Source organism: Brucepastera parasyntrophica (assembly GCF_022376835.1).
In the GTDB taxonomy this organism is placed as follows: Bacteria; Spirochaetota; Spirochaetia; order Treponematales; family Treponemataceae; genus Brucepastera; species Brucepastera parasyntrophica.
This window is the reverse complement of record NZ_CP084606.1, coordinates 2,051,960-2,109,630: the sequence shown is the minus strand read 5'-3', so window position 1 is coordinate 2,109,630 and position 57,671 is coordinate 2,051,960. Positions and strand designations below refer to the sequence as shown.

Genomic DNA, 57,671 nt, shown 5'->3' with positions numbered 1-57,671 from the left:
ATGATTATAGTGTCCTGGGTCAGGGTTTTAACTCTGGTTCTGGAAGACAGGGATGAACCGGGTTCATTAAAGGCGATATGCCCATCGGCCCCGACGCCGCCCATAAACAGATGGATTTTGCCGTATGAAGCAATTTTTTCTTCATATTTACTGCATTCTTCAACAGGATTCGCAGTCATGCCGTCAAGGATATGTATATTTGCCTGATCCATATCAATGTGGCTGAAAAAATTATCATACATAAACCGGTGATAACTCTGGGGATGCTTTGCATCGAGCCCGAGGTATTCATCCATGTTAAAGGTAACTACATGTTTGAAGGAAACTTTTCCGGCCTTATACAGGCGTATTAGTTCCCGGTATACACCAAGCGGAGTCGACCCGGTTGGCAACCCGAGTACAAACGGTTTCGCCGCCGTCGGAGAAAAGGTGTTTATCCGCTCAACAATATGATTTGCCGCCCATTCAGCGCAAACAGCATAATCTTCTTTTATTACGACCCTCATACAAACTCCTTATGCCTATAACAAATAACTATAATAAATGCTGCCACAGGCCGTATGGCTATTATAAAGGAGGTTGAAAGAAGCTGCAAATAAAAAAAACAGGATACCCGGAAAAATCAATAAGAGGGCTATGCCAGTTCCGAAAATATTGAACCCTGGATACGGCGGACCAATACGGCTTTCCCGAGGAGAACCGTTTCAATCAGATGATCCGGTTCGGTAATGATTTTTATTCCCACATCGCCGGGCAGCTTTTCAGTAGAAAGGGGCCGCCCAAGTATTGTACGGTTTCCGTTCTTTTTATCCAGCTCTATCCTGAGCAGGGAACCGGAAGCAATTGCATATTCCACAATCCGTATCTTGCCGAGGAAATCCATTCCTTTCGCTTCTATTTTTTCGAGCCGGATCGATTCCGGATTGAGCTGTCCGGAATCAAGGACTATTCTCCGGTTAATTCGTGACAGCAGGGCTTCGTGCATATCTGCCGGGAGCTGCAGAGAATCAAGGGATTCAATAAGCTCACGGCGAAGAATTATATATTCTTCACTGGTATTTTTTTCCGGCATATTTTTTTCGGTGGATGCAGGTTCCTTCTGTTCCGGCTTTTTTTTCTCTCCGAGCGAAGGAAGGGGACTGCCTTCCCGGGGGAAGAGGCAGCTTTTGTCTGAAGAAAATTCAATCCGGCGGCATCAAAAAATTCCTTCAGGTCTTCCTTGGATTCCGCTTCCAGAAGATATACTCCGGGCGCAAGCGTTTCGCGCACAAAACGGTTAAAGTACGGATTGTTTTCAAAAACGGTTCTGCGGGATTCATCAATACTCAGGACAAAGCCCTGAAACAGCGCGGCAGATGAAAATCCCCGGTACCAGTCCTGAATTGAAAATACAACATTCCCCGGAAGAGGCTGTTCGCTTTTTTCCTGCAGCGTCTTGACCAGTTTTTCCGCGTTTTCTCCCAGATAAAAGGCGTTAATGCAGGAAGTTTTTGTCAGTTCAAACTGAGCCACAGTCTGAAGACTGCGTATCTCGGCGCAGCAGGCGAGGTCAATCATTTCAGAAAGCGTAAACCCGGGCATAAGGGTTATTGTGAAAGCCGGAGAAACTACCAGTTTTGACGCGGCATTTTTTTCCGGCGCGTCCGGCGGCCTTTGAAACAGGGCCGTATTTACGGTTATCAGTCCGTCCCGTTCGTCAAGATAACCGAACAGGAGGGCTATATCAATATAGCTCATCCGGCTGCTTTCGGATGAAGTATTCACCGGCGCTTTTCTGTTTTCCTGAAGCATGGAGGCAAGCCTTCCGCGCGGCGCGGAAAGTCCGGAAAGGGCGGATTTTTCCGCCAGAAGAAAAATCATGCGGTCGATGGTTTCTTTTTTATACCGGGCGCCGGGGACACATTCCGCAAGGAAAGTCCTGAATTGCTGAGCCCGCTGCTGTAAAATATCACGGGAAAAATTTCCGTCAGCCGCCGCGGCAATATAGGCAAGCCGCTCTTCAAATGAAAGGAACGCAAAAGCCTTCCACTGGGACACATTTGCGGCAAGCCGGTCTTCCTGCTGCGCCAGAAGGCCTAATTGCTGTAAAGCTTTTATTATGAGGAGAAAATTTTCTATATTTTCCGCAAATTGCGGAAACACCTGTTTAATAAGGTCTATATTTTTTTTCCGTAAACTCCCGTCGCCTGTCACAGCAATTTCAGTATGCAGAAAAAGGCTGAGCAGGGCTGTGAGCGTTAGATCATCAAAAAGGAGCTGTGATAAAAAGGGCTGATCAATAACGGCGGGAGGAATGAGATTTTCAGGATCGAGCAGCGGAAGTATATCATTTGCAAGGACAGGATTAAGCGCATAGGCCCTGGTGTATACCTCATTTTCACGAAAAATAATCAAGCGTTCTTCCAGATTTAATATGCGCTCATGAATTTCCGAATAGGTATATGATCCGGAAAAAAAGGCGCTTATTTTTTCAAGGGTCGGATACGGCAACTCCGAAATTGCGGATAATATCAGCAAATCAAAGTTATCAAGACTTACAAGCAAACAGTACCGTATTTTCTTTTTCCTCAGGAAGTCGGTCAATTCTTCAACCAGCCGCTGCTTATTATACGGAGTTTTAACAGCCCCAAGATACAGACGAACCAGATCGAAGAAGTACTTATCGGAAAGTTGTAAAAGTGATTCCTGCCACTTTCTTATATTTTCAGAATTCATTTCTTTTCCTTAAAATAGCGCATGTTTATTCTAAATATACACAGATTCTGACAACTTGCAAAAAGAATGCTGCCGGCTGCCGCATTCTTTATTAAAATACCCCGGACGGTGATAGCTGCTACGCGGAATATTCCTCCTCGGTTTCTTCATTCCAGCGCAAGATTGCGTATTCATAACCCTGTTCAGCAAGAAATTTCTGTCTGTTCGCGGCAAAATCTTCTTCCACTGTCTGGGCAGTAATGATGGTATAAAAAACGAGTTTTTTTCTTTCGGCCTCAGAATTCTTCCAAGGCGCTGGGCTTCTTCCTGGCGGCTGCCAAAGGTTCCGGAAATTTGGATAGCCACGGAAGCGTCGGGCAAATCAATTGCAAAATTGGCTACCTTTGATACAACAATGGTTTTCAATTCACCTGAACGAAAAGACCCGTAAATCCGCTCGCGTTCTTCGGTCGGTGTTTTTCCCGTAATGATCGGTATATTTAAAGCGCCGGCAATTTCAGTCAGCTGGCGGATATACTGCCCTATGATTAATACTGAATCATTGCGGTGCTTCTTTAAAAGAGCGTTAATCACATTCTTTTTCCGTTCATTTTCGCTTGCAATACGGTATTTTTCCCGTGGGGACGCAACCGCATACTGCAGTTCCTGTTCCGGGTCCATATCGGTCCTTATTTCAATACAGCGCGCAGTCGCTATCCATCCCTGACCTTCGAGGTCCTTCCATGGAACATCATAGCGCTTCGGACCGACAAGGCTGAACACATCCCCTTCCCTCCCGTCTTCACGGACAAGCGTGGCTGTTAACCCGAGCCGGCGGACGGTCTGGAGTTCGGCAGTAATACGAAAAACAGGAGCAGGAAGCAAATGGACTTCGTCATAAATGATTAATCCCCAGGGCCGGTCCCTGAAAATTCTGAGGTGGGGAAAATCTTCCTCTTTTGAAGACCGCCAGGTGAGAATCTGGTAGGTCACAATAGTTACCGGTTTTAAATTTTTAGCGCCGCCGGTATATTCACCTATATCGTCCGGAGAAAGGTCTGTTTTGTCCAGCAATTCATTAATCCATTGATGGACCGCTACTATGTTGGTTGTAAGGATCAGCGTGTTTGTCTGTAAAAGAGACATAACATTCATACCTACAATCGTTTTTCCGGCGCCGCAGGGCAAGACAATTGTACCGAATCCTGTTCCGGGCCCCTTGTCGCCGACAAGAGCGTGGGCAGCTTCTTTCTGGTAATCCCGTATGGTAAGAGGTTTGCCGGTCAGGCATATATCCCTGAGTGAAAAAACCAGAGGCTCGCCGGCCCTGAGGGGGATTTCATCTTTTACCGGCCAGCCAAGATGAAGAAGCTCCTGTTTTACCGTTCCCCGGTTGAGCATCGCGAGCGAAAACCGTTTCTTTTCAGCGTCCGGAATCAGGTATTTTGCCATTTGTTTTGACGAGGCGATCTCCCTGAATATCTTCGTTGAGTCTGTCACCAGATAGATATATTCATCAGCAGCATCAGTATTCGGAGAATTTTCCCGCCGGTCCATAGCGACCATCCGAATTTTTCCGAACCGGTTTATTGTTTCGATAATCCACTGTTCTACAGCTCCGGGAACGGGAAAACGGACAAACCGGCGGAGAACAGCCATGATTTGTTCCGCGCCAAATCCGACACTGGCGGCATTCCATAGTGAAAGCGGGGTTATCCGGTATGTATGCAAATGCTCCGGCGATTTTTCAAGTTCAGCGAACGGAATAAGAGCGGCGCGGGCGTCTTCGGAACGGGGCGTATGGACATCGAGGAGGATTGTTCTGTCTCCCTGAACTATCAGCGGATTCAAAAAAGTATCCGTCATAACAAACTACTGCCCCGAGCCGATTTCACAAGAACAGGCATAACAGCGTGTTTTTTTACACATAAATCAAACAAAGCCCCCAAATCAATCTTCTTTCTGCTTATTATCTAAACAGGAAATGCCTTTTGAAATATTATCCATATTCCACCCTGAAGGATTCTGAAACACTCTGAGTCCGAATTCAGGCATTACAGCCAGCAGGTGGTCCACAATATCAGCCAGAATCCCTTCATACTTCACCCAGCGCGTATCCGAAGTGTACAGGTATAATTCCATGGGCAGCCCTTCCGCGCCGGTTTCCAGATAACGTACCATATGCGTCATCCCCTGATGCACATTCGGATTATCAACCAGATAGGCTTCAATGTAGGCGCGGAAGGTCCCGAGATTTGTCAAATGCCGTCCGGAAACATAGTCATGTTCCGGGACCCCGAGCTTCTTATTATGTTCTTCAATTTCCATTATCTTTGAGGCCAGATATGAAGACAGCAGCCGCAGGTCTGATAGTTTTTTAATATCATCCTCCGCCAGAAACCGGACGGAAGTCATATCAATATAAATTGAACGTTTTATTCTCCGGCCGCCGGAATCGCTCATGCCGCGCCAGTTTTTAAAACTGTCGGAAATCAGGGCATAAATCGGGATAGTCGTAATGGTTTTATCCCAATTCTGCACTTTAATGGACTGGAGCGTTATATCAATAACATAACCGTCCGCATTGTACTTGGGCATCTCTATCCAGTCGCCGATCCGTACCATGTCATTTGCAGAAAGCTGCATACTGGAAACGAAGCCGAGAATTGAATCCTTAAAGACCAGCATCAGAACGGCGCTCATGGCCCCGAGTCCGCTGAGAATACCGACAGGTGAAACATCCATAACAGCGGTAATAATCAGGATTATGGCAATGATATAAATGAAAATTTTTATCATTTGCAGATAACCCTTGATAGGCTTCTGCCTGGCCATTTCCCCGTTCGAAGCCTGATAAATTGTGTTTATACCGTCAAGAAAGGCCGCGAGTGTATAAGCTACATTTCCGAAAATATACGCGACAATACATCGTCTTATAAATTCGGTTACCATGTTTTCCACCGGCAAAAAAACCGGTATAATCAGATACACAATAATAGGAGTTATGAGCCGCGTAAGCCGGGAAAAAAAACCGCTCTGCTGCATATAGTCATCCCACTTGCCGCGGGTTTTTTCAACAGTCCTGCCGATAATTTTTCCGGAGATAAATCTGAAAAACTTCCCTGATATAAAAGCGAGGGCCGAAAGGCAGACAAGAGAAAGAATATAATTAATAATTCCCTGCGCCGATTCTGTAATTGAAAGATTAGTATACAAGGGAGCCATCCATCTTTCAAATAAATGAATGAGATTCATTACAGAATTACCTCCGGTTTATTTTCGGGATATGCCTTTGTCCGGCCTGCACACAAATTATTAAAATTTCTGATTGCTTATACCAATATACCCGATTCCCGAAAAAATCTCAATTTTTTCGGGGCAAAAGGAGAAAGATTTTATATAAATAGTAGAATGTAAATTTTTTTCCGGAAAATACCCGTATGAAAAACCGGAAAAGAGACCGATCTGTTTTACAGCTGTTTTACTGGTACATAATAAGGTACGGACGGGGGTCAAGACTGAGGACTTCTTCCGGAGTCATGAGAGGCTGATCATATATAGCGCCCTCAACCTTTGGCTCAAGAAAAAGCTTGAAGGACTTAAGCGGCATGTTTTCTGCATAGGCATTTGCCGCGTATGAATTTTTCTTCAGCGCGGGAGAGCCTATACCGTCCGCGCAGTGAATAAGCTGAACAAGCTCAAAATCCGTTTTTATCGCCGGCCTGTTGGCAATCATTTTCGGTTTAAACTGGTGGACCACAAGCATCCGCCGGCCCGGGAGTCCGTGTTCAACAAGATAGTCCTGCATCATTTTCTGGGCGGTATTTATTTCTTCCCCGGAAACCGAGCCGATTTCCTGCATCGGCTTTGTAGTCCGCCATTCAGGGTCCAGGGCCAGGTGTACATTGGAGTATTTTAAATACGGCAGCATTTTTTCCATCGAGCTTTCTACTGTATATTTACCGATCTGATGGTCCAGAAAAACATACCAGCCTCGGGCCTGGGCAAATTCAATATACTGTTTAATAACCCTGTCCGGGGTAATACCGATGTCACCTTCCGGCCAGCAGGTCCCGAAAATTATATAAAAGGCCGGGATAATTCCTCTTCTGCCATTTGCCACATCATATACCCGGACAAAATCATTCATTATGTTTTCTATTTCATCAATTGGATACTGACCGAGTATCCCCATGGTGCGCGCGCCCGGTTTTCCGTACAGGGCAAAAATATCGTTATTCAAAAGAACAGACTGGAGCCTCGGAGATTCCTTATTGCGTTCAACAAATTCTTCATAGGTGGGTACGGAAACCAGACTGGCTGCCCGGAGTTCCGCCATTTCCGCCGCGCCCTTCCATGTTAAGGCATAGGGGAAAAGCGGATTGAATCTGCTGCCCGACTTGTCTGTCCCGTCCATAATCATGGAATTTGTTTCGGCATATACCATTCCTCCCAGAGAAATGCACAGCAAAAGAAGAGGAAGAACCCGTATATTTTTCATCAAAGACTCCTGTATCTAGCTTATCGGTACGCTTCACGGCGCACTAAAGTAAAAGAGAAGAAGAATTTACTGTGTTTCAGCCGGGGCGGGATCAGCCGTTTTTTTCTGTTCTTCGAGGAGCGCGAGAATCTGCTTGAGAAGGTCTATGATTTGCTGGTCAGTCAGAGAAGAATCTTTTTTCTGCTTTGTATTTCCCGTGAGCACATTCAGTACATTTGATATTGAAGAATCGTCGTCCTGGTTTTGAAGCAGCTGAAGCAGAGCGCCGCTGTTTTCATCAGGATTGATAAGTGATAAAAGAGCCGCGGCATCGTCTGTGCCGGTTGTTTTTTTCTGCTCCTGCTTTTTTCCGGAATCGGCCTGCTGGGGCGAAGGTGTTATTTTCGGAGGTGACGGAGGGGCAACTGACGGAACCGCAGGAGGCGCAACCGGAGTTATGGCAGGCGGGGCAACAGGATTCGGGGGTATGTATCCGCTTTGGCCCCATATCCGGAAAAAAAAGCCGAATACAAAAACCGCCGCTAAAATGGTCTTTCCTTTCATACTGGCAATTATACCATACATACAGGAAACAGCAAGTTAGGCGCCGTTTTTTTGAAATGGCCGGAGAATAAATTCAAATGAAGCAGATGTAACATAATAATATATCCTATCGCCTATCAGGGCGGTGGACAAAAGCAATATAATAGATATAGTGTATGTTGACAGGAGGTAAATTCTTATGAAGAAACATATTATAGGAACTGTTCTTTTTATTTTCTTAATTTTAGCTCAAAATGCCTTTGCCCAAAGCGGCAGCTTCGGCAACAATCTGACCTGGAAATTTAACGGCGGGACGCTGACAATCAGCGGCACCGGGGAAATGCCTGATGTCATCTCTCTCGATAATCCGCCGTGGAATGCCCATAAACTCAACATTACCAGCGTGGTAATAGAAAACGGCATCACCGCCATCGGCAGGCATTCCTTCAACGGTTATAGTCATACCAACCTGCAATCCGTGACCATTGCCAATACCGTAACCAGAATCGGCTCCTGGGCCTTTGAGAATTGCAAAGCCTTAACGGCTGTCGTGATTCCCGACAGCGTCCTCGTCCTGGGCAACAGCGCCTTTTCCGGATGCAGCGCCCTTGCCTCCGTAACAATAGGCAGCGGCCTTACCAAAATCCTTGGGGAACCTTCCAGAAAAGCGGCTTGACCTCCATCACCATCCCCGAGGGGATTGTTGAAGTTGCGGATGGTTCTTTTACCGACTGCACCCGCTTAACTACTGTGTATTACAATGCCGCAAATGTGCTGGACCTGGTAATTACGGGCGATAAACCCTTTACAAACTGCAACGCCTTAAAAACCGTTATTTTCGGCGATACGGTACGGCGCATTCCCAATTTCCTCTTCTTTGGACAGAAGAGCGTACAAACGGTAACTATCGGGTCGGGGGTAACCCATATCGGTGAAAGCGCCTTTCATGCCTGTATCCAGTTATCATCCCTTACCCTCGGCAGCAATGTCGTCGAGATTGGAAGCAGGGCTTTTACGGCATGCAGCAGTTTGCGGGAAGTAACTATTCCCGATACTGTAACTATCATCAGGAACTCCGCCTTTGATAACTGCTCCAACCTTACTTCAATAACCATCGGAAGCGGAGTAAGCACAATATTTGCCGCGGCATTCCGCAATACCGCGATAACATCACTCACGATTCCTGAAAATGTTACTGAAATGTATGATGGGGTTTTCGCGGGCTGTACCCGGCTGCGAACCGTCTATTTCAACGCGGAAAATTGCGATAATTTTACCAGCTCCGGTATTTTTGCCAACTGCAGGGTATTGTCAACAGTTGTCTTCGGCGACCGGGTACGGCGGATACCGGCCAATGCTTTCAGCGGCGTAGGGGCTTTGGAAGAAATCACCATCGGCAGGCGTGTTACCGGCATTGGAAATTACGCGTTTGCTAACTGCAAAGATATAATGGAAATTACGATTAATGCCGCAAGGCCTCCGGCGCTTCACCACTCGGTATTTAGCAATGTGGACAAAAGCTTTATCACCCTCACTGTGCCTGCGGCTTCGCTCGCTGCTTACCAAAGCGCCGAAGGCTGGAAGGACTTTCAGATAAGTCAATAAATCAAAGTATTTATTGTATATAAAAGAAAAACAACGCAGGCCCGCGAACGAAGTGATCGTTCGCGGGCCTGCGTTCGGTTAGACCTTGCCTATATGCTGGCAAGCGACTGTTCAACATGTTCAAGACGGGCAGTAAGCTGGGCGATTGTTTTTTCCAGCCTCTTTTTTTCTTTTTCAAGTTTGGTTTTCGGATCGTCATTTTCCTCTTTCCGGGAAAGATTTGTTTTTATGGTATCGGGACTGCGCTGGGAAAGGAACTGCTGTTCGGCGGCGGCCCTTTTTTCCGGGGTCTTCTGTGAAGCAACAATTTTCATTGCCTCGTACCCGAGAGAAGGATTAACATCCAGGGAACTCACTCTGACCATGGTCTTTGCAGCTGAACGCGGGAGGCATAAAATCCTGTCGATATAGTCTTCATAACGGATGCCGGCCTCCCTGCACAGCACATGGGCCCGCGTCAGGAGCTTCCCGAGCTCATTCATAAGCCGGCCGTTTTCCGCCAGATATTTGGAACGGATTTCTTCCGTAAGGGCTTTAAGTTCATCCGATTTTTCCACACCGATTTTATACAGCCCCTTCTTTTCCGCTTTTTCCAGCAAATCATGAAAACAGGCCCAAAAGGCCGCGGTATGGGCGCGGCCCGTATTGAGACCGCCGTTCAGTTCGCACTGGAGATGATGGGCATACTCATGTATGGCGGTATATATCAGCTGGTTTTCATCATCAAAATTCTTGTTGTGCAGAAGAATTTCATGAGTTTCGGGTTTGTACAGGCCGTTTACCTTGCGGCTCTTTTTGCCTGTCATTGTTATTGAAAATTCAAGCCCGGTATCTTCCAGTCCGAGCAGCATATCTTTTATCTGATCCTGATTCATACTATCCTTCCTTTTAAAATCGCAAAGCGGTCTTAAACCTTCCCTGAGTTACTTCAAATATAGTATAGCAGAAAATAATATACATTTCTGCTAGCTCCAAATCTTTGCGAGAATAACAGCAAGGCCCGCAACAGCGGCTGTTTCCGTCCTCAGAATTCTCGGCCCCATTGAACAAACCGTATAACCCGCGGAATAAAAAAGATTTCTCTCCGCGCCCGTCCAGCCCCGCTCGCTGCCAACCGCAAGGATAAGGGGCTTTGCTTCCGAAAGCGAGGGCAGCTTAAAATCATTAAGCGTGCAGACAGGAGAAACCGTATCGAGCAGAACAGGCACTGCTTCCGCGAAACGTTCCGCGATGCCGCCGGTTACTCCGGCTACTGACGGAAAAACTTCGCATTCAGGCAGGGCGGTAAACCCGGACTGCATCGCTCCCTCAATCAGGGTTGTGCGTACCGCGTCGGTATTGAATAAATGTGACTCACGATAGGATTTTTCACCGAGTTCCGTCCCGGTCAAATATACGGCGGAAACACCGAGACTGGAAACATCGCGGAGCAGCCGTTTGAGCTGGATGGGCCGGGGAATCCCGATTACGAGAATTACCGGATACAGCGGACGGCAGGGCTGCTCGGATATAAATTCGAATGTCAATCCCTTTTCATCAAACTCCGTAATCCGGGCAGTTCCGGAGTCGCCGTTGACCTTTCCCGCAAAAAAAGAATCCCCCGCGTTTTTTTTCAGAATTTTTTTTATATGCTGATAACGCTCGTCATTCCGCGGAAAAAAAGGAATATCTTCAAACAAAATGATATTCATATCCAGACTATACTCCTTTAAGTTAGGTTTCTGATATAAAGAATTAACTAGTTCTTTATATCAGAAACTCTTATAATCGGAAATAGTCAAATAATCTGGATTATTTGACTATATATCAGATACGTTTGACTTTTAACACCGGCGGTAATACAATTTATATATGAAGCATTCACACAGCATTGTTCAATCCGCACAGATTGTTATTACCGAAGTCCTCGGTCTGAAAAAAGGGGAACAGTTTTTAATTCTCACCAACAGTGAAAAAGATGTACATCAAATAAGCAAAGCCCTGTATGACGCGGCCCTGAAAATCGGCGCGGAAGCAACCATTGTAATACAGCCGGAAAAAACCCAGCTCGATTTTGCCAACCAGTGCGCGCTTGCCGCCTTTGGCTCAAATCCGGAAGTCTGTGCTTCAATTTCGGGCAACAAGATGGGGAAAGACCGCGAGCATATCGGCAAACCTTTTATCGGAGCAGATGGACGGAAAATCGATCATATTTTCCATTATCTGATGGATGAGAAAAAAACGCTCAGGGCAATCTGGACTCCCGGAATTACGGTGGACATGTTCCGGCGGACCGCCGGCATAAATTACAAACAATTGCAAAGACGGTGTGCGGCTATCTGCGAAGCAATGACCGGCGCTGAATCCATCAGGGTAACGGCTCCCGGAGGAACCGACATAACGGTACCGGTTACCGGCCGCCTCCCCATGAGCGATGACGGTAATTTTACCGAAGGCGGGAGCGGAGGAAATATCCCGGCGGGGGAAGTTTTTATCAGCCCGCTTCCCGGAAAAAGCGAAGGGGTTATTGTGTTTGACGGATCAATCAGCCTTAACAGCGGAGATATAATAACAAAAACACCGGTGAAGGTAGTCTTCGAGCAGGGCTATATTACCGGAATAAGCGGGGGAAAGGAAGCCGAACTGCTCCGCAATTCAATTGAAGAAGGTGAAAAAAAAGCCAGGGAATTTGAAGCGGAAGGAAAGCTCGGGAAAGGCGAAGGCGAGTCATACGCGGAAAACGCCAGGGGACTCGGAGAACTCGGCATCGGTCTGAACCCGGCCGCGAAAATCAGCGGAAATATGCTGGAAGATGAAAAGGCTTTTCATACCTGTCATTTTGCCATAGGCAGCAACTATGATAACGACGCGGAAGCAATGATTCATCTGGACTGCCTGGTCCGGAACCCGACAATTACGGTAAACCACCCGAACGGTAAAAATATTGTAATCGAAAAAAACGGCGTCCTTGCCGCACCCTTTGGAGATATTTTATGACAGACAGAAAATCATCCGGTCCCGCAGCATCAGCCGAACTGGTAGCCATGCAGCGTTCCTTTTTTAACAGCGGTGCGACAAGGCCTGTTTCATTCAGAATTGAAAATCTGAAAAAACTGTACAATGCGCTGACCGCATACGAACCTCAGATTCTGGAAGCGCTCCGGACAGATCTCGGGAAATCCGATTTTGAATCCTTCTCAACGGAAATCCTGATTTTATCGACGGAAATAAAACAGATGATAAAAAATGTTTCCCGCTGGACAAAGGCCTCAAAAAGGAGTGCGGGGCTGCTCAACTTTCCGTCAAAGGCAAAGGTATATCATGATCCGCATGGAGTATGCCTTATCATGTCGCCGTGGAATTATCCCCTCCAGCTGACCCTTACCCCGCTTGCCGGCGCGATCGCCGCGGGCAATACAGCGATCATAAAACCGTCGGCGTATTCAGCGGCCACCTCCCAGGTCCTTATAGACCTTATCGGAAAAACCTTTCCTCCGGAATATATAGCCGCGGTCGGAGGAGGCAGGGACGTTAATCAGGACCTGCTTAAACAGCACTTTGATTATATCTTTTTTACCGGCAGCACTACCGTGGGAAAATTTGTAATGGAAAGCGCCGCGAAATTCCCGACGCCGGTTACTCTGGAACTGGGAGGGAAAAGCCCCTGTATTATCGGCAAAACCGCGAATATTGATCTTTCCGCGAAACGGGCGGCATGGGGGAAATGCATCAATTCCGGACAGACCTGCATTGCCCCTGATTATTTCCTCGTACATGAAGATATTCAGGATACCTTTATTTCAAAGGTGCAGGAATATATTGAAAAGTTTTACGGCGCGGAGCCGCACAAAAACCCTGAATTCCCGCATATTATTAACCGGAACCATTTTGACAGGCTTACCGGACTTATCGATGACGCCCGGAAAACCCATACGGTTACCGGAGGACGTTCCGATCCCGACACCCTGCGCATTGAACCGGCAATTATAAAAGGGACTTCCTGGACGGACAAGGTTATGGAAGAAGAAATATTCGGGCCGGTCATCCCCATCCTTACATGGAATGATGAAGACGCAATAATCAATACTATCCTCCAGCGTCCGCGGCCGCTTGCCCTGTATATTTTTACGACAGACAAAAAACAGGCAAAAAGATTCCTGAACCTGATACCCTTCGGAGGCGGCTGTATAAATGACACGGTCATGCATATAGCCTCGCATTCACTACCCTTCGGCGGAACAGGTGAAAGCGGCATCGGAAGCTATCACGGCAAAACCAGCTTTGAAACCTTTTCACGGATGAAGCCTGTTATCGAAAAATCCCTGAGACTCGATGTGCCGCTGCGTTACGCGCCGTTTGCCGGCAAATATAAAAAGTTCAGGAAGTTTTTTTAGCAGACAGAGAAAGAGGGTATTTACCGTCCCGGTTTTTACACATCATAATGTGTGAAATATGGAATTTCTACACATAAGCATGTGTAAACAGAGACAAATTCTGCACACCAAAATATACAGAGTATAAGTTTTACACAATATGATGTGTAAAACTTATATTTCTTACACATTGCTATGTGTAAGAATCCTCTTCCTGTCCCGGAACAGGAAGGCATACATGGGACAGGCTTGTCAAAAACACTGCCAGCCCTTGTTGTCTATTCCTTCGACCCATTTCGCGGCCCAGGCTTTTGCGTCGGAAAGATTGTGATCCCGGTAATTCCCGCACATTACGGGATCAACGCCGGGGACCTCTTCTGTCTCCGGCCAGGCGGCCACCTTTACCAGAACATTCCTTATTTTTTCCGCGATATATTCTTCATCCCGGCCGCCGAAAACGGTAAAATAAAAACCGGTCCTGCATCCCATGGGAGAAAGATCAATAACCCCGTCGATTTCATCCCGGATATATTCCGCCATCAGATGTTCAAGTGTATGGATACCTCCGGTAGTCATGAACTCTTCGTTGGGCTGGCAAAACCGTATATCAAACTTGGTAACAATGTCTCCATTCGGTCCGGTTTTTTTTCCCGCCAGACGGACATAGGGCGCCCTGACCTTGGTATGGTCGAGCGCAAAACTTTCAACATTCCTGGATTCTTTCATTTCTGTTCCTCCTTCAATCCTTCCGCAATTGCCATTACTACATGGGCGCTTATGTCCGAGGCAAACCGGGAAAAACTTTCATAGGACATATTCGCGTTTTCCCCCGCGAGATCGGAAACACAGCGGAGAATAACAAAAGGCACACTGTTTACACTGCATACCTGTGCGATCGCGGCGCCCTCCATTTCAACACAGGCAGGGTGAAACAGATCAATTATTTTATTCCTGGTGTCGGCGGCCGAAACAAAAACATCCCCGGAAGCGATGCGCCCTTCAATAATCTTCGGTGAAGTCCCTTCCGGTAACCGCATATGGGCCCTGCAAGATTCCGAATCCATCACTTTCCCGAATGCGGACAGAGCGGCTTTTCTCAGGAAAGCATCCGCCGTGAAAAATGGTGAACCGGTCCCCGGTACCTGGCCCGGTTTATAACCGAAAAAGACGGCATCAACATCATGCTGCACAGCATCCGCAGAAACAATCATATCGAGTACGGCAAGACCCGCCGCAAGCCCTCCCGCCGATCCCGTATTGATAATATAATCAGGATTAAAATTGAGGATCAGGGTCTGGGTACAGATCGCAGCGTTCACCTTGCCGATCCCGCTGAGAACGACAACAGCGGGACACCCGCGCAGATTCCCCTCAAAAAACTCAAAAGCACCCGCTTTCCGTTTCCTGGCGGCCCCTTCCGGCCCGGAAAGGGCCTTGACCAGTAAATCAACTTCCTGTTTCTCCGCCCCGATTATTCCCAGTTTCATTTATCGGTATCCTCTCTAAAGTCAATGCCTTTCAGACAGCTTCCTCTGAAAAACACATATAATACTGCTTATCTGAAAGTATATAGCCACTGAAGCACAAGTATCAACCGGACAGCCCGCCTTATTTTCACAAAGTAAAAACCCGGAAAACCGGCCCGTGTTTAGTTCGAAATCTGAATTTTTGGTATATACGAGTAAACAAAAAGCTGTTATACTTAGCATACTATGATTGAATCGTGTACTGACTTTGTTCTTCAGGAAATTATAGAAAACGAACACATAACAACCTACTTTCAGCCCATTGTAAGCATGAAAACGGGAACCATTTTTGCCTATGAAGCCCTGGTGCGCGGCGTGGTCCCTGAAACCGATACCCTGATCCAGCCCGCGCAGCTTTTTGAAAGGGCGGAAAAAGAAACCGTATCCGTCGAACTGGACAGACTCTGCCAGAAAAAAGCTCTTGAAACATTCAGTACATTCAAAAACAAATCAACCGCACTCATGTTCATGAATATTAACACGGCAATAATCAGTTCCAGTGATACGGAAAGGCCCCACATCAACATTATGACCAACAAAATGGGCTTTGACCCCCATTATATAGGTCTTGAACTGATTGAGTCCCGGGCCCAGTCCGTCATGGATCTGATAAACTTTGTAAACCATTACAGGGATTCGGGCTTTCTGATTGTTATCGATGACTTCGGCTGCGAACACTCAAATCTCGAACGGCTTATTCAAATCCATCCCGATATTATAAAGATTGACCGCAATATCATTTCAGGGATCGCCCATGACAGTTACCGGCAGTCCATTCTGAAGTCAATCCATTTGCTTGCGGAAATGACAGGTTCCCTCTGTCTTGCCGAAGGCGTTGAAACCCTTGAAGAAATCGAAACCTGTCATTTGCTGGGAGTCGATCTTTTTCAGGGTTTCGCGATAGCGAAACCGTCTCCGAATCTGCAAAAGCTGGAAGAAAAAACCCTGGAAACAATAGACGAAATGCGGTCTTATATTCATAAATCATCTCTCGCCTCGCTGCGTTCAAAGCGGAGGCTTACCGGAGATGTAAAAATCCTCGCGGACTGGCTCGTTAAGCAGATAAATCCGGACAATTTTGATTCAATGAAACAGGTTTTCCAGGAGTTTATTGCCATAAATCCCGAAATCGAATGTATTTATCTTCTGGACGCCCAGGGGACCCAGCTTTCGGAAACAATTTTTTCATCATTTTTCTCATTAAAATCGCTGCCCTGCATTTTTTCTCCGGCAAAAAAAGGTTCCAACCACTCCCTGAAAGCCTATTACATCTGCTTCGAAGCCCTTGGTGTGCAGCAATATCTTACCGATGTATACCTGTCTCTGGCTTCGGGAAATCTGTGCCGGACCTTTTCCGTAAAAATGGAACATCCGGAGCGGGAGTATATTCTGTGCATAGACTTCCTTGAAGAAGCAATCAGAACAGCATCGGGTGAAATATCTTGATGCAATAGAAAAATGGCAGCGGGAAAATGAGAAAGAAGATTTCTATAAATTAATTGCTGAATATGAGAAAGAAAGTTTAGAAATATATATAGAAACGATAAATAAAGATATAACATGGAAATAAAATACTCCGCTTCAGAGCAGTCAGCTCGAAGAGCTGCAGACCTTTGGTCTGGGGTATTCGCAGGTCGCGGTAGCGGCCATTACATACCTTACAGAACCAGCCGCAGGCTGATTAAGCCTTCGCCGCGAATAAACAAACCGCAGTGCATCTGACAACATGTTTACGCTGCGACGTCAGCAGGCGGCAGGGTTAACCGGAGATCAGGCCGATACGATAGTCCATCGTATCGGCTATCGTATCACTATACGATAGAAGGCGCACATATTCCGGGACAGATTTCGGGATCAGGATTTTATCCGGCGGAATCAGTCTGCGGGCCGTAGTAATCCTGCCACTCGCCCACCGGCCTTCCGGCTTCGCGTAAGATGGCGTCGCAGTGTCCGACATGATATTGAATATGGCGGATCTGCATAAAGACCGCGTCAAGATTTATGATTTCCCCGTATATCGCGGAAGGCTGCGCGAGCCAGGGATCATCTTTTCCCGCGAAGAAAGCTTCCGCCTGTTTTTTCGCCTCCGCGCAATATTCCTTCATTTCCTGCCGCGTAATCAAATCTTCAGGAATACCCTCGAGTTCGGGATACACCTTTCTGTCCGGGAAGGGTTCATTAAAGGGAAGGTCTCCGTCCCTCATCCAGAAAAATATCCCGGCGATTGTATGCAATAACTGCTGCCAGAATAAAAAACCGGCCTTTGAGGTATTCCATAAATCGTCAGGACAGTTTTCAACATGATATTCCAGCATGGCAAAAGAAGCTCCAAGCTGCCTCCGGGCAGAATCAAGGAGTTTTGTATCAGGCATCACGCGGCCTCCTCAAAAAATTAAATTGTTTGACAATACTGCGCTACGGCATCAACTATTTTCCGGAGATTGTCATGGACCCGGGGATATATCTTTTCAACGGTTTCGGTCTGGTTATTAAGAATAGCCTGTTCCAGTTCCCGGGCGTCTTCAGGCAAATCCCTCGCGCCTATACAGCCGGCCGTTCCTATAAGAGAATGGGCCGCTATTCTGAAATCGTTTTTATTCCCGGAAACCTTCGCCGTTTCAAGTTTTTCCAGCATCCCTTCACTGGTCTGATTGAAAATTTCCAGCATTTTTTTCAGGTTTTCCAGGGAACCGGTACATTCTATACCCTTCGCGCGGTCGAGTCCGTATATCCATTCAGGTTTAGCGGAAGCGTTTTTTTCGTTTCCGGCGCCGGGATCGTCATGGGTATACACTTTTTTTTCAGCGGGCAGCCATTTTTTCAGGCAGGCGGAAAAAGTTTCAAAAACAAGCGGTTTGGCCAAGACATCCTGCACTCCGGCATCCAGGAATTCATTTCTGCTTTCCCCGCCCGCGTTTGCCGTTAACATAATAACGGGAATCTTTGCGTATTCAGGCTGGCTCTTTATATGCCTGACCGCCTGGACCCCGTCCATTTCGGGCATAATGTGGTCCATCAGAATAAGGTCGTATCTGTTCTTCCTGATTTTTTCCAGGGCGTCCCTGCCGTTAATCGCTTCGTCTGTATGTATGTTCAGGATCTGAAGGAATTCCTCGGCAAGTTTCCGGTTTAAAATATTGTCGTCCACAACGAGTATCCTGGTATCTTTTGCCCGGAAATACACCGGAAGGACCTGAGGTGTTCCCGGTGTATCCTTATCGGTTATGTTGAAATCAACGTGTTCGCCGCGCATAAACTGCGCAAATGTGGAAACAAGCAAAGGCTTAAATAAAAAGTCGATACCGGATCTGTTTTCCTTTTCAAAAAGGTCCGAATCGAGAAGCATGCCCAGCCACCGGACTTTTTTGTACGTTTGCGCGAATTCCCTGGCAATTTCATACCCGGTACTGTACTCAAAAATAACATGGGTCCATTTAAATGGCGCGGCCGCCAGTTTTTCCCGGAAGATATTTCCGTCGGAACATATTTCAGCTGATATACCCGCGTATTCAGCCATCGAGAAAATCGACTGCAGCACCGGTTCACACCGGTCAAAGACAAGAAGGGACAGAGGTTCTGAGTTTTTCACAAATGAAAAATCGGCCAGCGGAGGAGATCCGGGAACAGCCTGCTGTTTTACGTCTGCGGTAAAAACTGACCCGCTCCCCGCGGAGCTTTCAAGAGAGATGGTCCCGTCCATCAATTGGGCAAGACCCTGGGAGATTGAAAGGCCAAGACCGGTACCCTCCACCGGAGACGCATTTTCCTTTTCAATACGCATAAAACGGCGGAAAAGGTTCGCCTGCTTTTCTTCAGGAATACCTATTCCCGTATCCTGAATCCTGAAAATAAGGGTAATTCCGCCGCTGCCGCGGCTATTATTTTTGCAGGAGACGGACAGACTTACACCGCCTGTCGGTGTAAATTTGACCGCATTATTTAAAAGGTTTATAAGAATCTGTTTAAGACGGATGCTGTCGCCAATCAGAAAGACAGGGATTGAAGGACATATATCGGCGGTAACATACAGTTCTTTTTCCGTCGCGGCGACCACAATAAAATTGATAACATCCTGAATGAGATCAGTCAGGTTATACTCGGCCGGCGACAGTTCAATACGGTTGGCTTCAATCCGGGAAAAATCAAGAATATCGGTAATGATCGACATGAGATGGTTTGCCGACGATCTGATATGAGTTACATATTTGCGCTGGAGCGGCGACAGTTCCGTGAAAGAAATAAGTTCATTCATTCCGAGGACCGCATTCAGGGGCGTGCGGAGTTCATGTGTCATATTGGCCAGAAAGGCCGACTTTTCCCTGACTGCCGATTCGGCATGCTCCCTCGCTTCTACCAGATCGGTAATATTTGAAGCCATAATTACTGTCCCGAAATTTTCATCATGATAATTCAGATTGTCAATCTGGTAATTCAGAACGGAATCCCTTCCGTTCTGTTTTATGCAGATAGTATCCCGGTACGTTGTATCGATCCTTTCCAGCATATTTTCCCTGGAAAAACGCGCGGTCTTTTTCTCCCTGCGGAAAACGGTTTCCGCGGGCTGTCCGACCAGATTCCGCCAGTCTCCGTGCCCGAACATGGAAGCCATTGTCTGAGAAACGAATTCCAGATTTCCTCCGGGATCAATAATGGCCATCAAATCCGAGGAGGAATCCATCAGGGATTCCAGAATAGCCTGCGGCTTTATTTCCCTTGTAATATCCATTATAGTCAGCAGATAAGCGAAAATTCCGGAATCCGACTGTATGCACCTGAGATATTCGTAATACCAGCGGACACCGGTTTCGGGGTTATGGACATGCACGACTTCCCGGGCAGGTTCCCCTGTAAGAATTGCTTTTGCCAGCATTTTCTCGACCGGCTGTACATCGATCGAAAGCTGGTCAACGCGAAGGCCGGTAAGGTCCCTCCACGAATCATAACCGCAGTATTTTGCAATTGATTCACTGGCAAGCGTAATCCGCATCATCCTGTCAAAGACAAGTACGCCGCCCGGAAAGGAAGACATGAGAGTACCCAGAATATGTCCGGGAAAATACGTTTCAGTAACATCGGATATGATAAGGCCCCGGAATCCGTCCGGTCCGGCGAAATTCCCGGCCCTGATATGAAACCATTTAAACTGTCCGGTTTCCTCAATTTCCACTGAATAGGTTTCGGCAAGTTTTTGCTGCTGTCCCAGTTTTCCGATACAGGTTTGCATAAGCCGTTTTATGGCCGGTATGGGAATCAGTTCATATATATTCCGCCCCGCCGCTTCCAGTTTTTCATCACCGCACAGTAATCTGCAGGCTTCCCGGTTTATCTGCCGGATTGTATCCGCTGAATCAATTATCAGCAAACCGTCAGAGGCAAGTTCAACGAGGGACCCGGCAAATGAAGAAAAGGCGGAATCCATATATTTATAACTGCTGTCCATAGTATGTATTATATTACCGGGACGGGACCTTTGTACAGAATAAAGACAGGATGCACACCGTTTATACCGGCAAAGACCGCGGAATATTGCGGAAAACCGCATTGTCTGAAAAAACTTGTTGCGCCGGCCGGAATAATGGAATACACTGTAAAAGGATGCAGCATTAAGCTTTACGATCAGGCACAGCCGTTTTCCTCCTTGCGGCTGTGCTTTTATAGTGAAATTATTTCACTATTTCCGATTCTACATGTTTCTGATAAAAAGAATTGGCTAATTCTTTTTATCAGAAACGTAACTTAAAGGAGTATATCTCAAGACCGGCCGGAAATATCCCGAAATACAGTTTTCCCTTATCAGACAGGTCCATTGATGAAATAGATTTTTCACTATAATCTGTTCATATGATAAATAACACTTTTACACTGACAGTTTCCTGCGCGGACCAGCCGGGACTTATCGCCTCTATTACGGGCGGTGTTTTCAGAATGGGCGGAAATGTTCTCAATCTGGCCCAGTATACGGCGACAGATATTAATATGTTTTTCTGCCGGATTGTGTTTAACGGAAACCCGTCTTTCACGGAAGAAATTTTCAGGGCTGAATTTGAAAAGATAGCGGAACAGTTTGCCATGGACTGGCGGCTCTTTAATAATAATAACAAGGCCAGAATGGGCATTCTTGTATCAAAACCCAGCCACTGTCTTTATGAAATTCTCCTGAAACATGCGGACGATGAACTTGACTGTGAAATCCCTGTTATTATTTCAAACCATCCGGACCTTGCCCATATTGCGTCATCATTTCATATACCTTTTTTCCAGATTGATACTGCCAGGGGCAAGGCTGAATATGAAAAAGATGTAAATGATATTCTTGCCCGGTATAATGTTGACCTGGTTGTCCTTGCCCGGTATATGCAGATAATGAGTCCGGAGTTCTGCAAGCACTGGGACAAGCGCCTGATCAATATCCACCACGGGTTTCTGCCCGCTTTCAAAGGTGCGAAGCCGTACCACCAGGCCTGGGAAAAGGGTGTAAAGATCATAGGAGCAACAGCCCATTTTGCCACTGAAGACCTTGATCAGGGGCCGATAATTTTCCAGGACGTTATCCGCATTACCGATATGTGCTCGGTTGACGAATTCATCAGAATGGGAAAGGATGTTGAGCGCCGCGTCCTTGTCGAGGCGATCCGGCGTTATCTGAACCACAGTATCTTTCTGTACAATAAAAGAACCTTCATTATTGAATGACAGGACTTAAACCTTACACATAACAATGTGTAAGGTTTATCCGGCGTCCGGGGTTTTTACACACTGCTATGTGTAAAAACCGGACAGGCCGGGCATGGTCCGAAAACAATAAAGGTTTCTTCCGCGTCTTATGCCAGAACGGCTTTCAGGACAAGCAGCATAATGGCAAGCCATACAAATATTACCGGAAGCGCATAATACCATTTCTTCGGTCTGCCGTTTTCCCATAAACCCTCGGATTCCTTCCTGCATTCCGCGAACAATTCCCGTGGGATAAACTTTACCGTAAGGGCAATCAGCAGGGGAGCAGAATGAGATCATCAAGATAGCCGAGTACAGGAATGAAGTCAGGAATAAGATCAACCGGCGATAACGCGTATACCACAGTAAGCGCGGCAAAAATTTTCGCGGGCAGCGGGGTTTCTTTTTTTTTCAGCGCAAATAAAATACTCCGCCGCAGAGCAGCGGAGTATTTTTCTCTCCCGTGGAATTGGTCTCGGGTTTAACACCGTGGAACCTACAAAAACAAACGTTTTTATAGGTTGTTATTAAAACCGCCGCAAAACAGTGGGGTATTATAAACCCTCGCCTCGAATAAATACGGCGGGAATATCCGTTTTAAGCTGTTTCGCCCGTTCCCTGAGTTTTATACGCAGCCCCCGCATTAACATATAATAAAATTGATAACATCCATCAGCCGGAAGGTTCCATGCCGGGCGGATAATGGTTCCGTTCTTTTCGGGTGTTTTTCAGTTCACCTGTATAAAATCAAAGACGGCCATTGTTTTTACTTCGTCCGGCATATCCTGGAGCCTGTATGGAATTATATGGTAAACACCTTTTATTTTTTCATCCAGCCACGAGATATTTATTTCAACCATATCTCCGGAAACGGCGGGAAGCAGGTAAAGGACCGGATAATATACCGAATAATTTGGAGTATAATACATTACGATTATATCCGCATCGGTTTTTCTGCATCTGAAAGTATATTTTTGCTGTATCCGGGCTTCCTTTGTATCGTTAATGATGAACGGAGTATTATCAAATTTTTCCACGAAAACTTTTATGGCGGGAGGCACTTCAAGCTGTTTTTTTACAAGCTCCAAACCACCCGACATGACCGTAAATTCCCAGGTTCCGCCGTCATCGAGCCAGAATTTATTTTCAAATTCCGCGTTTGAATAAAACCCGAACAGATTTTCAGGTTCGTCAAAAGCGTACATTTCATTCAGGCTTATGTCCTTTTCATAACTGCCGAGACTGTTTTTTGCAATGAGCCTGAGGCTGCCATGGAATTGGATATCTTTTTCAAGAAAAATATCCACACCGGGATAAGAAGAGGAAAGCTGTATATCGTTTTTTTCAACAGGACGGTAAATCGGACCGGCGCCGTCAAGATCGGTTATCCTGTTATTAATAACCGGCACAGTATACTCATCTGTAACGCTGCAGTTTGTAAGCCATATCAATTCCTGAAAATCAGCCGGCGTCAGGGGGATTCCGCCCATATTGAAAATTCCGGATTTTTCAGGGCTCATAGCCTCACCGTATTCCGGAGAAACAGGAGCCTGTTTTTTGGCGCCGCATGAAATACAGAAAAAAGCGGCAAGAATCAGGAGCCATTTTTGCATCCGCTCCCTCCTAAAACAATGATATCAGGTCTCTGCAGTAAAGCATGTTCGGAATGACCTGCATATTTTTCCGCCTGTTCTTTTCCGCAAACCGGATATTTTACACATTAGTATGTGTAAGAATAAAGAAAGCCCTCAGACGAATAAAAAAGCCCGGAGCATTTCCGGGCTTTTCCTCTAAATGATTTTCTCAAGGGCGCCTACAATTTCGGAATCGTAAATGTTGGGCATTTCCCTGAGCTTTTCAAAGGCCGATTCCTTATCGTTTATATCATGATACACACGCTTTGAAACAAGCGCGATGTATGATTCGGCGACGCGGAGAAGCCGCGCGACATACGGAATATCTGAACCGGTAAGTCCGTCAGGATACCCTGATCCGTCCATATTTTCATGGTGCATAAACACGCCGTCAATGAAAACATGCTTGAACCGTTCAGGAACAAAGGTCAGCCTTTCAACCGCGTATCTGACATGGTTGCGGATTTCATTTTTCTGGTCCTGGTTCAGTTTCTTTTCATAATGCAGATTCGGGTTTACGCCCAGGAAACCTATATCATAGACCAGAGCGACCGAGTAATAAACCATCGCTTCATACTGGCTCGCGCCCATTTCAATGGCCAGCTTATATACCAATTCGGCGACATTTTTCGAATTGTTTTTTCTGCCGGTAACATAATCAATTTGTGTACCAACCTCACGGCAGGTCTGAATGAGGGCGTCAAATTCCTGTTTTTCTTCTTCCGTTTCGGATTCCGGCGGAATGTCTGTTCTCGTGTTGCTTCCCTCGACAACTTTCAGGTTTTCTTCACCGGATCCCGGAGGAGGAGGCAGGGACTCAATACCCGGAGACGCGAGGGACTGCCGGGCCGGAACCTGGAAGGCAATTTTCAGCGCCTCAACAATTTTCGCGTTCTGCTGTTTTGCGTGCCGCGAGGACACAATCAGATGGATGATAAAAATTATAAAGCCAACCAGAAGGGCAACGCAAAAGCCTATGATCAGCGTAAACAGCAGCTGGTTGTTTTTTGTTGTGGTTTTCTGGTCTTCTATATATTGCGATACGGTACCGTCCGTTTCCTTAATCGCGGTAATCAACTCATTTTTCAGTTCTTCATTTCTGTCGTTTGTTCTTGAGTCGACTTCATCAAGAGCATTTTTAAATATACTCCTAACCTCTTCCGCGCTGAGGCCGGCAGGCGGCGACACATAGGCGCTTGCGGGATCGGAACCCCAGGTTGTGTCCTGCATTTCCTGAGTATTGATAACATTTACGGTCCGCCGGATCCGTTCGCTCCCGACATAGGGATACTCGATCAGTTTTTCCTTGAACTTGGCAAAGGCCGTATAATTTCTTGTGTCGCGGATTTGCGTAAGGTATGTATAATAGATCAATTCGGCGGCGACAACCACATTTCCCGGAACTGTTGATTCAGTATAAAAGGACAGAACATTATTGATATACGTGAACGCCCTTTCATAGTTCCCTTCGGAAAACTGGTTATTTGCGGCCTGCATATATCTTGTTACCAGTTCATCTTCGGCAAAAACCGATACGGAAACAAATAAACAGACAAGTACACACAGAAAGCTCTTCATTTTATTATTCATAATTTCCTACTCCAAAGGCTACGGAAAGCCTTGCATCATTTCTGAATCCATCACTATTGTGGATTATAATGGTATCCCTGAGTCCAAATTGGAAATGTATATTAAAGTTCTGCAATTGTGTGAGTACAAATGTTATCGACGCCTCGAGTCCCATTGCAAAATTAATATCATCATTAAGAAGGTGCTGCGGGTAATAATCCGCGGCCAGCTTGAATTGCCCCGATTCGCCGAGCTTTACTTTATGAAGGCCGAGACCAATAACGGGAGACATAAACATCCGCCCTTCAACCGTATCGTTTACAGTAGTATCCAGCCCGAAAACCGCGTATCCGGCACGGAGGAAAATATTTTTGCTTACCTTGTTGAAAGCTATTGTCAGGACCCCGCTCGCCGACCAGTTAAAGGAATCGTCCGAGCCCAGGAAGGTGAGGACCATTGCGTCCCCGTAAATTTCGCCGCCAAAGGTCAGGAAATCATTATGGTAATACACCGATCCGTTCGCGCTGAGACCGTACTTGAAATGGTGACCATTCGTATCATACAGATAATTAATATTTGCGAGTCCGATCATGAAATCCCAGGTTACGGTGCGGTATTGCTGGTTAAAATTCTGGTCCAGATAAATCCTCTGTCCGGACGTTGTATTGGTAACAGTTTTATAGGTTTTACTGGCTTCCTGCCGGATTTTCGTTTCTTCGGCCTGCTGCCTGAATGACTCGATCGCGGCCCGTTCCGCTTCACGTTTCGCTATTTCATCCCGCCGTGAAATAGCGGACGCTATTGACTGATAGAGTTCAACCGCTTCCTGATTATCCAGATTATTGTCTATGACGGAAAGCGTCACATTCCTTGCCTGATCAAGTTCGTTCTGCAGAACAAGCTGCCTCGCTTTTTTCAGAACATATGATTCCACACGATAATACCAAGCGTTTTTTGTATATCTGGACAGTACGTCGGTTAAAACTTCAGGGGAACTCGCAAGAAAAGCATCATCAACCTGCCTGTATACGGCATCCGGCACCGCCGTTTGGGCAGAAACTGCCAGAGGCAGAAAAAATAATGATAGAAAAAGAAGGATAGACTTCTTCATTTAGTTCTCCATAATAAACAAATTTACATTATCCCATCTCTAATTTACTAAACCCGCCCTTTCAAGACAAGCCATATTAAGTAAATAAAAACACCAAACCACTGATTGAGAATAAATCTTTCATATGGTATACTTTTACCTATGAAAATACTTCCTTCAAATTCAGGGAAAACCTCAAAAAAACGGTCTTTTTTTATACCTTTCTTTATAATATCGGCAGTTTGTATCTGTTTCATTATAGTTTTTTTGCTGGTTTTTTCTCAAAGACGGTTATAGCCTTTTACAGGGTCCCGGGCCGCGTTCAGGAAGCTATAACGGAAATGGCTGCGGACTATTTTGAGGGGCAGAAAAAGGTATCCTTTCTCACTCTTGATAATACGCTGTCCCTGAAACAGAATCTGGATAAAAATAAAAAGATTTCCCTTCTTTTTGCCATTCAGGGGGAAGCGGCTTCTGAAATTGCGGCCCGGGTTAAAAAGCCGGACAGGAGCCAGTTTATGCTTATGCCGTCCGCGATACAGCGGGCAGGATTTTATAATGGGACAGGTTATGCGCTTCCGGTTATTTTAAATCATTTTGAAGTAGCCTATAATATACAAACCTTCCGCGAAAACGGAATAGCGGAACCGGAGACCATTTATGATTTGATTACCGCCGCAGAAAAAATAAAGAAGCCTTCTTTCCGTCCTGTTATCTGCGCGGGAGCAAAGGATTCTGATCTGCTGTTTCTTGTAGGCTCTCTGACGGAATCATACTGTACAGTCAGCGGCTGGCAGGCTCTTGTTGCAGCAATGAAACAGGATACGGCTTTTACGGACCTGCTGGATCTGCAGTTATCGGTACAGAATACGGATATCGGCAGTCTGAGGGACGTTCTTGATTTACTTATCCAGCTCAAAAATAATAATATCCTGCACCCTGAATGGCTTCGCATTAATGACAGGGCTGTGGAAGGCCTCATGGGCGATAACCTGGCGGACATTGTTTTTATGACCCTTCTGACCCACAGGAGTGTTCCCCAGCGTACAATTGAACGGTATACCGCGACAGCGGTGCCTCCCGCGGACAGGGATTCCCCGAGAGGAATTACCGCCCCGCCCATTATAGGGATGCTTCCTTCGCGGCGGGCAAATGCAAAGTCCCAGGATTTTTTATATTATCTTGTTAACCAGAACGGTCAAAAAAACTTTCCGAATTGAGCGGACTGGCCCCGGTCAATTCAAACGCCGAAGCGCCTGACAGGCAGGCTGATGATGTCCGGTATTACGCGGCAGCTTCGGAGCAGCCGCTTCCTGAAATAGGGATAGCCGCTTTTGCGGACCCCGCGAAACGGACACAGTTTGCCCAGATGATCCGCAATTATCTGCTAGCGGAAGGTTATGGGTACTGATTTTCCTGAATGCTAAAACAAAAAAGCCCTGCGGTTTTGCAGGGCTTTTTTATTATTTATCTGTTATTTTCTTTTTCCGTTATTTTTTCTGCGCCGTTTCTATATAGCCATTGGTACCCACACGGATAGCGTATCCCATCACTGGGTTGTTCGTGCCGTTGCCATAAACACGATCCCAGCAAGTTGCGGTGTAACCGGCGCCGCTATGCGCGCCGGCCTTTGTTCCTGTTATGGAGTTTTCCAGCACCCAGGTTGAGCTGTTCTTCCAGACGGCAACATTCATTTTATTGATACCCTGACTGCCTAACGGAATCTGATTTGCCGTTGGCAATACTGTTACTTCCCACGCACCGGTAAAGCGCTCTCCTTCAGAACCGGCAGGAGCGTTTGCCGAAGTGTCAACCTTATACGCATACTTTGGCTTTACGCAGGAAGTCGCATAGTAACCGATGTATGGAATCCAGTTATTATCGCTATCCTTCGCAACATCCAATGTAAGATTGGAACCAACAACACCGTATCCGTCAACTACGCATGTATCAAACCCGGAAGCATCGTACCGGCTCCTATACGCATACACCAAATCCAGATTAGACGGATCGTAAGCGGCAATATGAATACCACCGTCTTTATCCGCCATGATCTGACAATATTCCCCCGCATTTTCCATATCTGAGTCAAACACACGTTCCGGCGTAGACCAGCCTTCAGCGTTAACAGTACCATTGCGATTTGTTGTAGGCGTATCATTGTACGTATACCAAAGACATCTATTGGTAGCGTCATACCACACCGCGACAACAACATCGTCAATGGCAGCAGTCTCTGCAGAAATGGCTGCAATTGCCACATATTCACCCGCAATACGACCGGTGGCATTTCCCGCAATCATACTGACTGTTGCGTTGCGGTATACATACGGCAGCCCGGCAGTATCATAATCGGTAAAATTGCCAAAGTTGCCATATGTATTCGAATTGATATTCCCGTACTTGAATCGTATCTCATCGTTTATATTATCGTAATACGCGAGGTACACGTTTGTTGAAGTTCCGTGAACCGCCGTTGCGAAAACAGGAGACTTGATACGCTGCTTATCAAAAATAATGGTGCCTGAGGAATCCGTTTGCCCGATAGATTCCAATCTCAAAGAATTGGTATTCCCATATGATCCATTCTGTCCGGTCCCTGCGCGTCCCCAACGGCTCGTCATAAATTGGAATTTATCGGCCGAAGCAGAGTTAATGTCACCACCTGCGGCGCTGCCGTAAGAATAACCAAGCGTATCATACGTGAATTCGACTGAGGTGAAAAAGTCGTAACTTCCCATCCAATAATTCGAAGAATATTCCGTTCCGCCTACGGTACCGCCCATACTAAAATAAAGCGGACCATTCACAAAAGCAAATCCGATAGTCCCCGTAACAGGATTTATTTTCATTACCGGCTGCTCAATCATACCGCTTATTGGCCTTGCCGCCTCACTGTCGAACTGCCACACATCCAGCACAACATCATCCGTAAGCAGCAGATTATTATCGCCGTTCGACTGCTTGTTATATTCCGCGGTATTATCGTTACTGTTGTTCAGAAGGGATATTCCGTTTACCGTCAGGGGCAGCTCCCCTGATGTGAGATTTGCCGCCGGAATCGTAATGCCGCCGGTAATCTGTGTTACAGTAGAACCTGTCACTACCGCTCCACTAAGATTGAATCCATATATCGTAATTATTTCAGTCGAGTTCACCGGATAATACCCCAGAGCCGTCCTGTTATAGACTGAAGGATTATTGCTTTTTAGCGACGACAGACCGGTTTTAACAACAGTGATATAGGGTACAACGTCTACCGCATACCCGGGCACATTATTTTCCGCTTCAACCGCACTGTCATTTCTGACCTCTGAAGAAGCGTTGGCGACGGTTGGTCTGGAGTCTTCCGCTATTACCCGGACGCCGATATTTGCCGCTGCTACGCCTGTGACTTTAGAACTGTCCCAGTCAAGCTGCCAGGTAATGGAATGGCCGTCATGGGTAATGCCGTCAGGATCACTGAGCGTGAACAGCCAGCCGTTTGCATCCCAATGGGCCTCTTTTTGCGCGTCAGTCATGCTGTCAAAAATAGTTACCCATTTGCTGCCGGCGATATCATATTCGGCAAGCTTAGTATAATAATTATTGCTTCCTGTTGCGCTGTTAGTCCCATTTGCCGCAAATCCGAACTGGTTTTTATCGGAAGCTAGGCTGCTTCCCGCCGTAAAGGTAAAATTGTCAATCCGCATCCACAGGGCGCCGAGCCGCTGATTGTCGAAAGCGGAACCCCGTATGCTTATCTTTCCGGAAACAGCGGGGACCGTACCCAGCTCTATGTGTCCGTTGTCCTTCGAGTTATTGTACAGCGAGTTGTCCGTACTGCTCTTCCAGTAGAATCCATCTATAACCGCTACCGGGGCGTCAGTGTCGACAACATCCACGTGCACCGGCACATTCAACAGCGCCCACTGGCTGTCCGTACCGGGCGTAGTCTCATCCGTACTGTCCCATACCGAGAAGGTAAACAGCTTCAGGATATCATCCATGGCATCCATCGTACTTGCACTTATGACCACCGCATTCAGGTATGTCGCGTCTCCGCCCACCATCAGCGGGGTAAAGCTCTGCAGCGATGCCTCAGTTCCCGTCACCGGACTCGACGGATACGTCGTCCCGTTCCAGGCAGCCGCGGCCGCGCCGTTATACGTCCAGAAGTATTTCAGCGTCCCGTTCCCGCCCACTATGTCCATGGTCACCGCCATATCACTCTTGATATAGTACGGATTCGCGGAACTGTACGCGATATTCAGTATCGCCACCGCCTCATCCTCGGTCACCGCGTTGTAACTCTTCATCTCGGATGCCTCAAACGTCCCGTTTCCATTCAGATCAGTTCCCACATTGACCTTCGCGAGCCGCGGCCGGTTATTCAGCACACTCGTCGCCACCGAATACACACTGTGGTTTCCCGCCTCATCATAGGCGACCGCATAAATCGTTATCGGCCCGTCAGGGATGTTCTTCGAATTAATTGACGCGTCCCAGCTGTATTCTGTCCCGATCTTCACAATTGACTCAGGCATACCATCGCCGTCGTCAATCGTCGGTGTCCACACGCCGTTAACCCAGGTCCCGGTCTCAAGCTGGAAGTTATCAACCACCTGCGCGTACGCAAAGGACGCGTCCGTATAGCTGGTGCTGACACTCGGGGTAAACTTGACCGTCGTTCCCGTTATCTCAGAGATCCTCCGGTCAACACCGCCGATCCTCACGAGTCCGCCGACCCTGATGCTCGCGTTGCCCAAGACGCCCGAAGCGTCAAGGGAGTCCTCGGTCGGACGTGTTACCGTCATCTTGAGGCGCCACAGGCCGTCCACAAACTCGACATCAGAGGACATTATGTCTATCCGGTTATGCGTATTCGTCTTGTCCAGCATCGGATCATACAGCCGGTTCCCCGCGCGTTCGAAGTAGAACGCGAGGCGCTTGAATCCGCTGCCGTCCTCAGTGACCTTGGACCCGATGGTATACGCGTTATTACTCTGTATCACCGGATTCGTGGTATTGTTTATCTCACTTCCGTCAGATGAACCGCTCTTCAGGGACACCATGGTCGGCGCCTTGTTGTCATACTTGAGGGTTATCACCTGTGACACAGTCTGGGCCGGAGAACTGCCGTCACGCACATTAATCGTAAACGTAATCGTTCCCGTCTGTCCGTCAACTCCGCTGACCGGTACCTTCATGTCATAGTTATAGTATGTCTCTATAACCGCCCCGCGTGTCGTAAACCATGAGGCGTTATTATTGCTTCCCGGACTATCCACATCAAGGACCGCGTTCACGTTCCCCGATATATTGATCCGGGTAATGCCGCCGTCGTCTTCAATGCTTCCGACCAGGTACCAGGCGCCCCGCATCCACATGCCGGACACATAGTCCATTTCAGCCACTTCCGCTCCAGTGCCGTCTGCATTTTCATACTGCACCAGACGCAGCGGAGAGGACGCGCCGATTCGCGGCAAATCATTATCTATGTATACCGTGATGTAGTCGCTCCAGCTGCTGTAATTTCCGGCATTGTCCTTTGACCGCACACTGATGCGGATTTCACGCTGTTCGTCCGCGTCAGGGTCAAACTCGCCGGGGTTACCGCCGACCGATTCATTGATGACTATATTCCAGGACGTGGTGCCGTTGACCTGTTTCCCTTCACCGCTGTTGTCCCAGCCCGTGAATATATTGCCGTCCTTGTCATAGATCCGCATCCAGACCGAGTCGACCGATTCATTGTCAGTGGCGCTTCCGAAGATACGGATTGCGCCTCCGAGGACCGCCCCGTCTGTCGGGTAAGTCATCGCGACGGTCGGCTTGTCGCCATTAGGATCAATGTTCAGATACAGCCGGTAGTTTTCGGCATTACCTACAGCGTCAGTCGCGCGTATCCACAGCGGCACGCGGTACAGTCCCGCTCCGACGTCTGTCCCGTAGGTGTCATTTCCATAGTCCGAGATACTTCCATTTGACCTGCCATCCTGGAAGCTTACGTTCCATGATACAGTCGAGCCTTCCACACTCTTCCAGGCCTGATCCAGGTCCGTCGGAGGCGTGCTCTCATCAACGCCCTTACCGATCTTCCATTGGACTGTCGAAACTCCTGAACTGTTGTTCCCGTCATCGACCGTTCCGCGGACAATGATGTCCCCGGTTACCTGCGCCCCGTCCGCATGGGATACAAACGAGACTGTCGGCGCAGTATGGTCTATGACTATCTGCCGTGAAGCTGTCGCTTCAAGCTCGGAATTATCTGTTACAATAATCGTGACCGTCGGCCGGCCGGAAGACACCGCAGATATATCTATTTCGCTGGTTATGAATATTTCATACCCTTCAAACTTGCTCGCCTCCATCCAGGAAAGGTCGGCACCACGGTCCTGTTTGACCGCCGTATACTCTGTTCCGTCGATCTCTATGACAATGCTCTGGATATCGTTTGCGTCCTTGGCCATTGCCCACAGGGCAAACTTCGACTTGTCGCCGCCGAAGACCATACCGTTCGTCAGTTTGTTCGCGTCGGCAAGGTCCGTGCTATCCGTGAAATATCCGTCGCTGCTATCAATATCGATATATATATCCGGATGGATATCGGGTGTCTTGGTGTCGACCCTGAAGGTCACGGTTGTGCTCACATAGTCCGTTTCATCCGCAGCGTTTGCGTAATAGACTTTAGGACGGGTAAGGTCTCCTGCGGTGTTACCCGTTGTGAATACTGTACCCTGTGCATCCGTTACTTTGAAATCGAGTGTTTTTGAGCCATCCGCCCCTGCATTATAGCTGAACATGCCGTTTGAAAGCGTCAGTGCTGTCCACTCCTTGTCTCCTGCGTCCCAGGCCTTGCCGTCAGTCGAGATAAGGAACTGTCCCGCCGGAATGGTCCCGTCGTCGTCAGTGACCGCTCCGTACACCAGCGCAGTCATTTTCAGGGTAGAATCCGCCGCAGTTATATTCGTCAGCCGGATTTCAGGCCGGTCTGAATCCTGATCGATTGTTATTGCCCGCTCTGAAGTTGTAAATGTATTTCCCGCGCTGTCAGCTGCGATAACCCGGAGTTTGGCTGACGACGGAGTAGCCGTGTTGTTATATACAGTTGTATCTACCGATGTTGTCCAGTTAAAACCGGCCGTGCCGGTAAATTCCGCGATATCATTCCAGGTGTCACCGCTTGTCTGCAATTGTACTTTAACAGAACCTAACCCGTTGGTATCGCTGGCTGTTCCGCTCACCACCATGGTTTTATTAACTTTGGTGTCTGCTTCAGGCTGCACAATTGATGCGGTCGGAGGCGTTGTATCCAAAAGATATTGGAAGTTTCTCATTGAAGTCCGCCCGGCCTGATCTTCCGCCTGAACATACACAATCTTTTGTGTGGCCGCCAATAATTTGGCTGACGGAACCGTAGCCTTCCACAGAAGGGCCGTCCCGTCATATGCTGCAACAGCATCCGGCGCGGTGAAATCGGTTGAACCGACTTTTATCGTTATTGTATTTGTTCCTGTGAAATTAAGACCGCTGCCCGAGTCGCTTGCGGTAATTTCTATAGGCAGGTCCTGACTGCCGTTAATTACTACCATTCCATCAGGACTTGTTATTGTCAGTTCAGGATTAACAAAGTCCGCCTTAATGGTTCTTGTCGCTTCACTATAATTTCCCGCGCGGTCGGTTGCCCGTATATATACAACATTGCTGTCACTGTGGCTGACTGTTACCGTTCCGTTCCAGCTTGTGGTTCCGGATAATTGGTGCCAGTTGGCTTTGTTATCAGTTGAATATTCGATCTTTTCTATTCCGCTGCCGCTGTCCGAAGCGGTTCCGGCTATATTTACCGGTGTTGTTGTGAACCAGCCGCTCAGATCGGTACTTACAGTTATATCGGGATCAGTACTGTCCACCATTACATTCCGGGTGACGGTGGTTTTCTTTCCCGCTCCGTCTGTAGCTGTAAAGACCAGGGGATAGGTTCCGTCGGTCTGATCAAGACTTTGATTGAAAGTATAGGTCCAGGCGCCGCCGCTTGGAGTAATCGCAGAGGCTGCACCGCTATTTACAGATACAGTCAAAGCATTCGTATCGGCCAGCTTCCAGTCATCACTTACCGAACCTCCAAAGGAGAGAGTCTGTGAAGATTGTATATACTTTGTATCCGTTGTATTGACAGCTGTTTCTGTTAATACGGGAGGAGCGGCATCATAATAAAACTGTACGGTTTCTTCACTTGTATTTCCCGCAAGGTCCTTTGCCTGTACAATCAGCGTACGCAGTCCCTTGGTGGCTCCCAGATCAACCGTTGCTTCCCATTTGACGCCAGTCGCAATGGGTGCGGCAGTCCAGGAGGTCCTGTTATCAAGGCTGTATTGAACGCCTGTAGAAGAGTCAATTCCGACACCGCCTGTGTCACGGGCAGTACCCTCAATGTTATATGTTGTGCTTGAGGTTGACTCACCATTGACCGGTGCGTCTATTGTCAGCTGGGGCGCCGTAGTGTCTATTCTCACAGTCTTGGTGGCACTGCGGGTTTTCCCCGCCATATCGGAAACGGTTACTGTGTAGATATATACGCCGTCTTCTTTTCCGGAAACGTCCATATTCCAGTTTCCGTCAGTGCGGGTTATTGTCTGGGTTACGGTATTTTCAGTGAGCTGAAGGTCCTGCACCCCGATGCTGCTGGCTACGGTTCCTTTTACCGTATATGTTCCCGGCAAATTATGGGTATTATTCGTATCAGGGTCTTTTAAATCAGCTCCTACATAAAAGTTCATTGTTACGGAAGGTATATCGGTATTTATATAAAACTTCCGGCTTACCGTATTTGTATTTCCGGCCCTGTCTGTTGCTTCAACATCAAAATAGGTCAAACCTTCCCAGGTCGCCGCAAAATCGGATATATTCAGCACGCCCGTTGCGCTGGCGCTTGTCCAGGCAGGTTTCGGGGCTGTACCATCTGCGTATACCCGGTACCGGACAGTCTGGAGACCGGAATCTTCATCATACATAGTAGCGGACAGTCTTGGATTAACATGATCAAAATATGTATTATCCGTACCCGGGTTTGTAATTTCTATTACCGGAAGGGTAACATCCTCATATACCGTAAATCTCAGTTCGGTTGTATTTCCCGCCTCATCTTCCGCCTGGAAGATATACGCCTGAGATCCGCCTTCTACTGAACCAAGTGTATACGTAAATGTCTTTTCCATCTCGGTGTCAGTGCCCAGCGTCAGCGTGATGTCACTGCCGTTCTTCGTCGCCCCAACACTCGCGACCCCATTCCCGTCAGTCACCTTCCCCGCTATCGTATAGCTCCCGTTCTGGTACACTATAGCTCCGGACGTTATGGCTGCCGCACTCCCTCCGGACGGTGTTATCGTCATGTCAGAGAACGCCGGCGCGCCCTTGTCTATAAAGACCTTGCACAGGACCCCAATGTCCCCGTACAGTCCCGTGTCATCCGCGAGCCGGTAATATATCGTGTATATCCCTTCCTTCGTCGACGTCTCATTGTCAAGCGCCATCGATATCTTGAACAGCTTATACCCCTCCACATTCGTCGTCCCAGGTACATCTGCCGTCGCCCACGCACTGTCTCCCTCTACAGGAGCCGCCGCCCCATCCTTCTTGTAACACAGCTGCGCCGACTCAAGATCATTGTCGGAATACCCCTCTATCGTGACCCCGCTCTCCTGCAGTATCGCCCACATCTCGCCGCCGCGGTCCACCAAGGGCGGCCTCGTCACACTCCGCAGTATCGGCGCCGTCGTGTCCGTCTGGAACGAATACGTCGTCGTCCGCTGCTTGTACATATTGTCATCTACCTGGAACCGGTAGTATACCTTCTCATCCTCAAGTGGAGCCGTCACCGTAAAGGTATGGCTGAATGTAAACGGATCATCTTCTCCCAGTCCGGGGTTATTATAGTTCGCCGTTACCTCTATCGTTCCGCCAAGCTCATTCCCGCTCACATCCACCGGGATCGCGCTTATCTTGATCGTTTCACTGTCATAGTCACTCGCCGTCACTACTATATCAAACTTCCCGCTCCCGTCAGGCTTTATCTTTCCATTCACCTTCCCGTTCGGCGTACTTACATCCTCTACCTTCGGCGCAGACCCGTTTATTTCAAACGCAAACTCTCCATAATGGTCATCTCGGTACGCAAGACTCATACTGTCCCGCCGCGTCGTCGTATACCCGCTGCGGTCCACCGCGTCTACCCGCAATATCCACCGCCCCTTTTGCGCATTTATTTCATAATTGATTATTCTCGTCTGTCCATTACTCGTGATCTCTTCAGGGGTATCCGGTTCGTCTCCCCGCTCGGTACCTCATCAGGGTCAGGATCAGCGTCAGTACTCCGCCGCATCGTCACATACACACGGCTCGTATCTATCGCCACTCCGTCTGGTCCAGGCTCTATCGTTACCGAGATATACTGGTTCGCTCCTATCTTGTTCGACGTATACCCAGTCGCAAAATTATTCCCCACATACTGCGTCCACTGCAATATGCTCACATTCGGGTTCTTGTTATATGGATCTATCGAAAACTTTCCGCTCGTACTGGTATCCACTTCAGACGAATGAAGTCCTATACCCGTCAGATCGTCCTCGCTTATCCCGGCTACCATCGTTTCACTTCCGTACACCAGCGACGCAAGCGCCTCAGATGACGGGAACTTCTCTCCGTCCGGCAATAACGCGAGTATACTGTCATAGATATAGACCTGGTCCGTTTCATTTCCCGCAGCCACCGTTTCTCCAGGACCCCGGTACTCCTGCGCGTTGTCTACCGCCCGCAGCGTGTAATACAATTCCCGCGCTCCCTCACTTCCCGTCATCCCGGCAGCAAGCTGCCCGAATACGGACGTCGGGTCATCTTTGTCCCCGGGGATTATCAGCTTCCAGTCACTCGGGACATTTGTCTGGCTGTACCGCGCAACCTCACTCATTACGCCGCCATTGTCCTGGTAAAATACCACTTCCATTTCAGCACATGAGTTTTCATCCCACAATGTCCCAGAAAATACCAGATCGTCCCCATATGGGTCAGCTTTTACCGGCCCGGACGTTGACGGCCGCGAAATTACCACCAAAGGCGGCGTGTTGTCCAGATAATACGGCACCGTCACCGATGTCTTCCGGTTCGACGTGTCTACTGCAGTCGCCACTACCCGGTACTGTCCGTCCGCAAACGGCACACTCCCGTCAGCCGCACGCGTGTTCGGTATATTCGCCGTCCACCGCCGCGTGCTGTCAGGATGCGCCGTTCCGCTCCACTGCTTTACTCCGCTGCTGTTCTGTAATACTATTTCTACGCGGTCTACCGCTGTTTCGTCCCACGCTTTCCCGGATACCACCAGGTCGCCGCGCGCGATACTGTTTATCGCAGGGTAATCTATCGTTAATTCAGGCGCACTCGTATCGACCGAATCACCCAGCCCTATTTCACACTGGACAAGGGCTAAACTCATGATTCCTATCACCGCCAGGATGATTCGTTTCCGCGCTGTTATTTTCTGCATATGACCCCTTCTTTCCCTCAAGTACAAAACAAATACCACATTTTGAATACGGTACCAGATATAAAAGGCCTACCCTCAGCAGGTAAGCCTTTCTGATTCAATTAAAATACGTTCATGCGTATACCAAACGATATATGCGGAAGTAAAGAATTTATATCAACTTCTGTCACATTAACGTCTGTCGGAATAAACCACAGCTGGAATTCCGTATAGAACGAGAAGATACGGAATGTTGTCCGCTTCGGCAATGTTACTCTGGGGAATTCCAGCTGGGCAAGAACCGCCGAAAGTATCTGCGGCTGTCCGCTCTGGGATTCCGTGAATATGGAGAAGTTCGCTCCTATTGCTATAGTCGCGGACAGCCAGGAAAGATCCGGTCCGAAGAAGAAGTCCATTGGTATATATCCAACGTTGGCAAGAAGCTTGAATCCGAAAACATTTCCGCCGTACCGCATATTGGCGTCAGTAAACAGTTCCCTCTGGCGCGTGGTAAACTGTCCAAACTGGGCCTGGACCTTAACGTTATTATCAAAGAAGGTTAACCCGACGCCAATGTCATACAGGGTTCCGCCCCATACATGCCAGTCAAAATAGAGTCCCTGAATAAAGGAAGGAATCGCGTATCTTGATTTATCTCCGGCACGCAGCGAAAGAACTACCGAATCCAGTTTCACATCGTCAGAACTGAGTCCTGAGAATTCCAGCTCATTATTATACCTTCCGCCCTCGCTCGGCGCGATAAGCATAATCGACGGTTTTGTTTTATCAATCTGTATGATTGAACGGGTTATTGCGACCTCTCCGTTATTCATTGTCGCTCTGACAATCATGAAGTGGTATCCTTCGTCCATGTCGCCGGTTTCAATACGGTAGCGCCACTTCTTTCCTGATTCGGTCTTGAGGAATGTTTTCCCGTTATCAAAACTTATTTCAACTTTATTCAGGGACTTGCGCTGCAGTTCCGCCTTCTCCGTTTTTGTTGTTTCCTTTGAGTTGAGCGCTATGATTTCTTCCTCAGTGAATGAATACCCAGTAGTACCCATAAGCCAGGGACGTTCGATCGCGAAGTCACCCATAGTGAAGTTATCAATTGTTATCCAGGGACCATTTGCTTTATAGTTGACAGCCCGTTCTTCAGAATTGATAACCCGTTCTCCCGCAATCAGGGCTTTTACCAGCAGCGAATGCAGACCGTCCGCTATCATTTCCGGGCCGACCGTAAACTTGAAATAGCCTGATGAAGTTACTTCGGCAGCAGCGACATCAACACCGTCTACATATAACAGGAGATTATTAACAGGATCTTCCGAAACGACCCTTCCATAAAGATTGAACACACCCTGGACATTCTCACCGTTCAGGGGATACAGGAAGTCAATACGGTTCCGGTCCGGACCACGGTTCACTTCAAAGTTGCGTGAAACCCTGGTAATGTTGCCTGCCCGGTCATACCCCCGCAGTTCCATATTATAGAATCCTTCCGGCAAAGTGGTGATATCTATAACCCTGCTGATAATTATATCGCTTTCAATTTCAATCTCGCTCAGATTTGCCGATACAGCAGGCTGCCTCGAATCAAGGTTGCTTATCCTTGCGGTAACCCGTTCAAGGGAGATGTTGTCAAGCGCCTGGCCGGACACAAACAATGCATCCGCGACCCGGCCGCCGTCCAGAGGCAATTCGAGCTGTATATGGGGAGCTGTATTATCAATATTAATCAAACTCGAATACAGCCCTGTTGTTTCATATTTATCATAGACACGGACAAAGACAACATGTGTACCGTCCTGAATAACCCGGCTGTCAAACCGGTATTCCCACATTTCCGCTCCGGTAGCCAGATTAAATGTATTACCGTTATCAAGGGAAACTTCGACTTTATCAATGCCGTTTTTATCCGACGCGGTACCAAGTATACTTACAACTCCGCGGGTCGTTGTTTCATAAGTAGGTGAAAGAACTTCCGCTTTTGGTTCTTCAAGGGAAACCCTGATAGTCCTTTGCACTTCCTCTCCGCGTACGCCATATATATCTTCAGCATACATGGTTATGATATGTTCATTGTCCGTCAGTGAAGAAAGCTTTATGGGTATCGAGAAACTGTGTTCGATTTCAACTTCAGTATATGCTGCGTTGTCTATTTTGTAGAAAATTTTCGCGGCCTGATCATCATCATATACAACGCCGGAAATAACAAAGTCCTTACGGATAATTTCATTTTCTTCCGGGAGATGGATTTCAACAACAGGCAAGTCTCCGGCGCTGTCTATAGTGAAGAAGTATTCCGACATTACGGTTTCATTCCCGGCGGCGTCTTTAAAGCGGAAAACCATATTGTCCAGGATGGGCATGGTAGGTGTTCCGACATAACAATTTGTCATTGACGACAATTCCAGGGGAATCCAGAGCGAAGGATTGCTGTCCTCTCCGGGTTTATGATAATAAGCCGAAACAACGGGATGGTCATCCAGGAAACGGAAAGCCATAAGGGTTTTGCCGTTTACAACATCGCCGGGTTCGGGAAGAACAACTTCTACCACCGGAGGAGTCGTATCCTTTATAAACATATAAATATTGGTTGTTGAACGGCCTGCCCTGTTTGTAGCCCGGACATGCAGTTCAAGCGGTCCGTCAGGAAGGGCGGTAATATCTATCCGCTGGTTAAAGTTGGCGCCGGACAGGGGAACCCAGGTTTCGCCCCGGTTAAAGGAATAGTCAACACTCGCTATCCCCAGACCATCGCTTGCGGAGCCTCTTATCGGAAGTACGTCCTGGAGCCAGACCGGGCGTTCCCAGCTTTCAATAATAAGGGTGGGATCCAGTGAATTAACAAAGAAATCCACGGGCTGGGTTCTGAAAGCCGCGCCGGCGTCATCGGTAATAATGAGAGCCACACCTTTATATTCACCATCAGTTACGCCGGTAATGCGTACGGTATTTCCTTCGAGAACGGCCTGCATCCCCGTAATATTCTGTTCAAATCTTACGGACGCCGCGGTCCGGTCATTTTTTGCATTATAGAAGCCCGAAACCCCGTCTGTTCCGATAATGGAAATACTGCCGGCAGTACTCTGCAGCACATTCCAGACAAATTGTTCATCATCATTAATGCCGGCGTCAGGAATGGGCCTGATAACCGCAAAGCCGCCCGACACGGTCAGCTTGGTCAGATCTTTCAGTGTTATGGTGGCGGTAACTGTTGTCCATCCCGCGGGCAGCGTCGCTGAAAGGGGAATGCTCGCCTCATACAGGGATGAAGAACTATCAATACGGCGCGCGGAAATTTTTGAATCAGGGCTGCCGTTTATTGACCACAGTATTTCATTGATCTGGATCGGCGTATCAATGCTCAAAACAATACTGCCGTCTATGCGTTTTTCTCTCGGAGCATTCGGTCCGGCCAGAGTAACCATTGCGCCGTTTGAAAAAGGAATATCTCTCGGCAGCAGACGCTCCAGTGATACCGACGCCGTTCCTGACGACGAATCGGAAAGTGTTACCGGGGCAGAAACCTTCAGCGTGTCGCTGGACCATTCAGGAGGACTCCCGTGCGGGATATGCAGATTCCTGACATGGAAAGAAGTTTTCTTTTCAGTTACGCGGTCAAAAATATCGGTAGCCGTTATTTCAACGGACACCAGCCCGTAAGGCATATTTGCCGCTACCGGAATACTGATGGAAGCATCCCTGCTGCCGCTTCTGACGGTAACAGGAGTTTCCGCCCCGTCGCCGACCTTGTAGGAAACACTCTTGAGTCCGGCGTCTGAAAAGACTGACGCGGTAAAAACCTGCCCGGCTTCGGGATCGACTGAAGAATAACTGTCACCTATTGCATTAACAGTAATCAGAGGGACCGTTCCGGTTACATTAAAGGTACGCGAAACCGTGTCTCCTCTTACGCCATGAATATCGACAGGCCATATCTCAACGGTGTGGGTTCCGCCGCTTAAGGCGTGGTTTGTTATGCAGAAAACACCGGAGGATTCCAGCTGAACGGGAACTCCTTTATCAAAGGAATACCAAACCTCCGCTATGCCGTCGTCGTCAACAGCGTATCCGGTTACCACAACCTCGCCGGCAAAAACGCCATTCTGTTCCGGTGATGTAATAGTCAGGACAGGAACATCAGCCGCCGGATCTATCAGTATTTTTTTGAAGCAGTCGTAACGTTGCCGGCCTCATCAGTCGCAATAATATCAACTGTAAGGTTTCTGATTTTCTGGTCCCGTACATCAATTTCTTTTACCCAGTACGGATTCCCTTTAACGATTTCAAACTCTCCGGTTTCTTTGCCGATCCGCCAGGACAGAGAGCGGATTCCGATAGTGTCGGTGGCGTATCCCGCAACGGAAAAAATACCGTTTACGGCTTCATTGTCTTCAGGCGAAATGAAGCCCACTTCCGGCTTGGTATTGTCGACAAAATAAAGGAAGGTGGTTATACCGGAGGAACCCTGGCCGTCCACGGCCCTGAACCAGCACACTGCCGGTCCGTCAGGCATATTCTTTGTTATAATTGTGACATCAAATGTCCATGTATCGTTTTTCTTGTCATATTTTATAGGCACCGGAGTAAATGTTCTTCCCCGGTCAAGAGAATAGGAGAGTTCCTTTATTCCGTTTCCGTCATATACGGTACCGGAAATGGAAAACTTGCTTGAAACAAGAACACCCATTCCCGGAGTCAGTATTTCCGTATTGGGCCGTTCACGGTCAAGATTCCATGAGACGGAATACGGCCTTCCCTTGACACCGTATATATCGGTTCCGGACACGGTTATGGTATGCTTTCCTTCGGACAGATTGTTTGTATCCAGGTAATAGGACCAGAATTCCGTACCCTCGGCGCGGACGGGATTTTCTTCATCTCCGTCAAAATACAACTCAACATAGGCGACTGCGTCATCGTCTATACAGGTACCGACTATATTCAGATTTCCGGGAACACGCATATCTTCAAGCGGATTGGTTATGCGGACAACGGGGAGGTCGGATTCAGGGTCAATAAATATATTATAGGGGCCTTCAAAAGCCTGGTTTCCGGCAAGGTCTGTTGCCGTAATAAGAATATTATATTTACCGGGTTTTTTCTGGGAGATATCAAGGGTCTCATGCCAGCTGTCAAGTTTTTTTACGGGGACCTCAGTTGTATCTTTTTTACCGGAAGAAAAAAGCATCATTACTGATAAAAGAGAAAATATACATATAAATAAATATTTCTTCATTCTTAGACCCCTTAACTTAAAACAAATCTTTTTCCTCGGTAATTATCGGCATGTCCGTATATAAAAATTAGCAAAATTCCTGCAGAACCGGATAACCCGGCAGCTGACATCCGTCAGATCCACATTTTTCACTGCAATTACATTCTTACGCCCGCTAATTCCCTGTTTTATTTTAGGGACAAAATCCCTACATACAAAATACTGTCAAATTAATGAATAGCCAATCGTAATAATGTAAATTTTCACTATTTTTCACGGAAATATATTTTCTTTGACAATTCACGTACTCTGTGTATAGAATGTGTTATACAGAATTGCCCGCTGCCCATGAAAGGACAGCCGGTTTACCGGCTGGAGCTGATTACTCGAAAAATGGCAATTCAGTACAGAATAAAGAGGAGAATTGTTATGAGTGACACAGAAAACACTGTTGCGGAGAAAAAACTCCGTGTCGGAAGTATCCTGAAAGAAGGGATCGGTATCGGAATGCAGAATTTCGGACCCATTCTGGTTAACACAATCCTGTGGATACCTTCCCTTATCATTCCGTATATCAATATCGGAACGACAATTGGTATGGCTATTGGTATTGTAGCAAAGGCCGGAAAAGGCGAACCGATTTCCATGACTGAAATTTTCAATCCCCAGTACCGGAAATATATGGGAGAATATTTTCTCGCAAGCGGTCTTGTGGGAATAGGGGTTGCAGCAGGAACCGCTCTTTTCATAATACCGGGTATTGTAATTTCACTTGCGTGGAGCCTTGCCCTGCTTCTTACCGTAGACAAGGAAAAAAATCCGACCGAAGCCATCACGCTGAGCAACAAGCTTACCTATGGTTATAAAGGCACTATCTTTCTTGCCCAATTCATTGTTTGTATAGTGGCATGTATAGCGCTTTGCATTTTCTATCTTCTTCCGAGTGCGGTTGCGGCCATTCTTTCAATCGCGCTCATCATTGTGATTCTTTTTGTGATGATCGGGGTGCAGGCATATATTTACAAAACTCTCTGTGAAAACGTATAAACCGCTGTAAGCGCCGTGCATACGGAAAACCGGTGAATGTCTGTATTTTGTTATACAGAAAACAGTCGCCGGTTTTTTTGTGTCTGCAGAAATTCCGCGCCGGGTGTGAAGGTCCCTGTACCCGGAAAATAGCCGTGACAAGCGAGGATTTAACGGCTACACTTGCATCATGAAACGGATAATTATCGTGACCGGCGCCAGTTCCGGCATTGGAAGGGAGTTTGCTTTTCAGCTGGCCGAAGCAAGGACGGCTGATGAAATCTGGCTGCTTGCCCGCAGAGAAGACAAACTCCAGGCGCTTGCGGAAGAAATAAACGCGCGGGATTCCGGACGAGGGATTACAGTCAGAACGGTCCCTGTTGATCTTACGGGTACCGGCGGGGTCCGCAGTTTTACAGCTCTTCTTGAAGAAGAAAAAAAAAGAGATAACGAATTCGTTATCGATACGCTGGTCAATAATGCGGGATTCGGAACATACGGAACATTCATGGAGACATCCATTGACCGGCAGCTCGAAATGATACAGCTCAATGTCATAACCCTGACCGGTCTCTGCCATGCCGCCATACCCTGTATGGACAGGGGATCCATACTTATCAATGTGTCGAGTCTCGCGGCTTTCGCCCCATTGGGGAATTTCGCCGTCTACGGAGCGACAAAGGCCTATGTACTCAGTTTTACCCTGGCCCTTGCCGCCGAAACAGCCGACTCCGGAATATTTATCTGCGCCCTCTGCCCGGGACCTGTTGATACTGAATTTGCCAAGGTGGCATCCAATGGGGCCAGGGTAAAAGTTCTGCACGGTGCTTCTCCGCAGAAACTGGTGACCCATTGCCTGCGCCGCATACACAGGGGTTCGCATACAATTGTTATGCTGATGAAATGGAAATTCAAGGCTTTTATGAGCCGGTTCATCGGCCGTTACTGGTTTGCGCGCTATACCTTTGTTCACGAAAAGAGACCGTCCGGACCCGCTGAATAAAATGAATTTCAGAACGGATATGGACAAAGAAAATTATTGCCGTGAATCAAATTATCTTTCGGAGCTCCCTTTACCAAATGATGTAAAAACGGAACAGAAGAAGATAAAATACCCAACGGCTGTTCGGCCGGGTATTTTGTTCTCCCGTGGAATTGGCTGGCCGGTTTGACCGTGTCCGGACATACGGATTCGCCTATGACAAGCGCACAATGAAAAAACTGGAAAAGGTCCTGTTTTTTTCCGGAACCGCCGTATTGTTATGATTAACCGGCATGAACCCTATTCAGAGAAAAGCTTACGAAAAAACCTGACTACAGCAGGAAGCGATATACTTAAGCGGGACAGTTCAGAATAACAAATAAGGCGATATGTATAAATTCAGATTTCAGTACAACATTTGGGGCCGGGCCGCAAACCCGGAAGCTGCTTGTCCGGTGTTCCCAAATGCTGAATTTTCTCAAAACGATGTATGGATAATAGTAATTTAAATTACATTTTCTGCTGCACGAATTCTCCTGCAAAGGAATTACAGACTTTTGTGATTGCCTCGGGGAATAATCCATGAGTTTTTGATAGTCGAAGGCGCCGGCTACGGCAGCAATGGCAGTATCGCTTATCGCGGTATACGTTTTCGAGACAAGTTTTTTCCCCGCAGAACTCAAAAGGTCCGCCTGCAAAGTAACATATACTCCCATAGTACCATTTTTTCCAAGTCCGGAACTCATTTTTTTATTGAAAGTAAATGTAATATAAAGATTTTCTTTTATACCAGTTTCTTCATCAAGCTGCTGTAAAAATTTTCCGTCCCTGCCGACAACCTTGTAATCATCCGCACGGATAATAGCTGAAGCAGCCGCGAGCTTGCATTCCTTTACTGAATGGTATGTATTTGATGTAACAATAACATCCTTATCAATAAATTCGAGACCCGTTGCAGTTAAGGTGTCCCTGAATATCTGTTCGGCATCATTGATAAGTCTATCAGGCCGCGCAAACAGGGCGCTTAATTCAGCGCCGTTTTTTCCTGGACAGTCTTATCAATTGCAAATCCCAAAAGTCCGGATGACGTTTTTTCCTTATCATTCCAGAGAATTTCATCATTTGATGTCAGGGAAACGATTCCAAGCGGGGAAACAGCAGAGACATCCTTCACCGCCGAACCGGATGAGCAGCCAATAATCACTGCGCACACACATGTTGTTACAATAAGCAACTTTTTCACTAAAACTCATTCTTGATAAAACTTTATTTGATCCATAAATATTGTTATTCCTGCAGGAATACATTTAAATAAATTTGCGGCCATGGATACGGAAAGCATGGCCGGCCGGAATGAAGTGCAAGAAATTGTGAAAAATAAATTTAAATTATAGAGAATTTTATACTTTTTATATGAAAACCCGGAATTACGGGTATTTCGGACTCATAGTATATCAGCTTTTAAAAAAACGCAACATTCTGCATAAAAAAACGGATTTTGTTTATTCCGCTTTGTTTACCGGCGTACCGCCGGCGGCTTCCATACGTTCGCGTAAATGTTTTTTGAAAATTTCATCAACATCCGTACGGGGTGTGACGCCAAAAGCTGGAACCGTACTTCCGTTTTCTATAACCCTGTACAGCGGCGGCGGCACATTCCGGTACGCATAGCTGTTGCTGTCATTAATCCACCAGTTAAGTACATTCAGGATTTTCAGGGTATACTGGATCAAAAGGGCGTTCGTTCTTGTCTTTGATGTTTTTCCGCCGCACAGGGCATCCAGCCGCCTCGAAACGGAATTCGGTATAGTGAAATTATAAATTTTCCAGGGATTCTGAATCCCTGTTATGGATGCTTCCGGGTTCGGTTCACCGTATGATAACGCCTTCTGGATATTTTTATTATGATATTCCAGCATTTGCTTCAGCCGGGCGACTCTCGTATAAAAAGGAGGAAGCCTGTCATCGTCCTGCAGCTTGGATGTCCCGTACATCCGTATATCGAGGTAGGGAAGAAAAACGACTTTGATCAGGGTGAACATATTTGACAGCATCCGGCTCCCGTACGGAGTTTTATTGTAATCGGGCTGGGCATAAATCTGATTGGTGTACGCCTTCAGATCATCGCTGAAATTCTTGTCAAAAATATTTTCCTGATACAGGATCCATTCATCCAGAATCCGGTCGATGGAATCTTCGGAGTCCTCGGGAGGCAGATTTGTCATCGGGTCAAACCGGACAAGCCGGAGTGCCTGAAACAGATATTCAAGGATCCAGAACAGTATCATGGTTTGATGGAGAGGGTTTCCGGGAGAAAGCTGGGTAAAGGCGTCCCTGAATTCCAGAATAGGCTGAAAGTAAGCGCAGAAATCAGGCATCGTTTCAAGTTTGTTCCATCCCGCTTCCGGGAAAAGGTCTTCCAGAACCTTAATTCCCTCTTCTACCTCAACCGGCATAACCATTTTTTTCTCTTCGTCTTCCGGAGAAACCTGGGCCTTCAAGACGGCTTCCTTTTTCTGGAGAAAAAGCACAGTCTTCGGATCAACGTCCAGCCACTCCAGTACCTTTGAACCGTTTTTATAAAACAGATCATAAGAAGACAGCATTACAGGAACGCTCATGCGCAGGACAAGCGGATACAGAGCAGGTATAACCTTTTCAAAAACATACCGCCACTCTTCCATGGCCTGGCTGGTATTTGCCTGAAAGGCGCTCATGTCAGCCGGTATGATTTCCTGCAAAATAAAGCTGTGTACGGCCTGATACTGTTCAATGACCCCGCCGGCCCCGAGATAGTATATGAGGATAAGAGAGCGGAACAGGATTCTCATAAAGGGTTCCAGCTGTGATACCGTTACTTCCCTCGGGTTTGCCTGAAGCCTGACAAGCAAAGCATTAAGGCTTCTGACATCAATATTCAGGATAACCTGTATTGTTTTCCGGGCAAATGAATCATGATGCTCCAGATTTTTGAAAAATTCGCCGGTATTATCCAGAGGGAACATTTTTTTTGTCGCCGCTACACAGGTTTGGACATGACCAAGATAATCATTCAGCATATAGAGGATGAATTCGGGATTTATCTTATCGCTCTTATCCGTGTGCAAAAACGAAGCCGGGACCTTTATACGGTATTTTTTATCGGCCATCAATTGGTTTATTGCCTGAAGTTCCTTTTCTGAAGGAACGGGGAGTTTTTTTGGTGTAAAATCAACCTCTGGATTCATGTAATATTCCGACATATCCTATCCTTAAATTCGCAGTAATATTTTCTTTCCGATTCCCGGGTAGTCTTTTAATACAATTTTTTTATTATCACCGGTCAGCAAAACACCCTCAAAGGTGCCGTATACCGTATGATAATCGGTACGCAGAATAACAATACTCAGTTTTCTGGGACTGTCCGATACCGGAGTGAAAACCAGATCTATCATGCTTTCGGTATCCTGTATTATCCACTGCCCTTCGACCCCGTAAGGGCGGGTTATTTTTACCGGCGGCAGGGGATACGCCTTCCCGTCAACAAAAAGCACATTTTCATTATAGCGGTAATCGTCACGGGAAGTTGAATTTGATAATGAAAAGGAAACAACTTTTCCGTCCAGCATACCGAATCCGTTCAGCATGCTCAGCTTTGTCCGCAGCGAAAGATAGGCCTCGGTTATTTCAAAAAAACCAACACTGGTTTGCTCCGACAGATTGTAATCATCATAAAACGTAGTCATGCGTCCGTGCAAGGGGGCGGTGACCTTGTATGAAGCCTTGCACCGTCTCTTGATTTCATAGGGAACTACGGTTGCGATTTCAGCGGTCCCGGGACCATCAAGGTTCATTGCCAGGCGGGCCTCGCAGGGAGGACGTATGTCGGAACCAAGGAAATCAAAATCCGCGTGTATGACCTTTTTGTAAAGCCTCATATTGATCCTGACAAAACGGCTGTGGGAGCGGCAGGCAATAATACTTTTGAATAAATTATGCGGCATGCGTATTGACCGGGGCGCGAGCATTCTCCGGTATGCGATACGTTTTTTTGTCCGCCGGTTCCAGAGGGTAGTTTCCATAAATCCGAAAAACCCGCCCATAAAAAGTTCTATTTCACCAATATTTTCTTCACTGCAGAATAAAAAGCGCACCATTCCCCTGACCCGGAAGTTGGTAAGAAATTGAGGAATGGGAAGACTCCCGAAGGGATGTTTTAACCCGCGGATATCGAAATTCTTAAAAGGTCCCGAAAAAGTACCAAATTGGGCTTTCCCGTCCTTTACCGGCGCATCGGGCGGCGGTGTTATTTCTCTTTTATACAAAAAGGACCTCGGTGTTTGTATATTATACACTGAAATAAAAAGCTTGTCAGGAGATTAAAACCTCTGACGGTATCGTAATCGTAAAATTACAATACCGCCTCTTGCAGAATAGAGGTAATCAGACTATCATTTTCCCATGAGTATTACTATTTATTCGCTTGGGGCAGCAGAAGAAGTCACCGGTTCAAAACATGTAATAGAAGTTGACGGCAGATCAGTTCTTATTGATTGCGGCGCTTTTCAGGGAAGAAGGGCTGAAGCTGACAAAAAAAACCGGAAATTTGAGGTACAGGCAGATAAACTGGATGCCGTCGTGCTGACACACGCTCATTACGACCACTCCGGACTCCTGCCCATGCTTGGAATCAACGGGTATACCGGCAATATTTACGCCACTCCGGCGACCCGGGACCTGGCGAATCTGATAATGATGGATTCCGCCCGGATTCAGGCCCGTGACGCGGAATATCTGGGAAAACAGGCAGCCAAAAAGGGAGAAACTTTTACCTGGAAGCCCCTTTTTAATGAGTCCGATGTTATAAAAACAGTTAACCAGATTGTTACCGTTTCCTATCACCGCCCGACCTATATTACTCCGAATATCCTGCTGGAATTTTTTGACGCGGGCCATATTCTGGGATCATCAATGGCGGTTCTGACAATTAATGACAAGGAAGGAAGGGAGGTGAAAGTCGCCTATACAGGAGACCTCGGCCGCAAACACAAGGCTATTATTCGCGATCCCGATTTGCTTCCTCCGGTTGACTATATGATTCTGGAAAGCACCTATGGAGACAGACTTCATGAAACAGCGGAAGACGCTCTTGCGAAGCTTGCGGAAATCACAAAAAAATAACCAGAACTGACGGAAAAATGATTATTCCCGCCTTCGCCATTGAGCGTACACAGGAACTGGTGTATTATTTTCATACACTTGTCGACCGGAAAATCATTCCGGAAATTCCCATTTATGTTGATTCCCCGATGGCTGTCAACGCGACCAGCATTTTCCAGATACACCAGGAGTGCTATGATGAGGCGACTCATCAGGCCTTTCTGAAACATCATAAAAATCCCTTCGGGTTTAATTCCCTGAAATTCATAACCAGTGTGGATGAATCAAAGGCGCTGAATAATAAAAGCGGCCCCATGGTCATCATCAGCGCGGACGGCATGTGTGAAGCGGGCCGGATTGTTCATCATCTGGCGAATAATATCAGCAATCCTACCACGGAAATACTGCTTGTCGGATTTATGGCCGATCATACCCTTGGACGGAGAATTAAAAACCGTGAACGCGAAGTGAAAATTATGGGCGAATGGCATACAGTCCGCGCTGAAATATCGGAAATCAACGCATTCAGCGCCCACGCCGATTATCAGGAAGCGACTGAATGGCTGCAGTCAATGGACACTTCCCGTCTCAAACAGATTTTTCTTGTCCACGGGGAGCCTGACGTACAGGTCGTATTCAAGGACCACCTGGAAGAGAACGGTTTTTTCAATACCCGTATTGTCAAATACGGTGAAACATACGAATTATGAGAGTTATAACTGGATTTCACGCCATAGAAGAAGAAATCCGGGTTCTTGCAAAAAAAGTTCCTGAAGACGGGAATAAGCGGAAAATCCGCATTCTTTTCAGTTCGCCGGGACCCCGCGTTAAACAGATTATAGCTGCGGCTGAAAAAGCGGGAATCCCGCCGGAAAAAACTGACGCGCGGGAACTTGACCGGCTCGCGGAGGGGCTTCCGCCCGCGCTCCGTGACCACAGGGGGCTTCTGCTTGTCCTGGAAACTGAAGAGACGCCGGTCTCACTTAACGCGGAAAACCGTATCAGGGAGCTTGCGGACAGGGAAAGCGCGCTGGTTCTTATTCTCGATTCAATAACCGATCCTCATAATACCGGCGCGATCATCCGGAGCGCCGACCAGTTCGGGGTGGATCTGGTCATTCTTCCGGAACGGCGGAGCGCAGGCGACTTTGAAATTATTTCCAGGACAAGCGCGGGCGCCTCTTCCTGGGTACCGCTTGCGCAGGTTTCAAATCTTGTCCGTATTACCGAGCTGCTTAAAAACGCCGGCTTCTGGATCTACGGCGCGGACGCCGGGGGAACTGGGCTGGAGGAAATTTCCTTTGCGGAAAAAGCCGTTTTAATAATGGGCAGCGAGGGCAGCGGCATATCTCGTCTTCTCAGGGAAAAATGCGACCTGCTTGTATCAATCCGGACGGAAGGAAAGCTGGACAGTTTGAATGTTTCCGTAGCAGCCGGAATCCTGCTGTACGAAATAAGCGCCGGACAAAACGCCCCTGCAACCAGCAAGGGTGTTTAACTGTCTAACCAGATAATACCGATTATTCAGGACAAACCGATGAAAAAATTTGAACCAAAACATGAGTTACCAAAACCTTATCATTTGGGAGAAGAAATTGCGAACGCAATAACCCACGGGATCGGAACAGGACTTGCGATTGCCGGCACAGTCGTTCTGATCGCAAAAGCCGCTACCCAGGCCCCGGAAGGTCTGACCGGGTACTATGTCACAGCCTTCAGTATTTACGGCTTTGCCATGATATTTCTGTATGCAATGAGTACGCTGTATCATTCGCTCCTGCTTACCAGGGCCTATCCCGTTTTTGAAAGGCTCGATCACTCGGCAATTTTTGTCCTTATCGCGGGGACCTATACCGCCTACTGCCTGACCGCGCTGAGAGGGTCGGTCGGCTGGTGGATATTCGGCCTGATCTGGGGACTTGCCATAACAGGTATTGCCCTGTATTCCGTGTTCGGGAAAAAACTGCGTCTCGCCTCCGTTTTTTTATACATTATAATGGGCTGGATTATTATCTTTGCCGCTGATCCGCTCAAGGCGGCGGTTTCCAACCGGAGCTGGGTGTTTTTGCTTGCGGGAGGCATTACCTATACGGCAGGCGCTGTTGTGTATCTTCTCAAAAAAGTCCCGTGGTCGCATCCTATCTGGCACCTTTTTGTACTGGCGGGTACCATCCTGCATTATTTTTCGATCTATTACAGCTTTTGATTATGTACGCAAAAAACCTGTCCCTGTTTCAGAGAAGCGCTGACACAATCTGGACAGACCCTTATATCTCAAAAAACCTCCTCGAATCCCATCTGGACGATACTTCCGACGGGGCATCGAGGAACAGTGAAACAAGAAAAAAAACAATTGAGTGGATCAACTCCCGTATTGCTCCCGGGTCAACAATACTTGATCTGGGCTGCGGTCCGGGCTTATACGCGAATGATCTGGCCGGACTCGGACACCATGTCACCGGGATAGATGTTAACAGGGAATCCATACAGTATGCCCAAAAACACCAGGGTCCGGAGTCCCTGACGGAATACAGGTATGGCAATTATCTTGAAGAGACTATTGCCGGAACATATGCCGCTGTGATAATGATATACTGTGATTTCGGAGCGTTAATTCCGCAGGAGCAGAAAACAGTACTTCGAAAAATCAGAGATGTTCTGACTGACGGCGGAGTATTTATTTTTGATGTTTTCGGAAAAGGCTTGCGGGATATAAAAAAGGAAACCGAGAGCTGGGAGATTTCCGATGGAGGAGATTTCTGGAGCGCCAGCCCCCATTTTATTATGGAAGAAGTCCGCTTTTTTGACGAAGCAAATGCCATCGGCACAAGATATTTTATAGCCAATCAGGAATCAGGAAAAGTTAAAGAGTATATCCTCTGGGACCAGTATTATGAGGAAAGCGATATTACTGCCTTCATGAAGGAAAACGGATTTTCAGTAAAAACTGTAGAAAAGGACCTGATTACTTCGAGCAATTTTACATCCGAAGATGTTATGTTCATTATTGCGGAAAAAAGCAGCTGAAATTCAATGTGTATAAAAATATAAATTGATACACATTGAATTTCTGTCATGTGTATCAATTTATAAAACCATACACACGATATCATAAAAAAATGTAAAACCCGGCCAGGCCTTCTTTTGGATTACCCTGTCCGAAAATATTTTCCGTCTATATATGATTTCTTCACAGGACATTACTGACCACAAAAATACGCACCGGCGGATACGATTATGTAAAACATAAACCTGTTATACAATAACATTATTATAGAAGAAAAAGTACAAAATATTGTAGTAATATTGCAAAAGATGGTATACAGTAACTAAACGGATTCCGTTTGGCCGCATAAGACAAACAAAAAGTCAAAAATAAACACCGCCATAGTGACCGCCAGGTAGGCGGAAGAGTACTGGAGGAGCATATGAATGCAATAATAACAGTCGTCGGAACTGATCATGTCGGAATAATTGCGAAAGTTTCCGCATATCTTTCGGAACACATGATAAATATTGTGGATATTTCACAGACAATCCTGTCGGGATATTTTGTCATGATGATGGTCGCGGATCTTTCAAAAAGTACAATACCTATTCAGGAAAATAAAACGGCATTGACCGAACTCGGTGAAAAACTGGGAGTAAATATCAGCATAATGCATGAAAAAGTATTTTCGGAAATGAACCGGATATAGGCAGGACAAACATATATGATTTTTTCACCTACCGAGATAAAAGAAACCGTCGACATGTTTATGCAGTACAAACTCGATGTCAGGGCAATTACAATGGGGATTTCCCTCCGTGACTGCGCGAGCCATTCCGGGGAAGAGTCCCGTCGCAGGGTTTATGATAAGCTGATGAAGACAGCCGGAAACCTTGTCCGCATTGGCCGTGACATAGAGGCGGAATTCGGCATACCGATTATTAATAAACGGATAGCGGTTACACCCATTGCCCTGATTGCAGAAGCAAGCGGGGATACCGACTTTGTTCCCTGGGCGCGTATTCTTGACAGAGCGGCTTCCGAACTCGAAGTTGATTTTATCGGGGGATTTTCAGCGCTGGTCCAAAAAGGCATGACTCCTGGGGACAGGAATCTTATTGAGTCAATTCCGCAGGCACTCGCGGAAACAAACCGTATCTGTTCCTCCATCAATCTGGGAACGACAAAAAGCGGCATTAACATGGATGCGGTCCGGAAAATGGGAGAGATCATCAAGGACACTGCGGAAGCTACAAAAGACAGGGACGGCATCGGCTGTACAAAACTGGTTGTATTCTGCAATGCTCCTGAGGACAATCCTTTTATGGCAGGAGCCTTTCACGGCCCCGGAGAAGGAGAAGCGGTTCTTTCGGTTGGGGTTTCCGGTCCTGGAGTCATAAAAGCCGCCTGCGAACACTACAGGGGAGCTCCGCTCAATGAGCTTGCTGAAGGGATAAAAAAGACGTCATTCAAAATAACAAGAATGGGCCAGCTTGTCGGAAAAGAGGCCGCCGCACGGCTGGGAGTCCCGTTCGGCATTCTGGACCTTTCCCTCGCGCCGACTCCGGCTGTAGGCGATTCCGTCGCCCGGATACTGGAAGAAATGGGGCTTGAATCTGCAGGCGCGCCCGGAACAACCGCCGCCCTTGCGCTGCTCACCGATATGGTAAAAAAAGGCGGCGTTATGGCTTCAACCAGTGTGGGAGGCCTGTCCGGAGCTTTTATACCGGTTTCCGAAGACGAGGGGATGGTCGCGGCAGTCAGGGCAGGTTCCATCACTCTTGAAAAACTGGAAGCTATGACCTGTGTCTGTTCCGTGGGACTGGATATGATTGCCGTTCCCGGTTCGATATCTGCTGAAACGATTTCCGGTATTATCGCGGATGAACTGGTTATCGGCATGGTGAATAACAAAACTACCGCAGTACGGCTTATCCCGGTACCCGGGAAAGAAGCCGGAGAATGGGCTGAATTCGGGGGCTTCTCGGAGGCGCGCCGGTTATGCCGGTAAACCGTTTTTCATGTGCGGATTTTGTAAACCGCGGGGGACGCATTCCCGCCCCGATTCACAGTTTCAGGAACTGAAAGACGCCGTATAAAATACTTGATAAATAGCGGAAAACGTTGCATAGTATAGATATGAAATTACGTACAGGCATTGCCGCCCTTTTTTTACTGGCGCTTTTTTCAGCTGCCGCTCAGGAAAAACCTGACGCCCTCAAGCTGTACCGTCAGGGAAGGGAACTTGAGGCAAAAAACAGAATGGCGGATGCTGTTGTTATATATAACGAAGCTATTGAAGTCTGCAAACAGGATCTGGTGGTAAATCCCAGAAATATGGACGCCTACACCATTTACGGCTGGGCCCTGGTCCGCATGGAAAAATACAGCGAGGCTGTCACCATTTGTCAGGAAGCCCTCAAAATTACTTCCGATCACAGGGTTGTTGAAACTTTAGGGGAAGCGTACTTTTACTTGAAAGATTATAAGGAGTCCCTTAAAAATATGGAGCGGTATATTGATGCGGCGCCCCGCGGCGAAAGAATCAGCACAGCCTATTTTTTTGTGGGTGAGATTTACCGGCTGAACCGTTCCTTTAACCGGGCCGAAATAGCCTATACCGCCGCTGTTTATCTTGAACCGGCAATGTCCCTGTGGTGGTACCGTCTCGCAACGGTGCGGGAAAATGTCGGCGACAGGGAAGGCGCCGCGACCGCATATCAGAGAGCCCTCAGACTGCGCCCTGATTATAAGGAAGCCTCGGACGGCCTTAAACGGGTGACGGTTTAGAAAAACTGTTTTTTACAGTCTTTCCCCGCCAGTATTCAGTATCCTGTCAATACTCGAAACGGGATTTTTTATATCAAATTTCTCTTCACTGTTAAGCAACAAGCCGAATTCTTCATAGGATTCCGAAATAAGGCGGCCGAATTTTCCGGGAAGCTTCAATGTTGTTTTCAGCATCCAGCGCGAAAGAAAAACCATTCCCTGCAGAATGACCGCCTTTGTTATACCCGCCATCAAGGCTCCCTCCGTCAGAGGCAGGCCGAATGGTTCTGCGATAATTTTTCCGAATGGAACCAGCAAATTGAAAAACACTACGCCGGCGGATACCGCAATGGCGGGAATCCAGCGGATGCGGGAGCGGTCCGCTAATTGAAGTACAATGCTGACCGCAAGAATTCCGGCGCGGACGTATATATTCCCTGAAAAAAGCAGGGCAAGCAGACAGACCGCCCCGGTTACAAGCCGAAAAACAGGCCGGCTATACCAGCCGCCCGGAACCGTTTTGTTTTCCGGTTTTTTCTGGTCCTTTTCGCTGTCCGCGGCGGGAACCACGGAAAAAGCTTTCAGCCATGAAGATTTTCCGGCAAAAATATTCGCAAAAAATCCAAGCAGGGCGCCTGTTATGATTCCAGCCGCGATAAAGGCAGGCGCGATAACCCTGGTACTTTCGCCGAAAATAATCAACCTTGCAAGAAGCAGCTGTATAATATTTGAAACAAGCGCCCCCAAAACACTCAGGCCGATATATGAAACGGAATTCCGCAGAATTTTTCTCGCAAAGAACATAATCAGAGCTGATGAAACAGTCCCGGCGATAGAAAACAGAAAAATGTATGAAAAGAAAGTACCGTTTATCAGTCCCTGGCCAAAAATCTTGATAAGAATCAGCAGGCAGTATGAAGGGAATGGAAGTATATCAACTGCAAGCAAAACCGGGAGGTTTGCCAGCCCAAGCCTGAAAAAAGGGAGCGGCTTCGGAATAATATATTCAATTGTTGAAAGGAAAAAACACAGCCCTCCGAGCCTGGTAATAAGGGCGTCATTTTTATATGGTCTTTTATTTCCGTCGGCCGCTGTCATAGGCGGAATCAAATACGATGTATATATTAAAACCGGCAGACTTTGCCGGTTTTAATATCACTGGTCCCGTTAATTGCAGCCGTCAGGACCGCATTCTTCATGTCCGCAGTCGCCGCCGCAGCCGCAGCCCTGGTTCAGGCCCTGCTGCTTTTCCTCTTCTGTCGCCTCCCTTACGGAAACAACAGTCACATCAAAATGAAGGGTCTCGCCCGCAAGAGGATGGTTCCCGTCAATAACAACCTTGGAATCCTTGACCTCTACCACAGTAACAATCTGTGATCCCTGCGGACTGCTCGCCTCAAACTGCATGCCTTCTTCAATTTCCGCATCATCAGGGAAAGCCGATTTGTCGACTTCGACAACCAGTTCCTCCTGATAGGGTCCGTAAGCTTCTTCAGGGGGATTGTAACGGAAAAATGGTCCCCGGCCTTTTTACCGGTCAGTTCTTTTTCCAGCCCGGGAATAAGATTATTATGCCCGTGCAGGTATTCCAGAGGTCCCAGTTCATCGGATGAATCGAGAACTTCATTTTTTTCGTCAGTCAGTTTATATTCAATACTGACGACACTGTCTTTTGCTATTGTCATACTGCATCCTTTCACTAGTAAAATGGTATTCGGGGATTCTGGAGAACTGCGTATCAGAAGGTTCAGCCGTAAGTAAATCTCTGATTCACGGATTGTTTTTAAGGTGCCCAAAGTATAAATGGCATGGTTAAAAGTAAAATCCGTCTTTCCCGG

Annotated in this window: 43 protein-coding genes and 3 pseudogenes (1 of these 46 cut by a window edge); 18 read left to right on the top strand and 28 right to left on the bottom strand. The window is 47.3% G+C overall.

Annotation, left to right across the window (positions count from 1 at the left end):
- From nagB to K7I13_RS09940, 7 genes and pseudogenes are all read right to left on the bottom strand, one after another.
- A protein-coding gene (gene nagB / locus K7I13_RS09970; RefSeq protein ID WP_255945195.1) for a glucosamine-6-phosphate deaminase crosses the window boundary here: on the bottom strand, positions 1 to 506 show its 5' portion. The gene continues 289 nt to the left of window position 1, outside the view; the window shows 506 of its 795 coding nt (coding positions 1–506); the start codon lies at positions 504 to 506; its stop codon lies beyond the left edge, outside the window.
- 128 nt (positions 507 to 634) lie between these two features.
- Positions 635 to 1,072, bottom strand: coding sequence for a hypothetical protein (locus tag K7I13_RS09965; protein WP_255945193.1), 438 nt, complete (start codon positions 1,070 to 1,072; stop codon positions 635 to 637).
- Complete coding sequence (locus tag K7I13_RS09960; protein ID WP_255945191.1) at positions 1,039 to 2,715, bottom strand: hypothetical protein; 1,677 nt, start codon at positions 2,713 to 2,715, stop codon at positions 1,039 to 1,041. Before K7I13_RS09960 ends, K7I13_RS09965 begins: the two co-directional genes overlap by 34 nt.
- 118 nt (positions 2,716 to 2,833) lie before the next feature.
- Positions 2,834 to 4,560, bottom strand: a pseudogene (locus tag K7I13_RS09955) (DNA repair helicase XPB).
- 84 nt (positions 4,561 to 4,644) lie between these two features.
- The gene (locus K7I13_RS09950) at positions 4,645 to 5,949 is read right to left on the bottom strand and encodes a mechanosensitive ion channel family protein (RefSeq protein ID WP_255945189.1); all 1,305 of its coding nucleotides are present in this window, start codon (positions 5,947 to 5,949) and stop codon (positions 4,645 to 4,647) included.
- A 226-nt stretch (positions 5,950 to 6,175) separates the two neighbouring features.
- Positions 6,176 to 7,195: a hypothetical protein gene (locus tag K7I13_RS09945; protein ID WP_255945186.1), complete on the bottom strand. Its 1,020-nt coding sequence runs from the start codon at positions 7,193 to 7,195 to the stop codon at positions 6,176 to 6,178.
- Positions 7,196 to 7,261: 66 nt separating this feature from the next.
- Positions 7,262 to 7,738: a hypothetical protein gene (locus K7I13_RS09940; protein ID WP_255945184.1), complete on the bottom strand. Its 477-nt coding sequence runs from the start codon at positions 7,736 to 7,738 to the stop codon at positions 7,262 to 7,264.
- A 178-nt stretch (positions 7,739 to 7,916) separates the two neighbouring features.
- Between K7I13_RS09940 and K7I13_RS09935 the strand changes: the two genes are divergently transcribed.
- Positions 7,917 to 8,393: a leucine-rich repeat domain-containing protein gene (locus K7I13_RS09935; RefSeq protein ID WP_255945182.1), complete on the top strand. Its 477-nt coding sequence runs from the start codon at positions 7,917 to 7,919 to the stop codon at positions 8,391 to 8,393.
- On the top strand, positions 8,390 to 9,322 hold the full coding sequence (locus K7I13_RS09930) for a leucine-rich repeat domain-containing protein (RefSeq protein WP_255945180.1): 933 nt from the start codon (positions 8,390 to 8,392) through the stop codon (positions 9,320 to 9,322). Before K7I13_RS09935 ends, K7I13_RS09930 begins: the two co-directional genes overlap by 4 nt.
- 89 nt (positions 9,323 to 9,411) lie before the next feature.
- Here the strand turns inward: K7I13_RS09930 and K7I13_RS09925 are convergent, their stop codons facing one another.
- Positions 9,412 to 10,197, bottom strand: coding sequence for a hypothetical protein (locus K7I13_RS09925; RefSeq protein WP_255945178.1), 786 nt, complete (start codon positions 10,195 to 10,197; stop codon positions 9,412 to 9,414).
- Between the two features lie 90 nt (positions 10,198 to 10,287).
- Positions 10,288 to 11,013 (bottom strand): 16S rRNA (uracil(1498)-N(3))-methyltransferase, encoded by a 726-nt coding sequence (locus tag K7I13_RS09920; RefSeq protein WP_255945176.1) that lies wholly within the window; start codon positions 11,011 to 11,013, stop codon positions 10,288 to 10,290.
- Between the two features lie 160 nt (positions 11,014 to 11,173).
- On the opposite strand from K7I13_RS09920, the gene K7I13_RS09915 reads away from it, so the two are divergent.
- Both K7I13_RS09915 and K7I13_RS09910 read left to right on the top strand, forming a co-directional pair.
- Positions 11,174 to 12,298 carry an aminopeptidase gene (locus K7I13_RS09915; protein WP_255945174.1) on the top strand — a complete coding sequence of 375 codons (1,125 nt, stop codon included), beginning with the start codon at positions 11,174 to 11,176 and terminating at the stop codon, positions 12,296 to 12,298.
- A complete protein-coding gene (locus K7I13_RS09910) occupies positions 12,295 to 13,695 on the top strand; it encodes an aldehyde dehydrogenase (protein ID WP_255945172.1) in 1,401 nt (466 codons plus the stop codon). The genes K7I13_RS09915 and K7I13_RS09910 overlap by 4 nt, the downstream gene beginning before the upstream one ends.
- A 231-nt stretch (positions 13,696 to 13,926) precedes the next feature.
- On the opposite strand, the gene K7I13_RS09905 is transcribed toward K7I13_RS09910, so the two are convergent.
- The gene (locus K7I13_RS09905) at positions 13,927 to 14,400 is read right to left on the bottom strand and encodes an S-ribosylhomocysteine lyase (protein ID WP_255945170.1); all 474 of its coding nucleotides are present in this window, start codon (positions 14,398 to 14,400) and stop codon (positions 13,927 to 13,929) included.
- On the bottom strand, positions 14,397 to 15,161 hold the full coding sequence (locus K7I13_RS09900) for a 5'-methylthioadenosine/adenosylhomocysteine nucleosidase (RefSeq protein WP_255945168.1): 765 nt from the start codon (positions 15,159 to 15,161) through the stop codon (positions 14,397 to 14,399). Before K7I13_RS09900 ends, K7I13_RS09905 begins: the two co-directional genes overlap by 4 nt.
- Positions 15,162 to 15,386: 225 nt before the next feature.
- On the opposite strand from K7I13_RS09900, the gene K7I13_RS09895 reads away from it, so the two are divergent.
- Together K7I13_RS09895 and K7I13_RS09890 are read left to right on the top strand one after the other, a co-directional pair.
- On the top strand, positions 15,387 to 16,646 hold the full coding sequence (locus K7I13_RS09895; protein ID WP_255945166.1) for an EAL domain-containing protein: 1,260 nt from the start codon (positions 15,387 to 15,389) through the stop codon (positions 16,644 to 16,646).
- On the top strand, positions 16,633 to 16,770 hold the full coding sequence (locus K7I13_RS09890) for a hypothetical protein (RefSeq protein WP_255945164.1): 138 nt from the start codon (positions 16,633 to 16,635) through the stop codon (positions 16,768 to 16,770). Before K7I13_RS09895 ends, K7I13_RS09890 begins: the two co-directional genes overlap by 14 nt.
- A gap of 292 nt (positions 16,771 to 17,062) precedes the next feature.
- Here K7I13_RS09890 and K7I13_RS09885 read toward each other — a convergent pair whose 3' ends face one another.
- Entirely contained in the window at positions 17,063 to 17,572 is a 510-nt protein-coding gene (locus K7I13_RS09885) for a DinB family protein (protein ID WP_255945162.1), read from the bottom strand.
- 20 nt (positions 17,573 to 17,592) lie between these two features.
- The gene (locus K7I13_RS09880; RefSeq protein WP_255945160.1) at positions 17,593 to 20,619 is read right to left on the bottom strand and encodes an ATP-binding protein; all 3,027 of its coding nucleotides are present in this window, start codon (positions 20,617 to 20,619) and stop codon (positions 17,593 to 17,595) included.
- 422 nt (positions 20,620 to 21,041) lie between these two features.
- On the opposite strand from K7I13_RS09880, the gene purU reads away from it, so the two are divergent.
- Positions 21,042 to 21,893 (top strand): formyltetrahydrofolate deformylase, encoded by an 852-nt coding sequence (purU, locus tag K7I13_RS09875; RefSeq protein ID WP_255945158.1) that lies wholly within the window; start codon positions 21,042 to 21,044, stop codon positions 21,891 to 21,893.
- A 295-nt stretch (positions 21,894 to 22,188) separates the two neighbouring features.
- On the opposite strand, the gene K7I13_RS15685 is transcribed toward purU, so the two are convergent.
- From K7I13_RS15685 to K7I13_RS09855, 5 genes are all read right to left on the bottom strand, one after another.
- Positions 22,189 to 22,278, bottom strand: a complete 90-nt coding sequence (locus tag K7I13_RS15685) for a YkvA family protein (RefSeq protein WP_369413664.1) — start codon at positions 22,276 to 22,278, stop codon at positions 22,189 to 22,191.
- Between the two features lie 364 nt (positions 22,279 to 22,642).
- Positions 22,643 to 23,527 carry a hypothetical protein gene (locus K7I13_RS09870; RefSeq protein WP_255945156.1) on the bottom strand — a complete coding sequence of 295 codons (885 nt, stop codon included), beginning with the start codon at positions 23,525 to 23,527 and terminating at the stop codon, positions 22,643 to 22,645.
- A 177-nt stretch (positions 23,528 to 23,704) separates the two neighbouring features.
- Positions 23,705 to 25,138, bottom strand: a complete 1,434-nt coding sequence (locus K7I13_RS09865) for an HD-GYP domain-containing protein (protein WP_255945154.1) — start codon at positions 25,136 to 25,138, stop codon at positions 23,705 to 23,707.
- Positions 25,131 to 26,228 (bottom strand): hypothetical protein, encoded by a 1,098-nt coding sequence (locus K7I13_RS09860; protein WP_255945152.1) that lies wholly within the window; start codon positions 26,226 to 26,228, stop codon positions 25,131 to 25,133. Before K7I13_RS09860 ends, K7I13_RS09865 begins: the two co-directional genes overlap by 8 nt.
- Before the next feature lie 47 nt (positions 26,229 to 26,275).
- Positions 26,276 to 26,464 carry a hypothetical protein gene (locus tag K7I13_RS09855; protein WP_255945150.1) on the bottom strand — a complete coding sequence of 63 codons (189 nt, stop codon included), beginning with the start codon at positions 26,462 to 26,464 and terminating at the stop codon, positions 26,276 to 26,278.
- Positions 26,465 to 26,548: 84 nt separating this feature from the next.
- Between K7I13_RS09855 and K7I13_RS09850 the strand changes: the two genes are divergently transcribed.
- Both K7I13_RS09850 and K7I13_RS09845 read left to right on the top strand, forming a co-directional pair.
- Positions 26,549 to 27,427, top strand: coding sequence for a hypothetical protein (locus K7I13_RS09850; protein ID WP_255945148.1), 879 nt, complete (start codon positions 26,549 to 26,551; stop codon positions 27,425 to 27,427).
- Positions 27,424 to 27,618 (top strand): hypothetical protein, encoded by a 195-nt coding sequence (locus K7I13_RS09845; protein ID WP_255945146.1) that lies wholly within the window; start codon positions 27,424 to 27,426, stop codon positions 27,616 to 27,618. The genes K7I13_RS09850 and K7I13_RS09845 overlap by 4 nt, the downstream gene beginning before the upstream one ends.
- 79 nt (positions 27,619 to 27,697) lie before the next feature.
- On the opposite strand, the gene K7I13_RS09840 is transcribed toward K7I13_RS09845, so the two are convergent.
- The 4 genes from K7I13_RS09840 to K7I13_RS09825 all read right to left on the bottom strand — a co-directional run bounded on the left by K7I13_RS09840 (position 27,698) and on the right by K7I13_RS09825 (position 42,949).
- A complete protein-coding gene (locus K7I13_RS09840; RefSeq protein ID WP_255945144.1) occupies positions 27,698 to 36,424 on the bottom strand; it encodes an Ig-like domain-containing protein in 8,727 nt (2,908 codons plus the stop codon).
- Positions 36,425 to 36,462: 38 nt separating this feature from the next.
- Positions 36,463 to 37,725 (bottom strand): hypothetical protein, encoded by a 1,263-nt coding sequence (locus K7I13_RS09835; protein WP_255945142.1) that lies wholly within the window; start codon positions 37,723 to 37,725, stop codon positions 36,463 to 36,465.
- Positions 37,726 to 37,826: 101 nt separating this feature from the next.
- Positions 37,827 to 41,792 carry an Ig-like domain-containing protein gene (locus K7I13_RS09830; protein WP_439647431.1) on the bottom strand — a complete coding sequence of 1,322 codons (3,966 nt, stop codon included), beginning with the start codon at positions 41,790 to 41,792 and terminating at the stop codon, positions 37,827 to 37,829.
- A gap of 74 nt (positions 41,793 to 41,866) precedes the next feature.
- Entirely contained in the window at positions 41,867 to 42,949 is a 1,083-nt protein-coding gene (locus tag K7I13_RS09825) for an Ig-like domain-containing protein (protein ID WP_255945140.1), read from the bottom strand.
- A 408-nt stretch (positions 42,950 to 43,357) separates the two neighbouring features.
- Here K7I13_RS09825 and K7I13_RS09820 point away from each other — a divergent pair, with 408 nt between their 5' ends.
- Both K7I13_RS09820 and K7I13_RS09815 read left to right on the top strand, forming a co-directional pair.
- Positions 43,358 to 43,975: a hypothetical protein gene (locus K7I13_RS09820; protein WP_255945138.1), complete on the top strand. Its 618-nt coding sequence runs from the start codon at positions 43,358 to 43,360 to the stop codon at positions 43,973 to 43,975.
- Positions 43,976 to 44,144: 169 nt separating this feature from the next.
- Positions 44,145 to 44,957 (top strand): SDR family NAD(P)-dependent oxidoreductase, encoded by an 813-nt coding sequence (locus K7I13_RS09815; RefSeq protein WP_255945136.1) that lies wholly within the window; start codon positions 44,145 to 44,147, stop codon positions 44,955 to 44,957.
- 1,003 nt (positions 44,958 to 45,960) lie between these two features.
- On the opposite strand, the gene K7I13_RS09810 is transcribed toward K7I13_RS09815, so the two are convergent.
- The 3 genes from K7I13_RS09810 to K7I13_RS09800 all read right to left on the bottom strand — a co-directional run bounded on the left by K7I13_RS09810 (position 45,961) and on the right by K7I13_RS09800 (position 49,240).
- The gene (locus K7I13_RS09810) at positions 45,961 to 46,179 is read right to left on the bottom strand and encodes a hypothetical protein (RefSeq protein ID WP_255945134.1); all 219 of its coding nucleotides are present in this window, start codon (positions 46,177 to 46,179) and stop codon (positions 45,961 to 45,963) included.
- A gap of 259 nt (positions 46,180 to 46,438) precedes the next feature.
- Positions 46,439 to 48,163, bottom strand: coding sequence for a hypothetical protein (locus K7I13_RS09805; protein WP_255945132.1), 1,725 nt, complete (start codon positions 48,161 to 48,163; stop codon positions 46,439 to 46,441).
- A gap of 24 nt (positions 48,164 to 48,187) precedes the next feature.
- Positions 48,188 to 49,240: a DUF2804 family protein gene (locus tag K7I13_RS09800; RefSeq protein ID WP_255945130.1), complete on the bottom strand. Its 1,053-nt coding sequence runs from the start codon at positions 49,238 to 49,240 to the stop codon at positions 48,188 to 48,190.
- A gap of 136 nt (positions 49,241 to 49,376) precedes the next feature.
- Here K7I13_RS09800 and K7I13_RS09795 point away from each other — a divergent pair.
- The 7 genes and pseudogenes from K7I13_RS09795 to K7I13_RS09765 all read left to right on the top strand — a co-directional run bounded on the left by K7I13_RS09795 (position 49,377) and on the right by K7I13_RS09765 (position 55,854).
- A pseudogene (locus tag K7I13_RS09795) lies at positions 49,377 to 50,785 on the top strand (MBL fold metallo-hydrolase RNA specificity domain-containing protein).
- Complete coding sequence (gene rlmB / locus K7I13_RS09790) at positions 50,782 to 51,573, top strand: 23S rRNA (guanosine(2251)-2'-O)-methyltransferase RlmB (protein WP_439647430.1); 792 nt, start codon at positions 50,782 to 50,784, stop codon at positions 51,571 to 51,573. The pseudogene K7I13_RS09795 and the gene rlmB overlap by 4 nt, the downstream one beginning before the upstream one ends.
- 39 nt (positions 51,574 to 51,612) lie before the next feature.
- Positions 51,613 to 52,281: a PAQR family membrane homeostasis protein TrhA gene (gene trhA / locus K7I13_RS09785; RefSeq protein WP_255945128.1), complete on the top strand. Its 669-nt coding sequence runs from the start codon at positions 51,613 to 51,615 to the stop codon at positions 52,279 to 52,281.
- Positions 52,282 to 52,283: 2 nt separating this feature from the next.
- Positions 52,284 to 53,102, top strand: coding sequence for a class I SAM-dependent methyltransferase (locus K7I13_RS09780; protein ID WP_255945120.1), 819 nt, complete (start codon positions 52,284 to 52,286; stop codon positions 53,100 to 53,102).
- A 401-nt stretch (positions 53,103 to 53,503) separates the two neighbouring features.
- Positions 53,504 to 53,773: an ACT domain-containing protein gene (locus K7I13_RS09775; protein ID WP_255945118.1), complete on the top strand. Its 270-nt coding sequence runs from the start codon at positions 53,504 to 53,506 to the stop codon at positions 53,771 to 53,773.
- A 15-nt stretch (positions 53,774 to 53,788) separates the two neighbouring features.
- Positions 53,789 to 55,149: pseudogene (locus tag K7I13_RS09770) on the top strand (PFL family protein).
- Between the two features lie 54 nt (positions 55,150 to 55,203).
- Positions 55,204 to 55,854: a tetratricopeptide repeat protein gene (locus K7I13_RS09765; protein ID WP_255945116.1), complete on the top strand. Its 651-nt coding sequence runs from the start codon at positions 55,204 to 55,206 to the stop codon at positions 55,852 to 55,854.
- Between the two features lie 12 nt (positions 55,855 to 55,866).
- Here K7I13_RS09765 and K7I13_RS09760 read toward each other — a convergent pair whose 3' ends face one another.
- The 3 genes from K7I13_RS09760 to K7I13_RS15675 form a co-directional block, all read right to left on the bottom strand.
- Positions 55,867 to 56,931 carry a Gx transporter family protein gene (locus K7I13_RS09760; RefSeq protein WP_255945114.1) on the bottom strand — a complete coding sequence of 355 codons (1,065 nt, stop codon included), beginning with the start codon at positions 56,929 to 56,931 and terminating at the stop codon, positions 55,867 to 55,869.
- Between the two features lie 69 nt (positions 56,932 to 57,000).
- Entirely contained in the window at positions 57,001 to 57,195 is a 195-nt protein-coding gene (locus K7I13_RS15680; RefSeq protein WP_369413663.1) for a hypothetical protein, read from the bottom strand.
- A complete protein-coding gene (locus tag K7I13_RS15675) occupies positions 57,189 to 57,518 on the bottom strand; it encodes an FKBP-type peptidyl-prolyl cis-trans isomerase (protein WP_369413662.1) in 330 nt (109 codons plus the stop codon). Before K7I13_RS15675 ends, K7I13_RS15680 begins: the two co-directional genes overlap by 7 nt.
- Positions 57,519 to 57,671 lie beyond the last annotated feature (153 nt).

What these genes read in the sequence shown, in the direction of transcription:
- K7I13_RS09965 (WP_255945193.1), bottom strand. Translation starts at nt 1,072, where the DNA reads ATGCCGGAAAAAAATACCAGTGAAGAATATATAATTCTTCGCCGTGAG.
- K7I13_RS09960 (WP_255945191.1), bottom strand. Translation starts at nt 2,715, where the DNA reads ATGAATTCTGAAAATATAAGAAAGTGGCAGGAATCACTTTTACAACTT.
- K7I13_RS09950 (WP_255945189.1), bottom strand. Translation starts at nt 5,949, where the DNA reads ATGAATCTCATTCATTTATTTGAAAGATGGATGGCTCCCTTGTATACT.
- K7I13_RS09945 (WP_255945186.1), bottom strand. Translation starts at nt 7,195, where the DNA reads ATGAAAAATATACGGGTTCTTCCTCTTCTTTTGCTGTGCATTTCTCTG.
- K7I13_RS09940 (WP_255945184.1), bottom strand. Translation starts at nt 7,738, where the DNA reads ATGAAAGGAAAGACCATTTTAGCGGCGGTTTTTGTATTCGGCTTTTTT.
- K7I13_RS09935 (WP_255945182.1), top strand. Translation starts at nt 7,917, where the DNA reads ATGAAGAAACATATTATAGGAACTGTTCTTTTTATTTTCTTAATTTTA.
- K7I13_RS09925 (WP_255945178.1), bottom strand. Translation starts at nt 10,197, where the DNA reads ATGAATCAGGATCAGATAAAAGATATGCTGCTCGGACTGGAAGATACC.
- K7I13_RS09920 (WP_255945176.1), bottom strand. Translation starts at nt 11,013, where the DNA reads ATGAATATCATTTTGTTTGAAGATATTCCTTTTTTTCCGCGGAATGAC.
- K7I13_RS09915 (WP_255945174.1), top strand. Translation starts at nt 11,174, where the DNA reads ATGAAGCATTCACACAGCATTGTTCAATCCGCACAGATTGTTATTACC.
- K7I13_RS09910 (WP_255945172.1), top strand. Translation starts at nt 12,295, where the DNA reads ATGACAGACAGAAAATCATCCGGTCCCGCAGCATCAGCCGAACTGGTA.
- K7I13_RS09905 (WP_255945170.1), bottom strand. Translation starts at nt 14,400, where the DNA reads ATGAAAGAATCCAGGAATGTTGAAAGTTTTGCGCTCGACCATACCAAG.
- K7I13_RS09900 (WP_255945168.1), bottom strand. Translation starts at nt 15,161, where the DNA reads ATGAAACTGGGAATAATCGGGGCGGAGAAACAGGAAGTTGATTTACTG.
- K7I13_RS09895 (WP_255945166.1), top strand. Translation starts at nt 15,387, where the DNA reads ATGATTGAATCGTGTACTGACTTTGTTCTTCAGGAAATTATAGAAAAC.
- K7I13_RS09885 (WP_255945162.1), bottom strand. Translation starts at nt 17,572, where the DNA reads ATGCCTGATACAAAACTCCTTGATTCTGCCCGGAGGCAGCTTGGAGCT.
- K7I13_RS09880 (WP_255945160.1), bottom strand. Translation starts at nt 20,619, where the DNA reads ATGGATTCCGCCTTTTCTTCATTTGCCGGGTCCCTCGTTGAACTTGCC.
- purU (WP_255945158.1), top strand. Translation starts at nt 21,042, where the DNA reads ATGATAAATAACACTTTTACACTGACAGTTTCCTGCGCGGACCAGCCG.
- K7I13_RS09870 (WP_255945156.1), bottom strand. Translation starts at nt 23,527, where the DNA reads ATGCAAAAATGGCTCCTGATTCTTGCCGCTTTTTTCTGTATTTCATGC.
- K7I13_RS09865 (WP_255945154.1), bottom strand. Translation starts at nt 25,138, where the DNA reads ATGAATAATAAAATGAAGAGCTTTCTGTGTGTACTTGTCTGTTTATTT.
- K7I13_RS09860 (WP_255945152.1), bottom strand. Translation starts at nt 26,228, where the DNA reads ATGAAGAAGTCTATCCTTCTTTTTCTATCATTATTTTTTCTGCCTCTG.
- K7I13_RS09855 (WP_255945150.1), bottom strand. Translation starts at nt 26,464, where the DNA reads ATGAAACAGATACAAACTGCCGATATTATAAAGAAAGGTATAAAAAAA.
- K7I13_RS09850 (WP_255945148.1), top strand. Translation starts at nt 26,549, where the DNA reads ATGGCTGCGGACTATTTTGAGGGGCAGAAAAAGGTATCCTTTCTCACT.
- K7I13_RS09835 (WP_255945142.1), bottom strand. Translation starts at nt 37,725, where the DNA reads ATGCAGAAAATAACAGCGCGGAAACGAATCATCCTGGCGGTGATAGGA.
- K7I13_RS09825 (WP_255945140.1), bottom strand. Translation starts at nt 42,949, where the DNA reads ATGAAGAAATATTTATTTATATGTATATTTTCTCTTTTATCAGTAATG.
- K7I13_RS09820 (WP_255945138.1), top strand. Translation starts at nt 43,358, where the DNA reads ATGAGTGACACAGAAAACACTGTTGCGGAGAAAAAACTCCGTGTCGGA.
- K7I13_RS09815 (WP_255945136.1), top strand. Translation starts at nt 44,145, where the DNA reads ATGAAACGGATAATTATCGTGACCGGCGCCAGTTCCGGCATTGGAAGG.
- K7I13_RS09805 (WP_255945132.1), bottom strand. Translation starts at nt 48,163, where the DNA reads ATGAATCCAGAGGTTGATTTTACACCAAAAAAACTCCCCGTTCCTTCA.
- rlmB (WP_439647430.1), top strand. Translation starts at nt 50,782, where the DNA reads ATGAGAGTTATAACTGGATTTCACGCCATAGAAGAAGAAATCCGGGTT.
- trhA (WP_255945128.1), top strand. Translation starts at nt 51,613, where the DNA reads ATGAAAAAATTTGAACCAAAACATGAGTTACCAAAACCTTATCATTTG.
- K7I13_RS09780 (WP_255945120.1), top strand. Translation starts at nt 52,284, where the DNA reads ATGTACGCAAAAAACCTGTCCCTGTTTCAGAGAAGCGCTGACACAATC.
- K7I13_RS09775 (WP_255945118.1), top strand. Translation starts at nt 53,504, where the DNA reads ATGAATGCAATAATAACAGTCGTCGGAACTGATCATGTCGGAATAATT.
- K7I13_RS09765 (WP_255945116.1), top strand. Translation starts at nt 55,204, where the DNA reads ATGAAATTACGTACAGGCATTGCCGCCCTTTTTTTACTGGCGCTTTTT.
- K7I13_RS09760 (WP_255945114.1), bottom strand. Translation starts at nt 56,931, where the DNA reads ATGACAGCGGCCGACGGAAATAAAAGACCATATAAAAATGACGCCCTT.
- K7I13_RS15675 (WP_369413662.1), bottom strand. Translation starts at nt 57,518, where the DNA reads ATGACAATAGCAAAAGACAGTGTCGTCAGTATTGAATATAAACTGACT.